The 57,671-nt window shown below is 47.1% G+C and carries 58 protein-coding genes and 1 other annotated feature (2 of these 59 running past the window's edge); of the genes, 5 read left to right on the top strand and 53 right to left on the bottom strand.

Annotation, left to right across the window (positions count from 1 at the left end; genetic code table 11):
• From pyrE to MUN34_RS04050, 34 genes are all read right to left on the bottom strand, one after another.
• Positions 1-264 carry the start of an orotate phosphoribosyltransferase gene (pyrE, locus tag MUN34_RS04215; RefSeq protein WP_026827955.1) on the bottom strand. 381 nt of this gene lie to the left of the window's left edge, so the window shows 264 of its 645 coding nt (coding positions 1-264); its start codon is at positions 262-264; its stop codon lies off the left edge, out of view.
• Positions 261-959 carry an orotidine-5'-phosphate decarboxylase gene (gene pyrF, locus MUN34_RS04210; RefSeq protein WP_026827954.1) on the bottom strand — a complete coding sequence of 233 codons (699 nt, stop codon included), beginning with the start codon at positions 957-959 and terminating at the stop codon, positions 261-263. The genes pyrE and pyrF overlap by 4 nt, the downstream gene beginning before the upstream one ends.
• Entirely contained in the window at positions 934-1,863 is a 930-nt protein-coding gene (locus tag MUN34_RS04205) for a dihydroorotate dehydrogenase (protein WP_026827953.1), read from the bottom strand. The genes pyrF and MUN34_RS04205 overlap by 26 nt, the downstream gene beginning before the upstream one ends.
• Positions 1,860-2,591, bottom strand: coding sequence for a dihydroorotate dehydrogenase electron transfer subunit (locus MUN34_RS04200; RefSeq protein WP_247856926.1), 732 nt, complete (start codon positions 2,589-2,591; stop codon positions 1,860-1,862). Before MUN34_RS04200 ends, MUN34_RS04205 begins: the two co-directional genes overlap by 4 nt.
• Complete coding sequence (gene carB / locus MUN34_RS04195; protein ID WP_247856925.1) at positions 2,588-5,800, bottom strand: carbamoyl-phosphate synthase large subunit; 3,213 nt, start codon at positions 5,798-5,800, stop codon at positions 2,588-2,590. Before carB ends, MUN34_RS04200 begins: the two co-directional genes overlap by 4 nt.
• Complete coding sequence (locus MUN34_RS04190) at positions 5,793-6,881, bottom strand: carbamoyl phosphate synthase small subunit (protein ID WP_026827950.1); 1,089 nt, start codon at positions 6,879-6,881, stop codon at positions 5,793-5,795. The genes carB and MUN34_RS04190 overlap by 8 nt, the downstream gene beginning before the upstream one ends.
• The gene (locus MUN34_RS04185; protein WP_247856924.1) at positions 6,874-8,145 is read right to left on the bottom strand and encodes a dihydroorotase; all 1,272 of its coding nucleotides are present in this window, start codon (positions 8,143-8,145) and stop codon (positions 6,874-6,876) included. The genes MUN34_RS04190 and MUN34_RS04185 overlap by 8 nt, the downstream gene beginning before the upstream one ends.
• Before the next feature lies 1 nt (position 8,146).
• A complete protein-coding gene (locus MUN34_RS04180; protein ID WP_247857035.1) occupies positions 8,147-9,046 on the bottom strand; it encodes an aspartate carbamoyltransferase catalytic subunit in 900 nt (299 codons plus the stop codon).
• Between the two features lie 138 nt (positions 9,047-9,184).
• Positions 9,185-10,507, bottom strand: a complete 1,323-nt coding sequence (locus MUN34_RS04175; protein ID WP_247856923.1) for a uracil-xanthine permease family protein — start codon at positions 10,505-10,507, stop codon at positions 9,185-9,187.
• A gap of 51 nt (positions 10,508-10,558) precedes the next feature.
• Positions 10,559-11,089: a bifunctional pyr operon transcriptional regulator/uracil phosphoribosyltransferase PyrR gene (gene pyrR / locus MUN34_RS04170; protein WP_012370818.1), complete on the bottom strand. Its 531-nt coding sequence runs from the start codon at positions 11,087-11,089 to the stop codon at positions 10,559-10,561.
• Positions 11,090-11,331: 242 nt separating this feature from the next.
• On the bottom strand, positions 11,332-12,255 hold the full coding sequence (locus MUN34_RS04165) for an RluA family pseudouridine synthase (protein ID WP_026827946.1): 924 nt from the start codon (positions 12,253-12,255) through the stop codon (positions 11,332-11,334).
• Positions 12,256-12,729 (bottom strand): signal peptidase II, encoded by a 474-nt coding sequence (lspA, locus tag MUN34_RS04160; RefSeq protein WP_012370820.1) that lies wholly within the window; start codon positions 12,727-12,729, stop codon positions 12,256-12,258.
• Between the two features lie 72 nt (positions 12,730-12,801).
• A complete protein-coding gene (gene ileS, locus MUN34_RS04155) occupies positions 12,802-15,537 on the bottom strand; it encodes an isoleucine--tRNA ligase (RefSeq protein WP_247856922.1) in 2,736 nt (911 codons plus the stop codon).
• A gap of 58 nt (positions 15,538-15,595) precedes the next feature.
• Positions 15,596-15,824: a binding site (T-box leader), on the bottom strand.
• A complete protein-coding gene (locus MUN34_RS04150) occupies positions 15,825-16,346 on the bottom strand; it encodes a DivIVA domain-containing protein (protein ID WP_026827944.1) in 522 nt (173 codons plus the stop codon). It lies immediately after the preceding feature.
• Between the two features lie 26 nt (positions 16,347-16,372).
• Positions 16,373-17,146 (bottom strand): YlmH family RNA-binding protein, encoded by a 774-nt coding sequence (locus MUN34_RS04145; RefSeq protein ID WP_026827943.1) that lies wholly within the window; start codon positions 17,144-17,146, stop codon positions 16,373-16,375.
• A complete protein-coding gene (locus MUN34_RS04140; protein WP_034769807.1) occupies positions 17,146-17,418 on the bottom strand; it encodes a YggT family protein in 273 nt (90 codons plus the stop codon). Before MUN34_RS04140 ends, MUN34_RS04145 begins: the two co-directional genes overlap by 1 nt.
• 2 nt (positions 17,419-17,420) lie before the next feature.
• Positions 17,421-17,744, bottom strand: a complete 324-nt coding sequence (locus tag MUN34_RS04135) for a cell division protein SepF (RefSeq protein ID WP_233494514.1) — start codon at positions 17,742-17,744, stop codon at positions 17,421-17,423.
• 201 nt (positions 17,745-17,945) lie between these two features.
• On the bottom strand, positions 17,946-18,617 hold the full coding sequence (locus MUN34_RS04130) for a YggS family pyridoxal phosphate-dependent enzyme (RefSeq protein WP_247856921.1): 672 nt from the start codon (positions 18,615-18,617) through the stop codon (positions 17,946-17,948).
• Positions 18,604-19,380 carry a peptidoglycan editing factor PgeF gene (gene pgeF, locus MUN34_RS04125; protein ID WP_026827939.1) on the bottom strand — a complete coding sequence of 259 codons (777 nt, stop codon included), beginning with the start codon at positions 19,378-19,380 and terminating at the stop codon, positions 18,604-18,606. The genes MUN34_RS04130 and pgeF overlap by 14 nt, the downstream gene beginning before the upstream one ends.
• An 82-nt stretch (positions 19,381-19,462) precedes the next feature.
• Entirely contained in the window at positions 19,463-20,620 is a 1,158-nt protein-coding gene (ftsZ, locus tag MUN34_RS04120) for a cell division protein FtsZ (RefSeq protein WP_026827938.1), read from the bottom strand.
• A 38-nt stretch (positions 20,621-20,658) separates the two neighbouring features.
• Positions 20,659-21,963 (bottom strand): cell division protein FtsA, encoded by a 1,305-nt coding sequence (gene ftsA / locus MUN34_RS04115; protein WP_026827937.1) that lies wholly within the window; start codon positions 21,961-21,963, stop codon positions 20,659-20,661.
• Positions 21,964-22,192: 229 nt separating this feature from the next.
• Positions 22,193-22,972 (bottom strand): cell division protein FtsQ/DivIB, encoded by a 780-nt coding sequence (locus MUN34_RS04110; protein WP_026827936.1) that lies wholly within the window; start codon positions 22,970-22,972, stop codon positions 22,193-22,195.
• 61 nt (positions 22,973-23,033) lie between these two features.
• On the bottom strand, positions 23,034-24,128 hold the full coding sequence (murG, locus tag MUN34_RS04105; protein ID WP_247856920.1) for an undecaprenyldiphospho-muramoylpentapeptide beta-N-acetylglucosaminyltransferase: 1,095 nt from the start codon (positions 24,126-24,128) through the stop codon (positions 23,034-23,036).
• On the bottom strand, positions 24,125-25,474 hold the full coding sequence (murD, locus tag MUN34_RS04100; protein ID WP_026827934.1) for a UDP-N-acetylmuramoyl-L-alanine--D-glutamate ligase: 1,350 nt from the start codon (positions 25,472-25,474) through the stop codon (positions 24,125-24,127). The genes murG and murD overlap by 4 nt, the downstream gene beginning before the upstream one ends.
• 33 nt (positions 25,475-25,507) lie before the next feature.
• Positions 25,508-26,470: a phospho-N-acetylmuramoyl-pentapeptide-transferase gene (gene mraY / locus MUN34_RS04095; protein WP_247856919.1), complete on the bottom strand. Its 963-nt coding sequence runs from the start codon at positions 26,468-26,470 to the stop codon at positions 25,508-25,510.
• 22 nt (positions 26,471-26,492) lie between these two features.
• Complete coding sequence (locus tag MUN34_RS04090; RefSeq protein WP_034769804.1) at positions 26,493-27,812, bottom strand: UDP-N-acetylmuramoyl-tripeptide--D-alanyl-D-alanine ligase; 1,320 nt, start codon at positions 27,810-27,812, stop codon at positions 26,493-26,495.
• 104 nt (positions 27,813-27,916) lie between these two features.
• A complete protein-coding gene (locus tag MUN34_RS04085) occupies positions 27,917-30,055 on the bottom strand; it encodes a penicillin-binding protein (RefSeq protein WP_026827931.1) in 2,139 nt (712 codons plus the stop codon).
• Complete coding sequence (gene ftsL, locus MUN34_RS04080; RefSeq protein WP_247856918.1) at positions 30,052-30,438, bottom strand: cell division protein FtsL; 387 nt, start codon at positions 30,436-30,438, stop codon at positions 30,052-30,054. Before ftsL ends, MUN34_RS04085 begins: the two co-directional genes overlap by 4 nt.
• 13 nt (positions 30,439-30,451) lie before the next feature.
• Positions 30,452-31,390 (bottom strand): 16S rRNA (cytosine(1402)-N(4))-methyltransferase RsmH, encoded by a 939-nt coding sequence (gene rsmH, locus MUN34_RS04075; RefSeq protein ID WP_026827929.1) that lies wholly within the window; start codon positions 31,388-31,390, stop codon positions 30,452-30,454.
• Between the two features lie 160 nt (positions 31,391-31,550).
• Positions 31,551-33,110 (bottom strand): bacillithiol biosynthesis cysteine-adding enzyme BshC, encoded by a 1,560-nt coding sequence (gene bshC, locus MUN34_RS04070; protein WP_247856917.1) that lies wholly within the window; start codon positions 33,108-33,110, stop codon positions 31,551-31,553.
• A gap of 25 nt (positions 33,111-33,135) precedes the next feature.
• Complete coding sequence (locus MUN34_RS04065) at positions 33,136-33,492, bottom strand: DUF3397 domain-containing protein (protein ID WP_026827927.1); 357 nt, start codon at positions 33,490-33,492, stop codon at positions 33,136-33,138.
• Complete coding sequence (locus MUN34_RS04060) at positions 33,489-34,310, bottom strand: ketopantoate reductase family protein (RefSeq protein ID WP_247856916.1); 822 nt, start codon at positions 34,308-34,310, stop codon at positions 33,489-33,491. Before MUN34_RS04060 ends, MUN34_RS04065 begins: the two co-directional genes overlap by 4 nt.
• Positions 34,311-34,397: 87 nt before the next feature.
• Positions 34,398-34,571: a 50S ribosomal protein L32 gene (gene rpmF / locus MUN34_RS04055; RefSeq protein WP_012370841.1), complete on the bottom strand. Its 174-nt coding sequence runs from the start codon at positions 34,569-34,571 to the stop codon at positions 34,398-34,400.
• 47 nt (positions 34,572-34,618) lie between these two features.
• The gene (locus MUN34_RS04050; RefSeq protein ID WP_012370842.1) at positions 34,619-35,143 is read right to left on the bottom strand and encodes a YceD family protein; all 525 of its coding nucleotides are present in this window, start codon (positions 35,141-35,143) and stop codon (positions 34,619-34,621) included.
• A 155-nt stretch (positions 35,144-35,298) separates the two neighbouring features.
• Between MUN34_RS04050 and MUN34_RS04045 the strand changes: the two genes are divergently transcribed.
• Entirely contained in the window at positions 35,299-36,450 is a 1,152-nt protein-coding gene (locus MUN34_RS04045; RefSeq protein WP_247856915.1) for a tRNA(Met) cytidine acetate ligase, read from the top strand.
• On the opposite strand, the gene MUN34_RS04040 is transcribed toward MUN34_RS04045, so the two are convergent.
• From MUN34_RS04040 to MUN34_RS04020, 5 genes are read right to left on the bottom strand one after another with little or no spacing between them, the layout of a single operon-like run.
• Complete coding sequence (locus MUN34_RS04040; protein WP_247856914.1) at positions 36,423-37,421, bottom strand: SepM family pheromone-processing serine protease; 999 nt, start codon at positions 37,419-37,421, stop codon at positions 36,423-36,425. The genes MUN34_RS04045 and MUN34_RS04040 overlap by 28 nt on opposite strands.
• On the bottom strand, positions 37,418-37,912 hold the full coding sequence (gene coaD / locus MUN34_RS04035) for a pantetheine-phosphate adenylyltransferase (RefSeq protein WP_026827923.1): 495 nt from the start codon (positions 37,910-37,912) through the stop codon (positions 37,418-37,420). The genes MUN34_RS04040 and coaD overlap by 4 nt, the downstream gene beginning before the upstream one ends.
• A complete protein-coding gene (gene rsmD / locus MUN34_RS04030; RefSeq protein WP_282104279.1) occupies positions 37,909-38,496 on the bottom strand; it encodes a 16S rRNA (guanine(966)-N(2))-methyltransferase RsmD in 588 nt (195 codons plus the stop codon). The genes coaD and rsmD overlap by 4 nt, the downstream gene beginning before the upstream one ends.
• 36 nt (positions 38,497-38,532) lie before the next feature.
• The gene (locus tag MUN34_RS04025) at positions 38,533-38,790 is read right to left on the bottom strand and encodes a YlbG family protein (protein WP_081776616.1); all 258 of its coding nucleotides are present in this window, start codon (positions 38,788-38,790) and stop codon (positions 38,533-38,535) included.
• Between the two features lie 25 nt (positions 38,791-38,815).
• Entirely contained in the window at positions 38,816-39,256 is a 441-nt protein-coding gene (locus MUN34_RS04020) for a YlbF/YmcA family competence regulator (protein WP_012370848.1), read from the bottom strand.
• Positions 39,257-39,357: 101 nt separating this feature from the next.
• On the opposite strand from MUN34_RS04020, the gene MUN34_RS04015 reads away from it, so the two are divergent.
• Together MUN34_RS04015 and MUN34_RS04010 are read left to right on the top strand one after the other, a co-directional pair.
• Positions 39,358-40,125 (top strand): ATP-grasp domain-containing protein, encoded by a 768-nt coding sequence (locus tag MUN34_RS04015; protein WP_235188830.1) that lies wholly within the window; start codon positions 39,358-39,360, stop codon positions 40,123-40,125.
• A 110-nt stretch (positions 40,126-40,235) separates the two neighbouring features.
• Positions 40,236-40,586, top strand: coding sequence for a YugN family protein (locus MUN34_RS04010; RefSeq protein WP_026827919.1), 351 nt, complete (start codon positions 40,236-40,238; stop codon positions 40,584-40,586).
• A gap of 129 nt (positions 40,587-40,715) precedes the next feature.
• On the opposite strand, the gene MUN34_RS04005 is transcribed toward MUN34_RS04010, so the two are convergent.
• The 9 genes from MUN34_RS04005 to cyoE form a co-directional block, all read right to left on the bottom strand.
• Positions 40,716-40,973, bottom strand: coding sequence for a hypothetical protein (locus MUN34_RS04005; RefSeq protein ID WP_026827918.1), 258 nt, complete (start codon positions 40,971-40,973; stop codon positions 40,716-40,718).
• An 8-nt stretch (positions 40,974-40,981) separates the two neighbouring features.
• Positions 40,982-41,587, bottom strand: coding sequence for an SCO family protein (locus MUN34_RS04000; RefSeq protein ID WP_026827917.1), 606 nt, complete (start codon positions 41,585-41,587; stop codon positions 40,982-40,984).
• A gap of 12 nt (positions 41,588-41,599) precedes the next feature.
• Positions 41,600-42,061: a DUF420 domain-containing protein gene (locus MUN34_RS03995; RefSeq protein ID WP_026827916.1), complete on the bottom strand. Its 462-nt coding sequence runs from the start codon at positions 42,059-42,061 to the stop codon at positions 41,600-41,602.
• Positions 42,062-42,079: 18 nt separating this feature from the next.
• On the bottom strand, positions 42,080-42,985 hold the full coding sequence (ctaG, locus tag MUN34_RS03990) for a cytochrome c oxidase assembly factor CtaG (protein ID WP_026827915.1): 906 nt from the start codon (positions 42,983-42,985) through the stop codon (positions 42,080-42,082).
• Positions 42,986-43,115: 130 nt separating this feature from the next.
• Positions 43,116-43,445: a cytochrome C oxidase subunit IV family protein gene (locus MUN34_RS03985; RefSeq protein ID WP_026827914.1), complete on the bottom strand. Its 330-nt coding sequence runs from the start codon at positions 43,443-43,445 to the stop codon at positions 43,116-43,118.
• 1 nt (position 43,446) lies between these two features.
• The gene (locus MUN34_RS03980) at positions 43,447-44,076 is read right to left on the bottom strand and encodes a cytochrome (ubi)quinol oxidase subunit III (RefSeq protein ID WP_012370856.1); all 630 of its coding nucleotides are present in this window, start codon (positions 44,074-44,076) and stop codon (positions 43,447-43,449) included.
• Position 44,077: 1 nt separating this feature from the next.
• Complete coding sequence (gene ctaD, locus MUN34_RS03975) at positions 44,078-45,946, bottom strand: cytochrome c oxidase subunit I (protein ID WP_026827913.1); 1,869 nt, start codon at positions 45,944-45,946, stop codon at positions 44,078-44,080.
• Between the two features lie 34 nt (positions 45,947-45,980).
• Positions 45,981-47,012: a cytochrome c oxidase subunit II gene (gene coxB, locus MUN34_RS03970; protein WP_012370858.1), complete on the bottom strand. Its 1,032-nt coding sequence runs from the start codon at positions 47,010-47,012 to the stop codon at positions 45,981-45,983.
• Positions 47,013-47,076: 64 nt separating this feature from the next.
• Positions 47,077-48,009 (bottom strand): heme o synthase, encoded by a 933-nt coding sequence (gene cyoE / locus MUN34_RS03965; RefSeq protein WP_012370859.1) that lies wholly within the window; start codon positions 48,007-48,009, stop codon positions 47,077-47,079.
• Between the two features lie 324 nt (positions 48,010-48,333).
• Between cyoE and MUN34_RS03960 the strand changes: the two genes are divergently transcribed.
• Positions 48,334-49,227 (top strand): COX15/CtaA family protein, encoded by an 894-nt coding sequence (locus MUN34_RS03960; RefSeq protein WP_026827911.1) that lies wholly within the window; start codon positions 48,334-48,336, stop codon positions 49,225-49,227.
• A gap of 63 nt (positions 49,228-49,290) precedes the next feature.
• Here MUN34_RS03960 and MUN34_RS03955 read toward each other — a convergent pair whose 3' ends face one another.
• The 4 genes from MUN34_RS03955 to MUN34_RS03940 form a co-directional block, all read right to left on the bottom strand.
• Positions 49,291-50,646 carry a cryptochrome/photolyase family protein gene (locus MUN34_RS03955; protein WP_026827910.1) on the bottom strand — a complete coding sequence of 452 codons (1,356 nt, stop codon included), beginning with the start codon at positions 50,644-50,646 and terminating at the stop codon, positions 49,291-49,293.
• A 102-nt stretch (positions 50,647-50,748) separates the two neighbouring features.
• Positions 50,749-54,183: a pyruvate carboxylase gene (locus tag MUN34_RS03950; protein WP_026827909.1), complete on the bottom strand. Its 3,435-nt coding sequence runs from the start codon at positions 54,181-54,183 to the stop codon at positions 50,749-50,751.
• On the bottom strand, positions 54,176-55,447 hold the full coding sequence (locus tag MUN34_RS03945; protein WP_247856912.1) for an FtsW/RodA/SpoVE family cell cycle protein: 1,272 nt from the start codon (positions 55,445-55,447) through the stop codon (positions 54,176-54,178). The genes MUN34_RS03950 and MUN34_RS03945 overlap by 8 nt, the downstream gene beginning before the upstream one ends.
• Positions 55,448-55,524: 77 nt before the next feature.
• A complete protein-coding gene (locus tag MUN34_RS03940; RefSeq protein ID WP_014970798.1) occupies positions 55,525-55,803 on the bottom strand; it encodes an Fpa/YlaN family protein in 279 nt (92 codons plus the stop codon).
• Positions 55,804-55,925: 122 nt separating this feature from the next.
• Between MUN34_RS03940 and MUN34_RS03935 the strand changes: the two genes are divergently transcribed.
• Positions 55,926-56,387, top strand: a complete 462-nt coding sequence (locus tag MUN34_RS03935) for a hypothetical protein (protein ID WP_247856911.1) — start codon at positions 55,926-55,928, stop codon at positions 56,385-56,387.
• A 76-nt stretch (positions 56,388-56,463) separates the two neighbouring features.
• Here the strand turns inward: MUN34_RS03935 and MUN34_RS03930 are convergent, their stop codons facing one another.
• On the bottom strand, positions 56,464-57,671 hold the 3' portion of the coding sequence (locus MUN34_RS03930) for a PhoH family protein (RefSeq protein ID WP_026827906.1). Its footprint extends 109 nt past the window's final position; only the last 1,208 of its 1,317 coding nucleotides appear in the window; its start codon lies beyond the right edge, outside the window; the stop codon is at positions 56,464-56,466.

The following is a 57,671-nucleotide window of genomic DNA, read 5'->3' as shown; positions in this document are numbered from 1 at the left end:
AATCATTGGAAGACCCAGTCGTTCTGCGACGAGCGCCGCATGCGGAATGCCGGCTGTTGCCGTCCCGGCGATGACATCGACGTTTAAGGGGCGAATGCGTTCCGCTAATTTGTCGGCAATCAGCGTCCGAACGGCCGGACTGGATAAAGTCAATCGGTTGTCACAATAAATGGGTGACCGTAACCCGCTCGCCCACGTATACGGTGTCGTCGGTGCTAACGTGACCGCTTCGATTTCGAGTAAAGCTTTTGCTAGTTGATTCATGATGTGATCCCCTTCCATTCTGAGAGTAATGCTTCATAGACAACTTTCGGATTCTCTGCCTGTGTGATGGCACGTCCGATGACGAGATCCGTTGCCCCGTTTCGCCCGGCGTCCGTCACGGTCGCAATCCGTTTTTGATCATTTGCTGCCGTCCCGTTTGGCCGGATTCCCGGCGTGACCAGTTGGAATCCGGGTTGACAGATGGTCTTGATGTGTGTCGTATCGAGAGCGGAACACACGACTCCGTCAAGACCGGACTGTTCGGCTTCGCGGGCATAATGCGCAACTACCTCGTCCATCGTGTGTGGAATCATCAGGTCGGTCAACATCGCTTGATCAGTCGATGTCAGCTGTGTGACGGCAATTAACCGTGTATCGGCCGACGTCTCGCGTAATCCTGCAAGGGCCGCCTGCATCATTGTTTTTCCACCTGCTGCGTGGACGTTCGTCAGTTCAACACCGAGTTGACCAATGATCCGCATCGTCCGCCGGGCCGTTTCTGGAATATCATGGACTTTTAAATCGAGAAAAACAGCATGTCCTTGTTTGACCAAATGCCGGACAAAAGCGGGACCTTCCGCATAATACAGCTCCATCCCGATTTTGACTGCCGGACGGTATGGTGCCAATTTTTCTAAAAATCGTTCGACTTGGTTGGCTGACTCAAAATCAAGCGCGATGTAAAGTTGCTCCATATGCTTTCCCCCTGATGTCCAAAATGTGTTCAATGCCTAACTCGTCCATTCGTTTCGGCAATGCCGTTATCAGTTCCTGACAAATGAACGGATTCACGAAATTAGCCGTTCCGATTGCTACCGCTGACGCGCCTGCGTAAATCATCTCGAGTACATCATCCACTTCCATGACGCCTCCCATCCCGATAATCGGAATCGAGACGACTTGGGCGACATCGTGAATCATCCGAATGGCAACCGGTTTGATGGCTGGTCCGGACAATCCGCCGATCCGGTTAGCCAAAATCGGTTGACCGGTCCGAACGTCGATCCGCATCCCGACAAGTGTATTGATCATCGTCAGTCCATCCGCACCCGCCTGTTCAACTGCTTGGGCCATCTCAACAATCGACGTGACATTCGGAGATAATTTGACATAGACCGGTTTTTCGGAAACCGCTTTGACGCGCCGTGTCAGCTCAGCCGCCATCTTCGGATCCGTTCCGAACTGCAACCCGCCGGACTTGACGTTTGGACAGGAGATGTTCAACTCGATTGCTTTAACGACCGGATCCCGGCTGATCCGTCTTGTGACTTCCTCATATTCTTCTGGTGTCGAGCCGGCCACATTCGCAATGATTTCTGTATCAAACTGACTGAGAAACGGTAATTTCTGTGCGATGATTCCGTCGACACCTGGATTTTGTAAACCGATCGCATTCAGCATGCCCATACCGCTCTCTGCAACCCGCGGCGTCGGATTGCCATACCGCTCTTCTCCGGTCGCCGCTTTGATCATGATGCCGCCAAGCATCGATAAATCGTACAGTTTGGCAAACTCTTCACCGAATCCGAAACATCCGGACGCCGGAATGATCGGATTTTTTAAATGCAGACCGGGCAAGACCACTTGCAGACGGTTCATAGGATCACCTCTTCTGCCCGGAAGACCGGACCATCGGAACAGGTTTTGACATAATGTCCGTCAGGTGTCGGACAGACACAAGCGAAACAGGCGCCAATGCCGCACCCCATCCGGTTTTCAATCGATAAAAACTTATGTTCGATTGGAACCTGTTGAATCGAGCGTAACATCGGTTCCGGTCCACAGGCGAACAGTGTATCGAACCGGTTGCTGTCGAGCGCGGCGGTCACGAATCCTTGGATTCCCGCTGTCCCGTCGATGGTCGTCACGGTCGTCGGACCAAGTTTTCGAAACTCGTCTTCATAAAAGGCACTGTCTGCTGTATCGAATCCCAAAATCGCTTCACAGGCAATTCCCCGTTCAACCAATCGGCGCATCGTATAATAAAGCGGCGGAACCCCTATGCCTCCCCCGACTAAAACAATTTTGGCATCACGCGCAACATGTTCGACCGGAAACCCGTTTCCGAGTGGACCGAGCGCATCGATTTGATCCCCTTCCCGAAGACGCGCCAGTTCTTTTGTGCCTTGACCGATTTCCTTGAACAAAAACGTGATTAAATCTCCTTCGACGTTAGCGATTGAGATCGGGCGACGTAATAACGGACCGACCCGTAAATGCATGAACCGGCCTGGTTCGATGGGCGTCGCGTCAGGGCGGCGACAGACTAATTCTGTCGCGCCTGAAGCAATTTGTCGTCGTGTCACGACCGTCAAGAGTTGAATCATCGAGTCACCGCCTTTTTCATATAGTCGAACGGTTGAATGGCGCTGGCTTCAAAGGACAGACTTTCAATGACCCGTAACAAGGCTTCGGCTGTATCAAGAGATGTCAGGCAGACTACATTATTTTCTGCTGCCGCCCGGCGAATGATGAAGCCGTCTTTCGTGACTTGCGAATCCCGACTCATTGTATTGATGACGTATTCGACTTCCGCTTTTTCAATCCACTCGAGCATCGATCCTTGTTCCGAACCGAGCTTACCGACGACTTGGACACGCAGACCGTTCTCCGCCAAGACACTGGCAGTTCCCGCCGTGGCGAGGAGTGTAAAGCCGAGTGCTGTAAAGCGTTTGGCGAGATCCAGCATTTCCTGTTTATCCTGATCGGCAACCGTCAGCAAGACCCGACCGTGTTCCGGAATCGCCATACCGGATGCAAGCAACCCTTTATAAAGTGCTTTTTCGAGTGTCCGGTCCGTTCCAATGACTTCTCCGGTCGATTTCATCTCCGGTCCGAGCGACGGGTCGACTTCCTTCAGCTTCGCAAACGAGAAGACCGGCACTTTAACAGAGACCAGTTCTTCTTCCGGTAAAACACCACTCGTCAATCCGTAAGACGCAAGCGTATCCCCTAAGATGACATTCGTCGCGAGGCGCGCAACCGGTAAGCCCGTGACTTTTGAGATGAACGGGACGGTACGGCTTGCTCGCGGATTGACTTCGAGCACATACAGTTCTCCGTCTGCAAAGACGAATTGGATATTAAGCAATCCTTTGATCCGGAAGGCTTTGGCAATCCGTGTCGTATAATCGACAATCAAATCCTTGATTGCTTGCGGTACCCGTTGCGGCGGATAAACCCCGATGGAATCCCCGGAGTGGACGCCGGCCCGTTCGATATGTTCCATGATGCCCGGAATGACAACATCTTCTCCGTCACAAATCGCATCCACCTCAAGTTCCATTCCAGTCAAATAACGGTCAACGAGAACCGGACGTTCCGGCGAGGCAATCACGGCATGTTTCATATAATGTTCGAGTTCCTGTTGTCCATATACAATCTCCATCGCGCGTCCACCAAGGACATACGACGGGCGGACGAGAACCGGGTATCCGAGTTCGCTCGCCGCGTCTGTCGCTTCAGCTACCGTGACGGCAGTTTTTCCCGGAGGTTGCGGAATTTCAAGCTGTGTCAGGGCTGCTTCAAACTGTTTCCGGTCTTCTGCCCGATCGAGATCCTCTAACGCCGTTCCAAGGATTTTCACCCCTTCCGCTTCCAGCGATTCAGCTAAATTGATTGCCGTCTGTCCGCCGAACTGCACGATGACCCCGATTGGCTTCTCATTTCGGATGACTTCGAGTACATCTTCCGTCGTCAAGGGTTCAAAGTACAATCGGTCGGAAATCGAGAAATCAGTTGAGACCGTCTCCGGGTTATTGTTGACGATGATGGCTTCATATCCCGCTTCACGAATCGCTTGAATCGAGTGGACCGTTGCATAATCAAACTCCACCCCTTGACCGATCCGGATCGGTCCGGAACCGAGGACGAGAATCGACGGCCGTGTCGTTGGTGCCGCTTCGTTTTCAACTTCGTACGTACCGTAGTAATACGGTGTGTCGGATGCAAATTCGGCTGCACACGTATCAACCATTTTATAGACCGGATGCAGTCCTGCTTCGTTGCGGATAGACCGGACAGCTGTCTCGGTTTGTTGCGTGATCCGGGCGAGCATTTGGTCACTGAAGCCATAACGTTTGGCATGACGCAGGCGTTCCTGTGTCAATCCGTTTTTGGCGATATCTTGTTCAATTCGGTGGATGTGATGCAGTTTTTCTAAGAATAACCGGTCGATGCTTGTCCATTCGTGCAGCTGTTCGACGGTATAACCATGTTCGATGCCCGCATAGAGGGCAAACAATCGTTCATCCGTCGCTTTTATGATATGACGGTGCAGATCAGCTTCATTCATTTCGGCAAAACGTGTCATGTGTAAATCGGATTGGCCGATTTCAAGTGAACGGACGGCTTTCAACAAGGCTTCCTCCATCGTCCGTCCCATCGCCATGACTTCGCCCGTCGCTTTCATCTGCGTCCCGAGGGTCCGGTCAGCTGATTCAAACTTATCAAACGGCCACCGTGGAATCTTGGCGACAACATAGTCGAGTGCCGGTTCGAACGAAGCAAAACTTGTTTCCGTAATCGGATTCTTCAACTCGGACAGGGCATACCCGACGGCAATTTTAGCAGCCAGTTTGGCAATCGGATATCCCGTCGCTTTCGAAGCCAGTGCCGAAGAACGGGAGACGCGCGGATTCACTTCGATGACATAATACGTGAAGCTGACCGGATCGAGTGCGAACTGAATGTTGCATCCGCCTTCAATTCCGAGTGCACGAATGATATCGAGTGATACATTACGCATCATCTGATAATCGCGGTCAGATAATGTTTGTGTCGGGGCAAAGACGATCGAATCACCTGTATGGACACCAACCGGATCAAAGTTTTCCATCGCGCAGACGATGATTGCCTGGTTCGTCGCATCACGCATGACTTCAAATTCGACTTCTTTCATCCCGGCGATTGATTTTTCAAGTAAAACTTGTGTCGCCGGACTGGCTTTGAGTCCGCCTTCAACAATCCGGATGAACTCATCCATCGTTTCAGCGATGCCGCCACCGGTTCCGCCGAGTGTGTACGCTGGTCGAATGATGATCGGAAGACCGATTTTCGCACAAAACTGTTCGGCTTCTTCGACCGTATGCACGATCTCACTTTCCGGAACGCCATGTCCGAGTCTGAACATCAATTTTCTGAACAAATCACGATCTTCCGCTTCCTCGATCGCCGTCAGTTTCGTTCCGAGCAGTTCAACGTCATATTCGGCGAGAACACCCAACCGATCCAGTTCAACAGCGAGATTCAGTCCCGTTTGTCCGCCGAGAGTGGCAAGTAACGCATCGGGACGCTCTTTCCGGATGATCCGGGAAACAAACTCTGCTTGTAACGGTTCGATGTACACGCGGTCCGCTACTGTCGGATCCGTCATGATGGTCGCTGGATTGGAGTTAACGAGAACCACTTCGTACCCTTCCTCTTTTAAGGCTTGGCAGGCTTGTGTTCCGGCATAATCAAATTCTGCCGCTTGTCCGATGACGATTGGACCGGATCCGATAACGAGAATCTTTTGAATATCTTGACGTTTAGGCATGAGAGACCTCCTGTTGGTTCGTGATTTCTGTTAAAAATTGATCAAATAAATCATTGGCATCCATCGGTCCGGGAGAAGCTTCCGGATGATATTGGACGGAAAAGACGGGGTGGGTCGTATGCCGGATTCCTTCGACAGTCCCATCATTGATTGCTCGGTGTGTCAGTTTGAGATTCATCCCGGCCAGCGACTGTTCTTCAACGGCGTAACCATGATTTTGTGACGTGATACTGACTTGTCCCGTTTGAAGATCTTCGACCGGATGGTTTGCTCCCCGGTGACCAAACGGTAACTTAAACGTATCTGCCCCATGCGCTAAGGCAATCAATTGATGACCGAGACAGATTCCGAAGATGACGACTTGACCGGTCAGTTCCTGAATTAAGGGAATCGCGGTCGGGACATCTTTTGGATTTCCAGGACCGTTCGACAACATGACACCGTCCGGTACGTAACGCAGGACATCTTTCGCCGTCACGTCGTGCGGGACGACGACGACTTCACATCCGCGTCGGACGAGCTCCCGGATAATCCCGAGTTTGGCACCGAAATCGACCAAGACGATCCGTGGGCCGGCACCCGGGATGACATAGGCGCGTTCCGTCGAAGCCCGTTTGACCTGATCGGTCGCAAGCGTCATCTGTTGAATCCGTTCCAGTTGCTCGGACAAATCGTACGCGCCATCCACGAGCAGTCCCCGCATAACCCCCTTTGAACGCAGGTGACGGGTTAACTGACGGGTATCGATTCCCGTTAAACCGGGAATATTGAATTCTTCTAGAGCCGTTGCAAGAGACGTCTGGGAGCGGAAGTTCGATGGGGTATGACAGACTTCCCGGACGATCAGTGCTTTCGCAAGCGGACGGGTCGTTTCATAGTCATCGCGGTTCATGCCGTAGTTGCCGATCAATGGATTGGTTAAGACAATCATTTGATCACAGTAGGAAGGATCGGATAACATCTCTTGATACCCGGTCATGCCTGTTTGGAAGACCACCTCCCCCATTGTCACCTCGCTCGAACCAAACGCTTCTCCTTCAAAAACCATTCCATCCTCTAAAATCAACGTCCGTTTAGACATGTGTCATTTCCCCCTTAAATACAATTTCTCCACCGACGAGCGTCAATACCGGATAACCCGTCAACTGTTCACCGCGAAACGGTGTATTTTTTCCTTTCGACAGAAACTGATCCGGTTCGACCGCCCGAACTGTTTCTAAATCGAGTAAGACTAAATCGGCAGGTGCTCCGACTTCGATTCGTCCAAATGGTAAGTCAAACAAGTCAGCGGGTTTACGCGACATCCAATCCAGTAACTGGTCAAGCGTGAAGATGCCCGGTTCAACCAATTTCGTATACAGTAAAGGAAATGCCGTCTCAAATCCTGTAATCCCGAACGGTGCACGCTCAATCCCGAGTGCTTTTTCCTCTGCTGCATGCGGGGCATGGTCCGTTGCGATACAATCAATCGTTCCGTCCAGCAGACCTTCAAGCAACGCTTGGCGATCCGCTTCGCTCCGAAGTGGGGGGTTCATCTTGAAGTTTGGATCGCGTCCCATGATATCGTCCTCCGTCAACACAAGATGATGCGGCGTGACTTCCGCCGTTACCCGAATACCTGCCCGTTTTGCATCCCGGATTACCCGGACGGACTCCTTCGTCGAGACATGACAGACATGATAATGACATCCGGTCGCTTCCGCAATCAAGACATCCCGGGCGATATGAATACTTTCTGCCAGTGACGGAATCCCTTTTAATCCTTCTCGTCGGCTGTATGTCCCTTCATGGACACAACCTGCCTTAAGCGAATCATCTTCACAATGGGCGATGATACTTTTATTGACGGCGGCGGCGCGTGTCATCGCTTCCCGCATGACAGCGGCACTTTGGACACCAACTCCGTCATCCGTAAAAGCAAAGGCATCGGTCAGTTGTTCAAATGCGACGAGTTCCTGCCCTAGCTGATTTTTTGAAATCGCCGCATAAGGGAAAACACGGACAGATGCCGTCTCTTCAATCTTTTTAAAGAGGGCGTCAAGCGTCTCTCGGTCATCCGGAACCGGACGCGTATTCGGCATCGGACAAATCGTCGTAAATCCGCCTGCTGCCGCTGCTGCCGTTCCTGTTGCAATCGTCTCTTTATGTTCACCACCCGGTTCACGTAAATGAACGTGAATATCCACAAAACCCGGTGCAACAGTGTAACCTTTGGCATTAATCACTTGATCCGTCTCGATTGGTGTCGCATCGAGCTCCGTAAAGACACCCTCTTCGATGCGAATACTCGACTCTTGCCGTTCCCCATTTTTATACCATGTTGCATGATCAATTCGAATTGCCATCTTATCTCGTCTCCTTTTTCGTTGAGGTCTCAAAAGCCCGTTCTAAAATCGCCATCCGTGCAAACACACCGTTTGTCATCTGATCAAAGATACGCGATTGCGGATGTTCGACCAGTTCTTCGGCAATTTCGACGCCCCGGTTGACCGGTGCGGGATGTAACACAATTGCGTCCGGTCGAATCCATTTCATTCGTTCCTCCGTCAACCCGTACCGTTCGTGATACTCGTCTGCTGCAAACGAATGCTTATCCACGTGCCGTTCATGTTGGACCCGAAGCAGCATGATGATGTCACTGGTTGCCACTGCCTCATCCATCTCCTGGTAAGTGATTCCCATCGTCTCATCAAACCATTCCCTTGGTCCGGAACCGATGACGGTCGCTCCTAAACGTTGTAAGACTTGCGCATTGGACCGTGCGACCCGGCTATGCCGGAGATCACCACAGATGACAATCGTTTTTCCGCTGACATGACCATACTCCTCGTACATCGTCATCAAATCCAGTAATGACTGTGAGGGATGCTGTCCGCTGCCGTCCCCGGCATTGATGATCGGAATCGACAGATGTTGTTGTAACTGTTCGTAATAACCCGTCTCCCCGTGACGGATGACGAGTGCATCGACTCCAATTGCCTGTAACGTTTTACATGTATCGAGTAACGTTTCACCTTTTTGAACGGAAGAGGTTGCTGTCTCAAACGGCAGAACGTGAAGTCCGAGATGATGTTCCGCCATGTCAAACGAACATTTGGTGCGTGTCGAATGTTCGAAAAATAAGTTGGCGACGGTTTTCGTCGGCAGCGGTTGGACGGGTGCGCCTTGTTTCAGTTGCAGTCCCCGCTTTATCAATCGTTCGATTTCATTTGTCGATAGCTCGTCAAGACTCGTAAAATGGCCAATCCGTTGTCGTGTCTGCATGTTTTCCTCTCCTTTGGGCCGCAAAAAAGCGCACCTTCTGATGTGAAGGTGCGCTGAAGAAGACAGATGTCGCCATCTGTTTCTGAAGGGCCTCCACTTTATCGTTCTCTCTGGAACGTCTTAAAAGTCGTTAGCTGCTCGTTTCGGTTGTGGTGTTTCTTGTTCTTGTTCGTGTTCCGCGACTTCGGTACTCGTTTGCGGCAAGACCAGATTCAGGAGGACACCCAAAATCGTTGCTAATGCCATGCCTTCGAGCGAGAAGTTGCCGATTTTCAAGGCAGCTCCGCCGATTCCGATGACGAGGATGACAGCGGTGATTGTCAGGTTGCGTTTATCCGCAAGATCAACTTTACTTTCAACGAGTGTCCGCAGACCGTTCGAAGCGATGACGCCGAACAGCAGGATACTGATGCCACCCATGACAGGTGTCGGAATCGTTTTGATGAATCCTTCGACATAGCCGAGGAATCCGAAGCTGATGGCAAGAACGGCTGCGCCTCCGAGGACAAACACACTGTATACACGGGTAATGGCCATGACGCCGTTGTTTTCACCGTACGTCGTCACCGGTGGACCGCCGAGCATTGAGGCAATCGCCTTCGCCAATCCGTCTCCGAGAACCGTCCGGTGCATCCCCGGATCAAGAAGCGTCTCGCGCCCGATAATCCGTGATGTCACTTTTTGTTCTCCGATGTGTTCTGTCAATGTGACCAGTGTGACTGGGACGATGAGCGCAAGTGCGGCCCAGTTCAAAGTTGGTGAGTAATCTAGGAATGGTACCGTAAAGTTCGGAATTTGGAAAAAGCTCGCTTGTTTCAGTGACGTGAAGTCGACGATTCCCGCAGCGACGGCGACAAGATATCCCGTCAGAATACCGAACAGGATTGGCACTGTACTCCACATCCCTTTGAAGTACGTCATCGCAAGCAAGGTCACAGCAAGTGTCGTCAAGGCGACAAGTAGGAATGTACCGCTGTACTTCCCATCCGCCCCGTTCATCGCCATGTTGACGGCCGTTGGAGCAAGCGATAATCCGATGACCATGATGACAGGTCCGATGACGACCGGTGGCAAGAGTTTCATCAGCCAACCGACACCAGTATACGTGATGACGAGAGAAACGATTCCGTAGACCAGCCCTGCGACCATTCCGCCGACAAGCGCATCTTCCACTCCCCAGCGTTCACTGACGGCAATGATCGGAACGATATAAGCAAAACTTGAACCTAAGTACGTCGGGACTTTAAAGCGTGTGACGGCGAGGAAAATCAAAGTGCCGACTCCGCTTGCGACGAGGGCAACGGATGTGTTTAATCCCGTCAATAACGGAACAAGGACCGTCGCGCCAAACATCGCGAAGACATGTTGAAGACTGAGCATCAGCCACTGGAGGGGGTGTTTTGGCCGTTCTTGTACATCAAGAATCGCTGTGTGGGTTTTCATAAGGATAACTCCCTTTCTGGTCTCTCTGGACCACGTTAAAGGTATTTGTGTTTAACGTTTGATAAATACTTGATCGGCGTCATCGACTTCAGATAAGGCGACGACAACTTGTTCTTCACGTGATGTCGGGACATTCTTGCCGATGAAATCTGGTCGAATCGGAAGTTCCCGGTGTCCCCGGTCGACGAGGACAGCGAGTTGAATCATACTCGGACGACCGTGATCAACGAGTGCATCCATTGCGGCACGGACGGTGCGTCCGGTGTATAGGACATCATCCACCAGGACGATGATTTTTCCTGTCACCGTCTCCGGCATGTCCGTACCTTTGATTTCCGGCTCGAGACTTTTTTTCGATAAGTCATCGCGGTACATTGAGATGTCAACGACACCGAGCAGGACTGGCTTACCTTCAATCTCCTCAATCCGGCGGGCCAGACGGCGGGCGAGTGTCTCCCCGCGTGTCTTGATGCCGACGATCATCAGTTGATCAATTCCTTTGTTACGTTCGATGATTTCATGGGCGATGCGTGTCAGCGCCCGACTGATTGCTGCTTCATCTAAAATGACGGATGGTTTCATGACGTGCTCCTTTCTGCAAAAAAACCTCCTGCGTAAAGTCGCAGGAGGTTGTTGAAGACAATAAGTGTGGGCAGCTCACGCTACACGTATCTACACAAATGAAATGTCTCCCTTTCGTAGCCTCTCCGGACTCGTTTAAAGGTGTGCTATGGGTAGGATCGTCAACGCGGACGACCGATTGTTTGAGGCAGATGTCTCGCATCGCTCTCTAGGTGATACTCTACCGTTTTATTAGAAAAACGTCAAGACTCTAATTCAAGTTTTTTCAACTGACTGATCTCGAACGTCATCTCTTCCGGCAACGGTGCCTCGAAATGTAACATCTCACCAGTCCGCGGATGCTTGAATCCAAGAACAGCAGCATGAAGCGCTTGACCGTTCATTTTCATCGTTTTCCGTGGTCCGTATTTCGGATCTCCGGCAAGCGGGAAACCGATGTAACGCATGTGGACACGAATTTGGTGCGTCCGTCCTGTCTCGAGCTTACATTCAACGACAGTGAACCCTTCGTAACGGTCAAGGACACGGAAATGCGTCACAGCCGCTTTCGAGTTTTTATCCGTCACAGTCATCCGTTGACGGTCATTTTTGTCACGGCCAACCGGTGCTTCAATCGTTCCCAGTTCATGCGGAATCTCGCCGTGGACAAGCGCGATGTACAGACGCTCTGTCGTCTTGTCTTTCAATTGCTGTGCCAGTGATTCATGGGCCAAATCATTTTTAGCGACCATCAAGAGACCTGATGTGTCTTTATCGATTCGGTGGACAATTCCCGGACGTTTGACGCCATTAATGCCGGACAAATCCTGGCAGTGATGGAGCAACGCATTGACGAGTGTTCCGGATACGTGACCCGCTGCCGGATGCACGACCATACCTTTAGGTTTATTGATGACAATGACGTCACTGTCTTCATACACGACATCCAGCGGGATATCTTCCGGTAAAACTTCAAGCTCGACTGCTTCTGGAATCCGGACAAGGATTTCTTCCGTGCCAGACATCTTATAGTTCGGTTTGACGATTCGTCCGTCGACTTCGACATGACCGGCTTTTAACCAATCCTGGACTTGTGACCGTGACCAATCTTGTTGTTCTGCTAACCATTTATCAATTCGACCGGTAGCACCATTGGCTTTAACAGCCCATTCATTTTGTTCATTCATTTAATCAATCGTTCCCTTCTTAGTCAAACGCTCTTCAAACATGACGCTGATCAGCATCAGAATAACCCCAAACGTCAAACTGACGTCTGCCACATTAAATATCGGGAAATTATACCCGAACGGATAAAAATGAAAAAAGTCGACGACTTCTCCACGTGCCATCCGGTCGATGAAATTCCCGACCGCTCCGCCGAGTAATAAGGCGACGCTCCAAGCAAATACTTTGTTTTTTGTGCCTTCTTTGTAAAGAAAATAAATCAGCCCAATGACGACGACCAGCGTGATGACGAAGAAAAATCCAAACTTCCCTTCAAGCATCCCCCAGGCAGCGCCACGATTCCGGTATGAATTTAAATAAAAGAAATTGGGAATGATCTCAATCGCTTGACCAATCGTCATCTGTTGGACGACGATCCATTTCGTCAATTGATCCACTCCGACGAGTACAGCAGCAATCGCTAAGTAAAGCCACATTCTTTTTTCCTCCACATCCAAAAATAATGAGGGACCGCTACGAAGTCGCCGTAGCTGCCCCTCCCTGATTCATTATAAAGAATTGACGACTTCAGTACAACGTGGGCAAAGTGTCGGATGAGCCGGATCTTGTCCAAGCTCAGTCGAATATGTCCAACAGCGTTCACATTTTTCGCCGTCTGCTTTGAGAACGGTGATACCTGTCGTCCCATATGATTTCTCCGCCGAAGCGACGAACTCAATCTGTGAAACCTGCAACAACTGCTCAAGATGATCGATTGTCGCAAGCAATGCTTTCGTTTCGTCATTTGGTGCCAATTCTAATTTTGCTTCCAGCGTTTTGCCGACAAGTTTCTCAGCACGTGCTTCTTCCAGTGCTTTCAAGACATCATCACGGAAGACAAGGAAACTGTTCCATTTCGCAATCAGCGTAAGACCCTCTTCCGTTACTTCCGGTGCTTCCGGAAGATCCGTCAGGAAGATACTTGCCGTCTCGACGCCAGGAACGAATTCCCATGCTTCGTCTGCTGTATGCGGTAAGACCGGTGCCATCAGTTGTAACAATGTGACGACCGTATCATACATGACCGTTTGAACGGCACGACGCGCTGGTGCATCTTCTTTTTCGATGTACAAGATATCCTTCGTGTAATCGAGATAGAACGAAGACAAGTCCAAGACACAGAAGTTATGCAATAACTGGTACACGGCCATGAAGTCATAGGCGTCATACGCTGCTTTTACTTTGCCAACGAGTTGATCCAGTTTCGTTCGCATGAAGCGATCCGATTCCGGCAAGTCAGCAAACGCAACTCGATGCGTTGTATGATCAAACTGATCCAGGTTTCCAAGCAAGAACCGAACCGTATTGCGGATTTTTCGGTATGATTCTGATACTTGTTTAAAGTTGTCCATCGAGGCACGGACGTCCGATTGATAATCGACAGAAGCGACCCAGAGACGAAGAATTTCCGCTCCGAACTGTTGCATGATTTGGATTGGGGCAATCGTATTTCCGATTGATTTCGACATCTTCCGGCCTTGACCGTCAAGGACGAACCCGTGACTGACGACGGCTTTGTATGGTGCTTTCCCTGTCGTTGCGACAGCTGTCGAAAGGGACGAGTTGAACCATCCGCGGTACTGGTCAGAACCTTCTAGATACAAGTCAGCTGGACGCTCAAGTTCCGGACGTGTAGCAAGAACACCGGCATGTGATGATCCGGAATCGAACCAGACATCCATGATATCCGTTTCTTTTTTGAAGATCCCGTTCGGACTTGCCGGATGCGTGAATCCTTCCGGTAACAAATCAGCGGCTTCCCGTTCATACCAGACGTTTGATCCGTGGGCAGCGAACAGATTCGCGATATGGTCGATTGTTTCCGGTGTGACGATTTCCGTACCATCTTCTGCATAGAAGATCGGCAACGGGACACCCCACGCGCGTTGACGGGAAATGACCCAGTCGCCACGGTCTTTGAACATGTTGTGAAGACGTGTTTCGCCCCACTCCGGCACCCACTGGACTTCTTTGATTTCGTCGAGGATTTCAGCCCGGAAATCTTTGATTGAAGCGAACCACTGTGGTGTCGCCCGGAAGATAACTGGTTTTTTCGTCCGCCAGTCATGCGGGTACGAGTGTTTGATGAATGACAGTTTTAATAAAGCACCGGCTTCTTCCAATGCCACACCAATTTCTTTGTTGGCATCTTCATAGAATAATCCTTCAAAACCAGGAGCTTCTGCCGTCATGACCCCTTTGTCGTCAACCGGACAAAGGACATCCAAACCGTAAGCTTGACCGATTCTGAAGTCATCTTCCCCGTGTCCAGGTGCTGTATGAACGACACCCGTCGCTTCTGCCGTGACGTGATCGCCGAGCATGACAAGTGATTCCCGTTCATAAAGTGGATGTTTCGCTTTGATGTACTCAAAGTCGGCCCCGTTGAAGATACGACCCACCGTAGCATCTTCCCAGCCCAGTGCCTCGATGACTTCCGGTACGAGTGTCTCGGCCACGATATAGCCTTTTCCTTCGTGTTCGATGCGTGCATAGGTCAACTCGCCACTGACTGAGATTCCAAGGTTTGCCGGAATTGTCCAAGGTGTTGTTGTCCAGATGACGAAATGATCCGTCGGCTCCAAGATATTTTTTCCGTCCATGACCTGGAACGCTACGTAGATGGCAGCAGAACGTTTATCCTGGTATTCGATTTCGGCTTCTGCAAGAGCCGATTCCGATGACGGCGACCAGTATACCGGTTTTTTCCCTTTATAGATATATCCTTTATTGGCCATATCGCCGAACAAACGAATTTGTGCTGCTTCGAATTCCGGTTGCAACGTGATATATGGATTGTCATAGTCACCGAGAACACCAAGGCGCTTGAATTGTTCACGTTGATGATCAACTTGCTCGAGTGCATATTTCGCACACAGTTCACGGAATTCTGCGACCGACATCGATTTCCGGTCGACACCCGCTTTTTGAAGAGCCGTCTCGATTGGAAGTCCGTGTGTGTCCCAACCCGGTACGTACGGAGAACGGAATCCGTTCATTGATTTGTAACGGACGACGATGTCTTTTAAGACTTTATTTAATCCGTGTCCCATATGGATGTCCCCGTTTGCATAGGGAGGACCGTCGTGTAGAATGAATGCCGGTTTCCCAGCATTTTTTTCTTGAACTGCTTCATATAGATTCATCTCGTTCCAACGTGCCTGCATATCTGGTTCACGTTTCGGCAAGTTTCCTCGCATTAGAAATTCCGTCTTCATCATCAATAACGTATCTTTGTATTCCATCTGGCATTCCCTCACTTGTCTGTATTTTACGTACAAAAAAAAGCCAAGCTCATCCCCTGATAGGGACGAATTTGGCTTGAACTCGCGGTACCACCCTACTAGCAATCCTAACAAACAGATTACCACTTAAGAGCCCGATAACGGAGGCGAAACGGCGGAGCTTACTGAAAACATTCAGTCCCGCACTCAAAGGGGATATCTTTTTTCATTCTCTGATCGGGCTCGCACCAGTCCCCGATTCGCTGACAGTATCCTGATAAAAGACGTGTCCTTCTCATTGATTTAGCTTATATGACATCGTCGTCATTATACGCAACTGCAGGAATCTCGTCAAGCGCACCCCGGGTCGAACTGTCGAATGCATCCCAGTCATGACTCGTCAACAATTCCATCTGTGCATCAATCAACACTTTGAAACGATTCCGGTACAGTTCGATTTTTTTACGCATCTGTTCGACTTCGAAATCGGTCCGTTGTGCTCGACGTTGTGCCGCATCTTGTAATTGTTCAGCTTCTCGTTCCGCTTGTTTGACGATCAAGCTCGCTTCTTTCGTCGCATTGGCTTTAACTTCTTCTGCCGCTTCTTGTGCCACGATGATGGACTTGTTTAGTGTTTCTTCCATCGAGCTGAAGTAATCGACACGAGACTGCATATTTTGAATGACTTCTTGCTGTTGACGGTTTTCACGGAGCAACAATTCAAAATCTTTGATGACTTGATCAAGAAATTCATTGACCTCATCTTCGTCATAGCCGCGAAACTTCCGTGTAAATTCCTTATTGTGAATATCAAGTGGCGTCAATGGCATGATGAAATCCTCCCTCAGCTTGTTGGTTATCCTTTTAGCAGACCGTATTGCAATTTAATCCGATCCCGTTTTGTTGAGCCGAGTACGGCGATCAACTTGACACGTCCTGTTCCACGAAGTGAGAGTAAGTCGCCTTCCTCCAACAAAAAACTTGGATCTTCGACGATTTTATAATTCACTTTGCTTTCACCTTGTTTAATCAGGCTTTGCGCCTTTTGTCTTGAAAAACCAAGGATTTCACTGACAACCGTATCAAAACGGAGCGAACTGACGAAGCCCAGTTCTTCTTGCCATTCTTGATCCTTAATCTTCAACTGTTCTTCTGAATCCACGAGCGACAACCGAATCTTTGTTTTTCCCGCACGATCGACATTTGCTTCGATATAAGAAGCTACTTCTTTCGCAACGGCAAATTGAACGAGTTGATCCTGGATGACGACGTCACCGAATTTCCCGCGCTTTAATCCGACATTCAGCAATGTGCCTGTCACCTGGCGATGCGAGAGCTCCACGAATTTAGTGGGATAATGGATACGATAAATGGCAATATCAAAATCGTTGGCATCAAGATCGTAATAATCAGGGGCAATAAGCGCACGCTGTCGTTCGGCGCCTTCAAAACCGCCCTCAAAAAAGAGGGCGCATTTTGTTCCGACGAGTTCTCGGGTAATCTGTTGTTCGCGCGGATCCAGAAAATCTGTCACTTTAAACGTATAGGTCGCTTCGACATGGTCGATCCAATTCAAGACGAGATCGACAAACTCCCGCTCATGTCCGCGATAATGATCATAGACACTCATTACAAGAAGATCGCTCTGATACCTGACTGTGCGAGATTAAGCACAAGAAAGGCAACGATAGGTGAAATGTCAAGCATACCTCCGATGGGCGGGATAATCCGTCGGAATGGTGCGAGGAAAGGTTCGACTAACATCGCTAGAACTTGACCGAATCGTGATTCACGTGCATTCGGGAACCACGATAATAAAATATAGGCAATCATGACGTAGCTGTAATATTGAAGTAACGTGCTGAGTGTACGACCGATTGCGTACATGACTTGCGAATCCATGCTTACCACCCCTTATGGTTGATATCATCTTCACCGAGCAGATTTGAAATACTTCCAGCCAGCTCGACGTTGTTCGGTACACAGAGGAGTGTGTTTTGACTGATTGTCGTAATCGTTCCATCAAGAGCAAACACGACACCTGATAAGAAATTGATCATTTGGCGCGATTGATCTTTAGACATCCGTTGCATGTTCACGATGACAGCCCGATTTTGACGAAGGTGTTCGCCAATTTCCTGTGCTTCGTTAAACACACGCGGCTCACTGAGAATGACTTGTGATTTTGTCTTTTTTGTATGAATGGGTACGATGTTCGATTGTCTCACATGGTCCTCCTTTTGAGTAACACTCGGGGTAGATTCCTCGTAATACTCATCATATTCTTGCTGTGATGCACCTCTACCTTTATTTATTGTAGCATCATTTTCATATTCGAGTTCATCTAAATCGTCTGTGTTACCGAGAAATAGATTTTGCATTTTTGATTTGAATCCCATATCGATTCTCCTTCCGTATATCTAGACCATTTATGATTGGACTAAAGTTGTTCCGATTCGGACATATGTCGCACCTTCTTCAATGGCAATCTGATAGTCTGATGACATGCCCATTGATAACTCCGTACACGGTGCGTGCGGTAAATGGCGGGCCGCCACTTCATCCCGCAGCACACGAAGCGAGTGAAAGACCGAACGGAGCACTTGCTCGTCCTCCGTCAACGGAGCCATCGTCATCAACCCGATCACACGGACCATCGGATATTGCCCCACTTCATGTAAAAATGAATGGACATCTCCCGGATCAATTCCTTGCTTTGATTCTTCACCGGAGACATTGACTTGAATAAAACAATCGACTGGCCGTTTCGCACGTTTATTGATTTCTTCCGCCAAATGTAACCGGTCCAAGGAATGTAACACATCAATCCGATCAATGATTTGTCGGACTTTACGAGTCTGCAACGTTCCGATGAAATGCCATTCACATGCCTCACGCCCTAAGACCGTTTGTTTGTCGGTCAGCCCTTCCGGACGATTCTCACCAAGTGCCGTTATACCCGCTTCAAGCAGCTCCGCTGCCACTTCACTTGACACTGATTTCGTCACGCCAATCAATTGTACCTGCTTTTTTTGATCGGTCTTTTCATACGCCTGTTTCATGTTTTGTCGGACATGTTGTACATTTTCAGAAATTGACATCGAGAGACTCCTTTACAATCAAACTGGCAAACCGTCCACCATGGTCTCCATGACGATATGAGAAATAGTCTTCCGCCTGGCAGTTCGTACAGATTCCTGTATCGAGCACATCGCCGACACCACTACGCTCGGCTAACATGGCATTCGTTTTTTGCAGGGATAACATGGCTTTCCCGTCTTCTTTCTTGATGTAAGGAGACTCTTCAAGACCTAGTTGATCCACCGCTTCAAGAACCGGTCCATCGACTTCATAACAACATTCACGAATCGACGGACCGATGACCATCTGAATCGAAGAACGGTCGGCACCCGCTTGTTCCATTTTTGTCAGTGTGGCTTCTACGATGTTAGCGACTGTTCCGCGCCAACCGGCGTGAACGTTTGCAATGATACCTGTCCGCGGATCACAGAAAAGGAGCGGCACACAGTCAGCAAACAGCATCATCAATAAAACATTTGAATCTGTCGTCACCAGTCCGTCTGTTCCCTTGATTGCTGTTTCGTAATCAGAGGCTCCACGACCCGACTCCAGTGTCGTCACCTGCTCTACATGATTGCCGTGCACTTGTTCAGCCCAAACTGAGTTTTCAAGAGATAACTCCAGTTGTCGGACGATGACTTCACGATTTTTGATGACGCCTTCCGGATCATCCTTAACGTGCAGTCCTAAGTTACCCTTGCCATGAGGTGCTGAGAACTTTGTCGTAAACGCTGCACGAACAGTTCCTGTCGGCGTATCCCATTTTATCCATTGACCAAACATCTCATCCCATCCTTTTTTAAAAAAAGAGGTGTCGCTTACGCGACACCTCTTGATCTAGCAGTCGTGTCCCTGGAATATCGGATTAACGATTATTCCGGCGAAGGAAAGAAGGAATATCCATCGTCTCTTCGACATCTGACCCTTTTGCTGATTCTTGGTTCGAGCTAATAGGTGTCTCTTCGACTTGCGGTTTAGGTTCTTCAGCTACCGGTGATGGCGCTGCTTGCTTTTTCTTGAGCAAGTTTTTCATCATCTCTTGTGCTGATGGGATTTCAAAATCGAGTGGTTCGTTTTCGAATTCCGTTGCGATGACCGTAACAATGATTTCGTCTTCCAGGTTGTCATTGATGACTGATCCGAAGATCAAGTTGACTTCCTCATCCGCAGCGCTTTGGACGATTTGAGCTGCTTCCGTTACTTCATAAAGGCTCAAGTTTGCACTACCGGTGATGTTCATCAAGACGCCTTTTGCCCCTTCGATCGATGTTTCAAGCAATGGACTCGAAATCGCTTTTTTCGCAGCTTCCGTTGCACGGTGTTCGCCGGTTGCGACACCAACACCCATCAATGCTGAACCTTTTTCCGTCATGATCGTTTTAACATCCGCGAAGTCCAAGTTGATGAGACCAGGAACGGCGATTAAGTCCGTAATCCCTTGTACACCTTGACGAAGAACATTATCGGCTTCTTTGAATGCTTCAAGCATCGGCGTGTTACGATCGACGATTTCAAGCAATTTATCATTCGGGATAACGATGAGTGTATCGACTTTTTCTTTAAAGTTCTGCACGCCTGAAACAGCATGTTGCATCCGTTTACGGCCTTCGAACATGAAAGGTTTTGTCACGACACCTACTGTCAATGCACCGATTTCTTTAGAAATTTCTGCGATAACCGGTGCAGCACCTGTTCCGGTACCTCCACCCATTCCTGCTGTTACGAAAACCATATCGGCACCAGACAAAATTTCTGTCAACTGTTCGCGGCTTTCTTCGGCAGCTTTTTTACCGATTTCCGGATTTGCTCCGGCACCAAGACCACGTGTTAATTTTGCTCCGAGTTGAAGTTTTACATCTGCCTGTGACATGTTTAATGCTTGTGCATCCGTATTGACAGCGATGAATTCTACGCCTTGGACACCATGTTCAATCATTCGGTTGACAGCGTTTGATCCACCGCCACCTACTCCGATGACTTTGATTTTAGCTACTTGGTCCATCATTTCATCAAAATGCAACATAAAAGGGGCCCCCTATTTTTTTACTGATAATTTTTTATTTAGCCGAAAAATTTCTCAAAGAAACTACTGAATGACTTTCGCTCTTTTGGAGGCTGTTCCTTCTGTGGCCGCTCTTCGCGTACTGAAGGTTGGGAAGGATGTGCAAGTAATTCCTCTTGCTCACGGCCTTGTGCGGCTATTCCCTTTTCGTCCGCACGGTCAAACCCTGACTTCGAAACGGCACTGCGTGATAGAACATATCGTAACATCCCAGCAGCGACAGCATACTTCGGATGACGAATCCCTAAGCTGGCTGGTTGATACACGTTCACGCTTTGCTTAAAGATTCGCTTACCGAGCTGGTCAATTCCTGGTAAGGAAGAACTACCACCACAAAGAATGATTCCGCTGTTCATTTGTGCATACCCAGCTTGTGTCATCCGCTTCTGAATCATTTCGAAAATCTCTTCCAGACGGGCTTCAAGGACAAAGCCAATCTCCGTCTGTGGTTCGAAACGGTGTTCCCCGTTGATTGTCACGTATGAGACTTTTTCTTCTGGATCACCTAAAGCTTCCAACGCGACGCCATATTCTTCTTTGGCTAGTTTCGCATCTTGATATTTACAATTCATTTTATACGTCAAATCGCGTGTCAGATGATCTCCACCGTACGCAAGTGTCGTTGAGTAAACCAGATCGTTTTTTTCGTAAATTGAAAGAGTGGTCGTTTCATGTCCGATATCAACGATCCCGACACCCAGTTCTAATTCATCAATCGAAGCTGCGATTCGTGAGACGGCTAAGCTTTCCAGCACATACCCCGCAAGTTCTAAACCAGCTCGTTCGATGGAACGTTTGATGCTATGTAGAATCGTCTTCGCTCCGATAATCAGCTTCCCTGTCACTTCTAAACGATAACCGATCATGCCACGTGGATCCGTAATCTCCGTCTGCTGATCGACAGTAAACGTTTTAGGTAACACATCGACAACACTCAATTCGTTTGGAATCCGCATCACCATGGCTGAGTGAAGAACATCTTTCACGTCGTCATCTGTGATTTCGTTGTCTTCCCCTTTGATTGATGTCATCCCTTGGCAATCCTTGACTTGGATGTGTTCACCGGAAATTGCTACATATACTTCACCAATTGGTTCGCCGAGTGTGCGCTCCACTTCTGCAACCGCTTGTTTAATGGCATTTACTGTTTGATCGATGTCGACGATGACACCTCGCTTGACGCCTGCAGATGGTGCAGACCCCTCCGCTAAGACATTCAGTGTTCCGCCTAGAAGTTCACCGACGATGAGTTTCACTTCCGATGTCCCAATATCTAGTGCGGCAATCGTACCTTTCGTTTCCATGGGAGTGACACCTCCACTTTCATAATACTAATCCTATCGTCCCTGTTTATATTTACAGGAATCGAGACAATCTTCTTCTCGTTTAAGTCTACACTATAAAAAACCTCACGAAAAGAAGTTATTGTCTAACTTACCCATCTAATAGATTACGATTTGATGACGATGTCTCCGCTTTCTTACTAATGAAAACAAACGTTTGTCAAACCCATTAAATCCGTGGTGTTATTTTCTATTTTTTACCTTTATATGGTTTGAAATAGATTCCTCCATCAATGGTGATCGTTCCTGTTTTTCCTTTTGGCAAAGCAGAAATGACCTTGACATATTCATTCAACGAGTTAGAAAAAGCCGATGTACTCAATAAGACGGTATTTCCGTCGGTCATGAATAACTTTAATCCACCCTTGTCGGTCTGATCATTGGCTACGATTTCCGAAATCCGGCTCCGGACTTTCGGCTCGATTTTGACAAGTTCCTTTGTCAGACGTCGCAAGGATTGATCCGTAAAACCTGTTAGAATCGGTGCATCAAACAATTCTTCCTTCGACTTTCCGGGAATAATCGTCCCGTCCGCTAAGACAATCCGGGCGCCCGGTTTATCTTTGGCATACGCAATCTCTTTTTCTTCGACGACGTCAACTTCATAATGATGTAAAAATGTTTTTTTCATCGTCGCTTCGCGAATACCTGGGACATCTTCAATCCGTTCCAACACGGCTTCTTCCGACACATTGAAAGCATGTGTCTCCTTCACCTTAATACGTGATGCTTGAATGATGTCTTCCTTCTTGACGTTCACGGTGCCTGTGACGTCAAACGTCGCGACACGCGAGAAACTCGATTGAAGATAGAAGACGACACCAATCAATAGACCGATCAGGATGAGGACATAGATTAAACGCCGGTTCGCCTTTTTCCGACGCTGCTCACGGACATATGGAATTTTATCTTCTAAGCTGCGGACAGTCGTATCCATCTTCGGCTGGCTTGCCGGTTGTTGTTCCTTCACGTAAGCCTCTCCCTCCATTATGTTTAATTTCAGTACCTTATCGGTCTATTCCTGCAATGCTTTAGTTTTTTTGCTGAATCAACCGTAATAATTCATCGACTAAATCACTTGCCGCATTTGGCATGCCGAGTGCGAGCGATGCTTTTGACATGCTGGCTTGATTGGCAATCGCCTTCGTACAAGCATCGAATAACCGGTCTCCCGTCAATTCGGATTCGCGAATCAAAAGACTTGCTCCTGTCTCGACAAGTGATGACGCGTTCACTTCCTGATGGTTTTCCGTCACGTAAGGACTCGGAATCAAAATGCTCGGTAAACCAAGTGTCGTCAATTCTGCTAATGTACTTGCTCCGGAACGCGAGATGACCAGTTGACTCGCTTTTAAAATCAACGGCAGATCGTAAATGAACGGACGTAATTGAATCCGGTCCGGTAATGTTCCTAACTGAGTCTGAATGTCTTCGTAGTGGACCTGTCCTGTGACGAACAACAACGACCAGTCAGTTGTTGATAACTTAGGAATCATTTCGACGACCGCTTTATTGATGGCCGGCGCACCTCGGCTACCGCCGTACACGACAATCAGAGGACGTTCTTGTTCAAAACCATATTTTTGTTTTTCTTCGATCGGATCGATTTGCAACATCGCAACCTCTGAAGCCCGGGGATTTCCGATTAGAATCGTTTTCCCTTCGTTTTTACCGAAATGGTGACCAGAGCCTTTAAAGGACAGAGCCACCCGGTCAACATACCGCGCCAAGAATTTATTGGTGATTCCAGGTAAGCTGTTTTGTTCATGGACAAGCGTCTTATACCCCATCTTCGCTGCCGTGTATAGGACGGGACCGCAGACAAAACCACCTGTTCCGACAACGATATCCGGTTGGAAGTCCCGCAGAAGTTTTCGGACGCGGACAACACTTTTCATGAAACGGAAACCGGTCTTGACGTTCTCAAACGACAAGGAACGGCGTAGTCCTGAAATTTCAATTGATTCAAACGGAATGCCTGCCCGGCGGACGATGTCCGCTTCAAGTCCATTCTCAGTACCGATGTATAACACTTCACATGCCGTACGACGTTCAATTTCTCGGATCATGGCCAATGCGGGATAAATATGTCCGCCTGTTCCTCCACCTGAAACTACGATTCTCATTTTGACATCCCTCCTATTTTCTGGACAGAACGGATGAAATGTTCGCCACGCTCTTCATAGGTCTTGTACTGATCCCAACTGGCTGATGCGGGAGAAAGTAAAATGATATCGCCAGGCTTCGAAACATCAAATGCTGTGACAACAGCTTCTTCCATCTCACGCGTTACTGTCGAAGCGATTTGTTGATCGGCCGCTAGATCGGCGAAGCGTTGACCTGTCTCACCGAGTCCGATGACGTGTTTGACATGGGTCATCGCACTTTTTAACGGTGTCAGATCTGCACCGCGTTCGAGTCCGCCGCAAATCCAGATGATAGACGAGTGAAAACCAGACAATGCCGCTTCCGTCGCCACATTGTTCGTGGCTTTTGAATCATTGTAAACTTTTCGTCCGGCAAACTCTCCGATGTATTCTGTCCGGTGTGCTACTCCGCCAAATGTCCGCAAAACTTCTTGAATCGCCGTTAAGGCAATCCCAAACGGTTCAATCAATGTTAAGGCGGCCAGGACGTTCTCGAGATTATGTCCACCACCGAGCGCCAGTTCACTGACGGGAAGAATTTCTGTCTGACCGACGAAGATGATACCGTTTTTGACATGTGCATAGGCAGGTTGACGACGTGAAAACGTCAATCGTTCCGCCACCGCTGTTTCGCTCAATCGCATGACTTCCTCGTCATCCGCATTGACGACAAGTCGTCCAGCTTCATCCATGTTTGAGAAAATCCGTGCTTTTGCTGCCGCGTACGACGTTACGTCTCCGTGATAATCAAGATGCGCCGGCGACAAGTTTAAGAATGCTGCACTGACTGGTTGGAATGATTGAATCCCCATTAATTGGAAACTGGATAACTCGATGACGATGACATCATCTGCAGCTGTCTGCTGGGCAACCTCAACTGCCGGGAAGCCAATGTTTCCAGCTAAATGAACGCGTCTTGAACCCTGTTTCAATAATTCATGGACAAGTGTCGTCGTCGTTGTCTTACCGTTTGATCCAGTAATCGCTACCCAATCTGCTTTCGTTGAACGGTATGCCAGTTCAACTTCTGTCCAAATCGGAATACCACGCTCAATTGCCGTCTGTAACAACGGAATCTGATAGGGAATCCCCGGATTTTTTACGATTAATTCTGTTCCATCCAGTAAGGATAACGGATGACTTCCGAAAATCGTTTCGACTTCCAAGGATTCAAGCGTTTGTACGTCATTTTCCGAAGGAGTCCCCCCATCGTTCACCGTCACGACGGCTCCTGCCTTAACAAGATAGGTCGCTGCTGCAATCCCGCTTTTCGCAGTCCCAAGGACCAGTACTTTTTTCTTCTCCAGTTCAGAACTCTTCATCATTAAATCGCTCACTTTCTTGACCACGAATTTCGATTACACGAACAGATAGGCGACTATCGCCACGATTAAACTAATCGAAGCAAATGTTCCAACGATTCGCCATTCACTCCAACCGACCATTTCGAAATGGTGGTGAATCGGACTCATCTTAAAGATACGTTTTCCTGTCGTCTTGAAGGAAATAACCTGTAGGATGACCGATAATGTCTCAACAACGAACACAATCCCAATCAATACTAATAATAATTCCAGTTTCAATAAGATGGATAAACCAGCAAGCGCTGCTCCTAAAGCAAGTGAACCGGTATCACCCATGAAGATTTTAGCCGGATAGACATTAAAAACGAGGAACCCGATCAGCGCACCGACAGCTGAAAAAGCAAACAAGGCAATGCCTGGCTCATCGGCGATGAACCACCCGTAGAGACCAAAGAACAAGAATGTCGGAATTGCCGTAAAGGATACGAGTCCGTCCAGTCCGTCCGTCAGATTGACCGCATTCGAGAATCCGACGAGCCAGAATAACGCGACGAGTGGATACAGAATACCGAAATCAATTGACCACGTCGTAAATGGAATCGACAGATACGTCGCTTCACTCGAAAATCCGCCGCTCAACCAGACAAACAACAGCCCAACAACAATTTGTCCGACTAATTTTTGCTTTGAGTTTAAACCAAGATTACGCTTTTTAACGACCTTGATATAATCATCGATAAAACCGATTGCCCCGTAGGCAAGCGTTAAGAACAGCAACGACAGATGACTCCGATCCAAATCTCCCATCAATAAGAGAACAATCAGACTGCCGATCATGGCAAGCAAAATGACGATACCGCCCATCGTCGGTGTCCCTGATTTCACTTGGTGCCAATCCGGTCCTTCTTCCCGAATCTCTTGACCAAATTTAAGGCTGTGTAAAAAAGGAATCGCTTTTGGCATCACGAGTACGACAACCAAAAACGCAATAATTAAACTGATGAATAATGTGATCATTGCATACACCTACTTTTAAGGATTATGTTTCATTTAGATATGTGAAGATTTGTTCCAGTGCCAGTCCGCGTGAAGCTTTTAGCAAAACAACGGTTTGTTTGCCGAGCAGAGGTTGGAGCAGACGTGCTGCGTCTTCGACCGTGTCCGCAAATTGGACTTGGACGGTCGGATCAACAATTCCATCCGCGATATAACGCCCTTTCCCTCCTACAAGAATAGCATGGGATACAGGAAGTGCAATTTTCTTCCCGACAGAGGCGTGTAACAAACGTTCTTGTTGACCTAGTTCATACATATCACCGAGGACGACGACTTTATTCGTAAATCCATCGAGCGTTGCAATCGTCTCGATTGCTGCATTCATGGAGGTCGGGCTGGCATTATATGCATCGTTGATGATCGCGGTTTGACCGTACATTAAACGTTCCATCCGCATCGGTGTCAATTGTACATCGTTTAATCCTGCCTGAATCACTTTGTCAGTAAGCCCAAGTGCTCTAGCTGTCGCAATTGCATACGCTGCATTCCGGACTTGATGTTTGCCAAGAACCGGTATGTTGAACGTCGCCCCATCAAATTTGAATGTCGTTCCGATGAACGTCGCTTCCGCCTGCTCGATCACATACGTATTGGTCGCATGATACCCGATGCGTTCAGCCGGCACTTCTCCTAACAACGGTTCATCGCCATCTACAAAAAGATGACCATTCGGTTTTAAACCTGATTGAATCTCTAGTTTCGCTCGGGCAATTCCAGTTCGTCCGCCGACCTGTTCAGCATGTGACTCGCCAATGTTCGTCACGAGTGCAATATCCGGTTCGGCAAGATTCGATAAGAGTTCGATATCTCCAAAACCGTTCATTCCCATTTCGAGAACGGCAACTTCCGTCTCGTTCGGCATCATCAAGATTGTCAAAGGCATTCCGATATCTGAATTGAAGTTACCTGCCGTTTTATGCGTCCGAAATGACTGTTTTAAGACACTCTCAATCATATCTTTTGTTGATGTCTTGCCATTTGAACCTGTAATCGCGATGACTTTTGGCGCAACTTGTTGTAAATACCGTTGTGCGATTACCTGTAGCGCCTTTAATGGATCTTCGACTTCAAGAACCGTAATGTCCATCTCTGGAAGAGGAATACCTTTTTTCCACAACGTAGCAATAGCTCCTCGGGCCACTGCTCCCTCGATGAACGAATGTCCGTCGACGCGTGCTCCCTGGATTGGGATATACAACCCTTCCGTGAGTGTACTTCTCGAATCCGTTGCAAAATTTCTTAGTGATCGTGTATCGGTTTCTTCCAATCCCAACCACTGGGCTATCTGTGCAATTGTTACCATCACTATTTCCTCCACTCGATTACAGCAAACGAGGACAAACAGAAGTCAACGAATGACTCCGGTTCGTCCTCGTTTCACTGCAGAAATCAGGAGACCGCTGTTTCTTACTCTTTTGGTTCAGCGAGTTCCACCGTCAGCTTTCCATTTTCTTTCACTAGTGTACCAGTTCGTGCCGATTGTTTGGTTACAAAACCTTTACCAATCACGTCTAACTTTAAATCGTAGAGACTGACGAGCTTTTTCACATCCCGTTGTGACCAACCGGTGATGTCAGGCATCTTAAACGTCCGTCCTGTTTTAAAGAGGACACGTTCCCCGCTGACGAATTCTTGTCCACGCGTCGGTATTTGTGAGACGACTTCAACCCCGTCCCCCAAAACGACCGGCACAGCACCTTGTTCCTTCGCCATTGTTTCTGCCTGATTCATACTTTTCCCGATGTAGCTTGGAATGATTTTAGCCTTGACATCCACCGACTCTTTTTGAGTCGCAGGTTTAATGCTTCGATATTGCAAAGCGGTATTCATGACACTTTTGAAGACCGGACTCATGATACTTGGTCCGGAAACCGATGATTCATTTTTCGATGGTCGGTCCACAGCGATATACATGATCAATTCCGGATCATCTTTCGGTGCCATTCCAATAAAGGAATGAATGAACTGCCCTTGAATGTATTTCCCGTTCTCTGAAATCTGCGCCGTCCCTGTTTTTCCGATGACGCGGTAATCTTTCAGCTTATACATCTGTCCGGTTCCGATTTTACTGTTAACGACACCATCTAGTGCTTCACGGGTCGCTTTTGCCGCTTCCGCAGAAATCGGTTTTCCGACCACTTCCGTTTTTGCTTTATACGGCGCTTTATCCGTATGATCCGCTTTTTGGATAATGTGCGGTTTGACCATTTCACCGTTTCCGGCAATTGCTGTCGCCCCTTGGAGAATCTGCATCGGCGTCACCGCCGTCGATTGTCCCCATGATGTAATCAACGTATTCAACGGTTTTGATAAATCAGATTGGCTGTTTACTTCGCCCGAGATGTCTATACCCGTTTTTTGATCAAAATGAAACTTCTTGAAATAGTCTTTATACCGTTCGATCCCAAGCTTTTCAGCTGTCAGGATCGAGAACATGACATTGGAGGAATGGTAGACCCCTTCAATCATCGGAATCGTTCCCCAACCGACATCATTGTAGTCTTTGATGACGGTTCCCTTATAATTATAACTCCCTGATTTGTAGGGTTCGTTCGGACGGAAGACACCTGCATCGATTGCAGCAGCCAGCGTAAAAATCTTCATCGTCGACCCGGGTTCAAACCGTGAGGACACAGCAAAGTTCGTAAAATCCGTCATATCACGCAAATTCGGGTTAAACGACGGGCGATCCGTCATCGCCAAAATTTCGCCTGTCTTGGCATCCATGACGATTCCTGTCGCATTTTTAGGTTTGTACTCGTTGTACATCTTCTGCATCTGTTTCTCAAGTGCTTGCTGGATCCGGTGATCGATTGTCAGATAGAGGTTCGATCCGTCTTTCGGCTCATTCGAGATTTTTGAAGTACCTTGAACCAATTCTCCGCCACTGCGATCTTTTTCAAAGACACGGGAACCAAACGATTCACGTAAGGCCTCATCATACTGTTTTTCGATGCCCATCTGTCCTTTTAAGACGACCCGTCCATTATCTTCTGTGATTTTCTGGACGAATCCTAACGTATCGGACAGGAAAATCCCATTCGGATAATAGCGCTTCGGTTCTTCAATCAATCGAATACCCGGCAGCTTTAACCGATCAATCTGTTCTTTCTGATCAACCGTCAAATCGTTCCCTTTTTTACCGAATTCGATTTGGGAGCGATTTTTATTTTCAATCAGATAGGTTTCCAATTCTTTAACCGACATGCCTAAAATCGGTGCAAGTCCGGTTGCTGTTTTCTTAAAGTCGACTACTGTCTCATCCGGATCTTTTTCCCCACCTAACCGGTAAACGGCGACCAAATGATAGGACGGGATGTTAATGGCAATCGGCGATCCAAGTCGGTCAAAGATTTCTCCACGTTCTGCCGACAGCGTGGCCTGGGACTCCCAACGTTTTTTTTCGGCATAGACAAGCATGTCTTCCCCGTGGAATTTCTTCGTCGTCGATAAGTACAAAAAGCGTGAAATGAACACCAAAAAGAGAGCAGCAAATATCAACATGACAATGGCTACTCTCCGTCGGGATTTAGATAGTGGATTCATTTAGGAATCACCTTGATGTTCCCTTTTCGCATATCAAGACCTTGTTCTTTCGCAATCTTGTAAATTCGTTCTGGAGAGCTTAAGTTGGTCACTTCGAGTTGAAGACGTTCATTTTCTTTCTTCATCTCTTGTGTGACTTGATTTTCCTTCGCGAGATCCCGGCTTACATTATACGCTTCATTATGAGCGCTAATCGTCATACTGCCGAAAAGGACGATTCCACCAATCATCGCACTGTACAAAAATTTTTCAAATGGATATAGACGATATTTCGGACGAACCGCGACACGACGTGCGATATCTTCCGTCTTACGTGGTTCTTGCATCGGTTGCTGCCGAACGGGTTCCATGGATTGGATCGGTTTACGAAGTGGCTCTGCCATTTGAATGCTCCTCTCAACTTTCCTTCATTTTTTCAACGATTCGTAACTTAGCAGACCGTGATCGACGATTGTCATCGAGTTCATCATCTCCTGCTGTAATCGGTTTTCTTGTCACCAGGCGCAGTTCTGGTTCAAACTCTTTCGGAATCATCGGTAACCCTTGCGGAAGCTCAGGTAAAGATGATTTCTCTTTGAACGCTTGCTTACACATGCGGTCTTCGAGTGAATGGAAAGTAATGACACATAAGCGTCCACCGACAGCGAGTAAATCAATTGCTTGATAGACGGCACGGTCGAAAACGTTCAATTCATCATTCACGGCAATTCGAATCGCTTGGAACGTCCGTTTTGCCGGATGCCCCCCTTTGCGGCGGGCCGGTGCCGGAATCGCATCTTTGATCAATTCAACTAGTTCAAACGTCGTTTCAATCGGTGCGATTTCACGTGCCTTCTCAATCTTGCGTGCAATCTGTTTGGAGAACTTTTCTTCCCCATATGTAAACAAAATTCGAACAAGATCGTTATACGGCCACTCATTGACGACTTCATATGCCGATAACGATGACGTTTGGTCCATACGCATATCGAGTCGGGCATCAAAGTTGTAGCTGAATCCACGTTCGCCTTCGTCTAGTTGCGGAGAAGATACACCGAGATCAAATAAAATCCCGTCCACTTTTGTCACAGATCGTTCTGCTAATTCTTCTTTTAAATGTACGAAATTACTTTTTATTAAAGTAAAGCGACCTTCATACGCCGCGAGACGTTCTGCTGCATGTGCCAGTGCGACATCATCCTGATCAAACGCGTACAGATGTCCTGTCGTTAACTGTTTGACGATCTCTTCACTGTGTCCTGCTCCACCTAACGTACAATCGACATAAATCCCGTCAGGTTTGATATTCAGTCCTTTAATGGACTCCCATTTTAATACTGTTTCATGCTCAAACATGTGCTGCCTCACCTTTCACTGTCCAAACCGGACGTTACTCTTTTTCAATGTATCATATTCTTTCTTGAAAACGTTACGAAAATGAGACAGTTTCCTTGATTTTTTGAACTTTTATGTATCTTTCGTTAAAAAAACAAAAAAACCTGCTGAATTCGCAGGTTTATAGCATGATTTTCAATTGTTCCGCATCAGTTTGTTCATATTGCATTCGTAAGGTCTGAACTAAATTCAAACCGTATCGGTTCAGCCAAGGTAAGATCGAATGAATCCGTTCTTGCGGTGCATGATCAGGTGCCAATTGATACTGAAGTGCCCGGTCCGAACGGTTCGCTTGTTCATGGAGACGCCGCTTTTGATCGACGATTGTTTCCAGGGCAAGCTGAAGCTGTTTGTTGAGCTTTGTTGCGACAGCCGTCGTCTGCAACACCTGTTTTTCAACCCGGGTGACTTCTTCAATCAAGACCGTGCTTAACAAGGTCGACTCATGCATTTGTCGTTTGATCGCAGTCACATCAAATGCCGCGAGAGGCACACCCGCCTGAAGCGCTTGTTCGAGACTCAGACCATGACGCCGAAGTCCCTTCTCGTCCTTCGCCTGCAACATGACTGCTCCCATCCGTGGAATCAGCAGCGGCATCGTCCAATCAAAGTGATGGAACAACGGACGGAGCCTCGTCCAATACGCAATCTCTCCCGGTCCTCCGATATAAGCGAGTGTCGGGAATAAGTAATCTTGCATCAAAGGACGTGTGACGACGCTGTTTGAAAAACGTTCCGGACTCGCATACAGCAATGCCAACAGTTCCAGTTCGGTATAGGTCTTACCTTGTTTCGTCACAAAATCTTGACCCGGGTATAATAAATCGCGTCCGATATCCTCAACAAAGAGGTGGGCCGCTTCTTCATTCAGAAATGTATCCGGTAATTCGGTTGTTTGTTGGATACCTCTCGATAAGGCTTGGCGGATTTCTGCATTGTCTTGAATCAATCGTTCGAAAAACGGGATTTCAAGTTGACGGACTGTTTCCGTATCTGCATCAAAGAAGATGATATCGTGATCGACAAGTTCTCCTAAGAAAGAAGCGAAAAAGTCTCCGTATGTCGTACTGGATTCGATTAACCGGTCCGACAATGCCAACAACTCTTTTGTATAGGGCGTCTCTCGTTCGGTACATAATGCCTGACGTACGATGTCCTTGACGGCCGCCTGATCAAAGGCCAAGCGGCTGACAGAGCGCGAAATCGAGTCCGGCGCCTGGACTGCCAGCTTCCGCGTCCGGAAATCATGTGTCGGGACGATCAGATGATTGATTTCATCAAAATCATGGTCTTCGGTTGCGAGCCAAAATATCGGGAGAACCGGACGACCGATCAGTTCTTCCGTTTGGCGGGCAACCTTTAGACAGGTCAACAATTTATAAACGGCATACATCGGACCGCCAAAGATTCCGGTTTGTTGACCGGTAATCACGACTTGTGCCTCACCTGTCCGCAACAGTTCGAGACGGTTCTTCAAGTTGTCGTTCAACCGAGGATTTTGCCGCATCAGTTCGTCGACAAGCAAGTTAAGATGCGGGTATTGCCGTTCTTGTAAAAGATTGCTCCTTGCCTGCATTCCTTCTGTTCCAATATGATCAACGTATTTCGAAAATTCCTGGCGAGAGGCTTTATGCATCAATGAATCTTCGTCGTACAAGGCATGAAATGATTGTACCTTCAAACAAAATCCCTTCTTTCTGACAAAATCAATGAATGAACAGTTGTTGAATTCCGATTCCAAACAGCATCAACTGAACTGGAAGAGCAATCAAGATCGTAATCCGCCAACTGTGTCGTATCATTTGTATATAATCCACGTCCACTTTTTTGATGCGTTGCCATAGTGCATTGACCGCAAAAATCAACAGTACGGCAATCAGCAACCATCCTAAGTAATTTTGACCTGTCAGTGCAATCAACGCGACGTGGATCCCATACAAGACGATGAATGTACCTAAATCAAGTGCAAAACGAACTGCTTTTCCATGTTGGCGAAAGACAGCTAAAAAAATGATATATAGACTAACCAAGCTGAAGATCGGAAAAATAATAAACCACGTCACATCGAATCCCCTCTTTTTTCCTGAGATTTAATCTGATGAAAATAAAAAGTCAGTAAGGGCGTCGGATTAACCGCGTGTTCCAGGACGAAACCGACAATCGGTTCAATTTCTGTCTGCCTTCCCCGCTCTAGATCTTGAAGCATCGACGAACGATTTAATGCCGTCCGTCTGATGACCTGTTCGATTTCTTCGTAGCTGATCGGATGCTCTGGAAAGACGTTTCGCAACTCTTCAAAAATACCATGTGCCTTTTCAGCATAGGGTGAATCTAATAATTGACCATTAGGTATCCCGTAATAGGCAGTCAAAGGATTAATGACCGCATTCATGAATAATTTCGTTAACATGACCTGCTCGATGTTCGGAACATACTCAAACTGTAACGGTGTCGCTTCAAGCATCGGAACAGGTACTCGTCCGTAGCGGATGCGTCCCATCCCGGTGTGTCGCACCGCGTATTGTCCCGTTCTCATGGCACCGTGTTCAACGATCCCGAACAAAGCATGCTGCACCCGCTCTGTTTCTTTCACATGCCCCATTCCGTTCTGTAAGAACATGACCGGCATCTCCCCGGACGTCAGGTAAGGCATCACACTTTTTATATCATACGACTTTGTCGTCACGAACACCAAGTCTTGCGACTCGAATTGATCAAGCGGCCGTACCTCTACCGGTCGGCTGACTTGATCATCCCGGAGGATCGTGATGTCATGTCCTGTCGTTTGTCTCGTATAGAGTGTCACATGGTGTTGTTCTGCAAGGTAGGACGCGATTAACAATCCAATCGATCCCGCACCGATGATTCCTATGTTACTCATCTGCTCACGCTCCTTCTGTCATCAAAAAAAGCGACCTGTCAAACCGATTGCTCGATTCTAGGGTCGCTTTTATACCGATCATTCAGCTTACTTGCTGACGATTTCTTTACCTTTGTACGAGCCACATGCTTTACAAACGCGGTGTGAAAGTTTCATTTCACCACAGTTTGGGCACTCGACCATACCTGGTACACGGAGTTTGAAATGAGTACGGCGAAGACGTTTGCGTGTTTTCGACGTTCTGCGGAATGGTACTGCCATCGTTGTCCACCTCCTTGAAAAAATACACTCGTCTTTTTATGAAAAGATTAGGAATCCTGATCTTTTTTAAAGAACTGAGCGAGACCCGCAAGTCGCGGATCAATTTTTGGTTCAGCTTCTTCTGGCGCTTCTTCAGAGAGAACCGTCCAGCCTTCCCCTTGAACCAACTGATTTTCTTCATCATCCCCATGCACTTGCACTGGCACATGAAGTAAAATCAATTCTTGCACGAGTGGTTGAAGATCAACCGTATTCCCGTTCGGTAAGTTGATGTCATCCGAATCACTCGGAACAGCATCAACCTCGAGCAGGAACGACTCGATGGATTCAATCTCGAACGGGTACGCGACGTCACTCAGCGTCCGGGCATCCGGAAGCGTCATTTCACCTGTAATCCGGAGATTGAATATTAATTGATTCGATGTAAACGATGCATTTGCACGAACGTGCACAGGTTGCACCGCCCGGATATCCGGATGGAGGGCGATAAGCTCAGGAAGCTCAATCGTCTCGTTAACCTGAAGTTGACCCAGATTGCGCAATTTATTCAATTGCATCAGGGACCATTTCATCCGAATCACCTCAATTGCAACAATATGAATTATAGAGAGGACATCTTGTTTTGTCAATGTTTTTTCTTTACACTGAAATCGCTAGAGAACGAACACTTTTGGACGTCTTCATCCATATTACCGCACTTAATTCGGTTTGCAAAGGAGAAAGTTTCATGAGAATGACTGCAATTATTTCTGAGTACAATCCGTTTCACAACGGACACCTTTATCAAGCGAAAGTCGCACGTCAGGAAACCGATGCTGATTTGATCGTTGCGATCATGAGCGGGACGTTCACACAACGCGGTGAACCGGCCTTTACGGATAAATGGACGCGCGCACAGGCAGCTGTCGCAAGTGGTGAAATCGACCTCGTTCTCGAACTTCCATTTTATTTTGCCGTCCAACGGGCTGACCGATTCGCCCTCGGCGGGGTGACGATCGCTGAGACCATCGGGGCCGAGAGTTTATCGTTCGGGAGCGAATGTGGTCAGTTAGCCCCTTTCATCCACGCCGCTGCTGAAAATCATGAAGCGAGTCCGCGTTATCAAGAAATGGTCCAACAAGGATTAGCGCGCGGACTGTCTTCTGCAACAGCTGCTAGCCAAGCTTTTCGGGAAATGACCACGATACTGGATTTGACGACACCGAATAATACCCTAGGGTACTATTACGCGCGGGCTGCCTCTACGATCACCTTACACACGACCAAACGAATCGGAAGCGGCTATCATGACCTTTCAACTGGTGACATCATGAGTGCCACGGCAATCCGCGCCTACTACGCCAACCATCACTCGTTAATCGGTTTGCCAAAACTGACCGCTGAGACGCTGCAGAACGCGGTCTTCGCTTCATTTGAGTCCTACTATCCTTTTATCCGCCATCGTCTTCTGACAACCAGTCTCGATGATTTGACGCAATTTAATGGTATTGATTCCTCTTTGGCTCCGCGATTGATTGAAGGAGCACGCAGAAATGAGACGTTCGATGACTTCATGACTGCTGTAAAAACGCGTCGTTATACCCGTACCAGCCTTCAGCGCGTACTGATTTACTTATTGACTTCAACTATGGCAAACGAGATGAATGATGTTGCATTTGACCGGATTGATTACGTCCGTCCGTTAGCATTCAATGATAAAGGACGCATGGCCTTACGCGAAATCAAACAGCGTATCCCGGTCATCTCGACATTCGAGAAACATCCTTGGCTCATCAAAGAAAGCCAAGTCACAGCAGCATATGCTGTGCCCTTGGCTCGTTACGACATACTCGAAGAACATCGTCGCTTTGCTCATTTTTCTGGCAACGCTTCTAAATAATCCAGTGCATCTTCCACTGTCTTAATCGGGACGAGTTTCATATTCGTCTCGATTTTTTTGATGGATGGCTTGGCTTCTTTATAATTTTCACCGGCCGGGACAAACATGATTTCTGCATCGGCTTCGTCTGCCGCTACGACTTTTTGCCAGGCACCGCCAATCGGACCGACTTTTCCACCTTCTTCAATGGTACCTGTTCCGGCAATTTTATACCCTTTTGCTAAATCACCTTTCGTCAGTTGATCGTAAATCTCGAGCGTAAACATCATTCCAGCTGACGGTCCGCCCACATCCTTGACATTAAAATCAACTTTCGGCTCCGTTTTTACGGAAGACATCGGAAGAGGCTCATAAATCCCCAGTCCCACTCGTTCTGACTCGTTTGTCAGCTGACTGACGGTGATGGTCGTCTGTCGTTGTTTTTTATTTCGCAGGAACGTCAACTTTACTTCCGTCCCTGCTTTTTTGCTACTGATCGTTTTCATGAATCCGCTTAATGAAGTAATTGCCTTGTCACCGATGCTCGTGATTTGATCCCCCGCTTTTAATTTCCCGTCTGCCGGACCGTCGGGAATGATACCCGATACATAAATCCCCTTGAAATCGACGGTCGCCTTTTCCCCTGCGAGTTCATACCCTTCAATCGTCGCATTATGCTGTGCTTCTTCCATGTAAAGCTTCTGACGCTTCTCGTACTGCGTATCCGACTCACCGTCATACAAATAGTCACTGACACTCGAACGGTCCGCAAACGGTAAAAATAGACTCTCTACAAGAAAATAAGGAGTCGCCCGGCGCTGGGCAATCGTCAGCATCATCAAATCCCCTGGTTCTTTCGTCGCCCCTTTAACATCAATCAATTGTTCTGTCGATGTCGCATCCCCCGGATAAGAGATGAAATACGGAAGCGGAACAAAAAAAGCAATCATCGCTGCAAGTACAGCGGCTAATGCCGGTTTCCAAGCTTTCATCTCAATTCTCCCTTGCTATATTTATGACGTAATGCTTCTTCAACAGCAGGAGGAACAAGTCCAGCAACTGATGCTCCGTATTTTGCCGCTTCTTTGACAATCGATGAACTCAAAAACGAATACTGGTTATTTGTCATCATAAATAAAGTCTCAATTTGATCATTCATTTTTTTATTGATTGAGGCGACTTGCATCTCATATTCGAAATCCGATACAGCACGTAATCCACGGACGATGACACCCGCCCCGACCTCCGAGGCATAATCGACAAGTAACCCGTTAAAGGAGTCGACTTTAATATGCGGTAAATGTTCCGTCACTTCTGAAATCAGATCCATTCGTTCACGAACTGAAAACAGCGGTTGCTTCGAGGAATTGTTCAGTACCGCAACGATGATTTCGTCGAAAATAGGTGCTGCCCGTTCAATGATATCAAGATGTCCGTTCGTGATGGGGTCAAAACTTCCCGGACAGATGGCGATTCGTTTCATGCTTGTTCCTCCAGTTCTGTAAATTCATACAATGTAATCGAGATGACCGTAGAGTACCGCAGGCGTTTGATGACCTGTAAACGTCCAATTTCATCTGGTAACTCCGTCTCTGATCCATGTTCGCAAATAATGACACCATTGTCTGTCAGCATGTCATGTTGGTCTATGTATGACACTTGATCGGCAAGTTGCTCCTTCGCATACGGCGGATCAAGGAAAATCAGTTTAAACGGTGATTCAGCCGCAAGTTCCGATAACGCAACGGTCACATCTTTCTTCAAGATACGGCTTCGATCCGTAAAACGTGTCGTCTCTAGATTTTCTTTAATCGTTTGAATCGCTTTAAAGTGTTGATCGACAAAAACAGCTTCATCACAGCCTCGTGATAATGCTTCGATTCCAAGCCCACCGCTCCCTGCAAATAGATCAAGTGCCTTTCCTCCATCAAAATACGGTCCGATGACATTAAACAAGGACTCCTTGACCTTATCTGTCGTCGGTCGTGTCTGATCTCCCGGTACAGCTTTGATTCGCATGCCTTTTCGTTCCCCCGATATGACTCGCATCCTGTTCCTTCCTTTCAAAAAGGAGCGACGAGGATGTCCTCATCGCTCTACCTGTTAGACTTCTTCTTGTATCTTACCTTTTTTATTCGCATACGTTTCACTGATGAACGGTCGTTCTGATCGAATGACGCTCTCGACAAACGGTAATTCTGTAATCCGCTCAACCATCTGTTCATGTCGTTCCAAATCAACGTATAAAAAGACGTATCGTTCCCGCTTTGAAGTGAAATAGACATTTCCGAACCGACGCAATTGACGTGACGCTTTCAACGCATTGACATAGACGATAAGTCCGATTCGATCCTTAATCACACACCGTTCCTCCCTCGTGTCGTTCTTAACCGCTACAGCTGCAGCTTCCTCCAGTCGAACATCCTCCTGCACATCCTTGATCGAAAAATGGATTTCCGGTCGGTACTTTAATTTGAGGAGAGACTTGTCCTGCTAGGACGAGACTGACTTGTCCGAGAAGCGTTTCCAGTTGCTTTTCAGCTTTTTTAAACTGCGCGACTTCTTCTTGTAAATCCAGTGCACGTTTAATTTCATGCACTTTTTTTGTGATGGTTTGATAATCCGGATGATACCGGCCAAACCGTTGCACCAATTCGTATTCTTCTTTAATCCGGTTGAAGTCACGAATGACGTCCTGTGCTTGTCTTGAGTTGGCACGTGCCTGTTTTGCTAATCTATATGCTTGACCTGTTTCGCTTTGCGAGAGAGAGTATGCAAGGTCTTCCGCTGCGTTGATGAGGTCTATCGTTTTATCTGAATAAATCACAACGAATCTCCTCCTTAACTTAACCATCATATCATAACATTTATCTCGCTCCTAGCACGCTGAATTGTGTATAATTTGTTCAGAAGGAAGGAATGAATTGTATGCAATTTTTATCATTTAACATGTTCCGCACGATCGGGATTAAAACCGAACATGCGAAGTCCGATTATCACTTTGATTCACTCGGCAAAATCGCTCAAGCTGACGTGATTTTGTTCCCGGAATATTGGCAGATCCATTCCATCATCTATGGGATGAAGAAACCAATCTTCCCTTCGGCGGCCACGTTCCATCTCGGACACGATAAGATTGAAATGACCCGTATCTTCCAGACCGTCATACCCGAGAATATTCCGCGGACAGGAATTTACGGAAAAAATGAATTCACGATTTCCCGTGTGCTGGATGAGTTCAGTTTTCCGTTTGTTGCCAAGACCGTCCGGAGTTCGATGGGACAAGGCGTCCATCTGATTAAAGATCAAGCCGATTGGGACAAATATGTCGCGCTGCATGAGACGTTTTATGTTCAGGAATACATCCCGAATGAGAAGGATCTTCGGGTCGTCGTCATCGGCGACAAAGTTCTTGCGGCTTACTGGCGTGTTGGAGGCGCTCAATTTCTAAACAATGTTGCTCAAGGCGGTGTCCTTGATTTCGAGAACATTCCACAAGAGGCACTTGATTTTGTTCTGTCTCTCGCTAAGCAACTTGATATCGATCATGCCGGATTCGACCTCATTTTCCGAGATGATCATATCTATGTTCTTGAGTTTAACGTTTTCTTTGGTGGAGAAGGATTAAATCATCTCGGCATCCATGCGCCAGATACGATTCTTGAATACGTCGAACGAAAATACGGAAGTTCATGAATTCTTCAAATTGACTTCACAACTTTTTCTTTATCGATTGTTTCATTATGGTATGATAGCTTGGAAAGACTAGTGTACACTAGCAAACTGGGGTATAGGGGGATTCACACATGAAGTTTGAACAGTTCGGAATCGAAGGCAAAGAAATTAAATTCGGGTTACTCGAAACCATCATGGATCATCATCGTTTTGTCCGCGAAGGACAGTGGGATTATGAGCGTGCCATGTATGACATGAAGTACGAAAAACAATCAACGGGAGAGGTATTCTATCTCCGTGTTCCGGTCTATGCCATCCAAGGTGAGATCGAAGACCGTCAAGCCGTCGTTCGGATGTTGACACCGTTACTCGGAAAACACTATTATCCGCACGGCGTCGAATACGATGAGGAGTTCCCTCCTGAAATCGTCAAAGACTGCGAACGTCGCCTGACTGCATTACTTGAAACACTTGAAAAATAAGTTATCTCCAAATCAAAATTCACTTCGCGTGGATTTTGATTTTTTTATTTACCATTGCCTGTTCTCAGTGTGTCGCATAAGATGAAAAAAACAAAAAATGGTCCTCTCAATTAAGAGAAGACCATTTTTTTATTTAGCAATCAACTGTAAGTAATCCAATACATCTTCTCCTAATTGGATGTTTACTTGTTCACGCAAGTAGTGATATAGACCGGGAAGTCGTTTGACGTCCACTTCGACTTTCAAGCTGAATGAAATCGAGTCTCCGGATAATCGTTTGATTCGTGCTACAGTTGCGCCGAAATCAAGGACTGTACAGAGTAAAAGTTCTTCAATCGCTTGAACGGAGACCGTCACTTCGCCTGTTACTTCATACTGCTGTTCCATCACGGTATTCACTCCTTCGCAAGTTGTTTGACCGATGTCATTACTTCCTCTAAGTCCACCGGTTCGTCTGTCGTTTTTGCCATCGAAGAAATCGCCCGGACTTTATTGTCCCGATCGAGGATGAACATCTGCGTGCCGTGTGTCACCAAGCCGCTTTCTGCTTTTGAATAATAGAAATTCAATTGGCGTGTCAGACGATCGATGACGACATCGTCTCCCGTCAAGACTTTCCAGCCTTCTGCATTCGCTTCGAAGTTGGACGCATATTTTTTCAAGACTTTTTGTGTATCCACTTTCGGATCGACCGTAACCGCGACAAGTTCAACATCTGTTCCGTACAATTCTTCAGAACGTAACTGTTTTTCTAATTTGCGGTAATCGTTTAACGTCAGCGGACAGATGTCCGGACAGTTCGAGTAGAAAAACGTCAAGACTTTGACTTTTCCATCTTCCGAACTAAACTGCTTTCCATCGACTGCATTCGTCAATTCAAACGGAGTCGGTTCCGCAATGACAGGTAATTTTTCTTTCATGAAGAAATAATAATACCCGCCTGCTGCAGCCACTAAGATCAATACGACTGCGGCGACAGTCAAATAACTGTTTTTCTTCAAATCAAGACCTCCTTAATGGTTCCAGATTGCCCGGAACACATTTGTTGTCTCTCCTGGCTCGTAGACCACGTATAAAAGACAGTAGACGATAACACCTGTAATCGCCGTTAAAAACCAAATGACCGATGCTTTAGGACCGATTTTACGATGTTTCGCAAAGTTTTTCTTATAAGCAAAGAAAAGAGCCATTAGTCCAAGGACACCACCTGATGTTGCGAGCAGGATATGGAAAATCAAAAATCCTGTGTAATACGGTTTGACCGTATCCGGTCCTCCAAATGCAGTATTCCCTAACAAAATCGTTCGTAACGCGTACATGATGAAAAATAGTAACGCTAACGCAGCAGCAATTGTCATCACGAATTGGTGTGCTTTCATATTCCGGCGTGTCTGCGCAATCAAAAACCAACCAATCGCGACGAAAATCGCACTGATGACAATCAACGAGACACAAATCAATGGCAAATAACTCATGTTCCAACTTCCCCCAATTTAATCCGCTTTTGGCGAGAAGGACATACCTTCATCGACAGCAGTACTTTTAGAACGTCTGACCCATGTAAAGAACGTCAGACCAAAGAACAGCCCGTACACTAACTCTTGACCGAGTTTCATGAGAACCCCGCCAAAACGCTGGTCTTCAAGCAAATCTTTTGTTGTTCCGAATAAGCGTTCCATATTTAGCCCACTCAAATCATTATTCGGCATACAGTAAGCTAATACTTTCGCGAATGTTGCCGGATCCTGATAGGCATCGTATTGAAAACTTTGACTAAAGATCATGAACGCACACGCCGGTGTCAACAACACACCGTTCGCTACGATATACACCATCTTCTTCAAGTCTGACAAGCTGTCTTCTTCGTTGACGGGTGCAATGATCGGGTACCACATCGTCATGCTGAGGAAAATCAATGTTCCGTGGAAAATCCGGTGCACCGTATAATTCGTCAATACATAATCAAAGATGAATGGCATGTGGTAAAACGTGAACAATGAATTAAACAAAATCAGTGCAATCAATGGCAAAACGAAAAATCGTAATGTCCGTCCGAGATACGGCACCTCAAACAACCGTTTGAACACCCACCCTGGAATCGCAATCATCAAGAGCGGCGGCGCCACCATATACACAAATACCATCTGCAGCATATGGGCAGAGAATGTGATATGCGCGAGTACGTCAAGCGGACTGCCAAAACCGATGTAATAGACGAATAATGCCGCAAGCATCGAAAATTTTTGCCCTAGCGTCGTCTCTGCTTCATCGGGTCGACGGATTTTTTCCGTCAAGACAGCGTATAAAACATATATACCAATCAAAAGTAATGCATAATATGGACTCCATAAAACCGTCCAGTCGAATTGTGATAAAGATCCCCTTAAGTTGCCTAACATGTTTTCACCCCGTTCCTTTTTCCTACAGATTAAGATTACCGTTCCCCTATTTCATTGTAAAGGTTTCTCATAAAACGATTCCAAAATAAAAGACCATCCTGCTAAACGTTAGCAGAATGGTCACAATTTATTACCAGATCAAAAGACGGAGTGTCGCGACGATCGTCAAAGCGACGAAGACGCCGAGTGCCATCATGACTTTGATCCACGTGTTGCCTTTATTGTTCATATGCATGAACATATAAAGCTGCAAGTAGACTTGAACGATTGCCATGATGATCAGGAATCCACCCGCTGCCCAGTGTGGCATGAGTTCTGCCATGACCGCACCAAAAGCAATCAGTGTGAGAAAAATCATCAAAGCGAAACTTGTGAGTTGCAACTGCATCTCGCGGCTGCGATCTGCTTTCATCTCGAGTTCAACTTGATTTCGTGTTAATTGCGGTTCGTGTTTTTCCATCTTATTTCACCATCCCCATGAGGTAGACGACTGAGAAGATAAAGACCCAGACGACGTCAATGAAGTGCCAGTAAAGACTTGAAACATAATACTTCGGTGCGTTAACGACCGTAATCCCGCGGTTCCAGTTCCGAATCAATAATGTAGAAATCCAGAGGAGACCGAACAAGACGTGTGCTCCGTGGAATCCAACCAACGTGTAGAAGGCAGATCCAAAAGCACTTGAAGTAAACGTATGACCGATGTGGTAATAATGATTGAACTCATAAATCTCACCGCTGAGGAACCCTAAACCAAGTGCGAGCGTGATGATTAACCACATTTTCATCTTCTTCACATCATTACGTTTCATCGCCATCATCGCAAGAACACTTGTCAGTGAACTTGTGAGAAGGAGCATCGTCATGATGAAGACAAGACCCATTTCAAAAATATCGTAACTGCGTAATCCTTCTTTCGCACCCGAGTTGTGTAACCCGATGTACGTCCCGAAGAGAGAAGCGAACAATGTCGTCTCTCCTCCAAGGAAGAACCAGAAGGCTACATATTTATTCTTACCCTCAAGTGTTGCTTTTTCAACATGATCCGGAATACCCGTGATCGGGTTGTTTGGTACTGAATGATGTCCCATCTTACTTCGCCTCCTTTTCAGCTTCAAGGCGTAGATCTTTTTCGATTTCCGCTTTCGGGATGTAGTATCCTTCATCGTCAATCCAAGAACGGAGGAACATTGCGAAGAGTGTCATCGCAAGACCGATCAAGGCGATAATCAGACCTACTGTACCGTAGTCGAGGCGAAGAATGAATCCAAGACCGGCAAGGAATAGACCAACGGACATGACGAATGGCAGGATCGAGTTGTTCGGCATGTGGATATCGCCGACTTCTTCCGAAACAGAAACGGTTTTGTTTCCAGCCATTTTTTCGAGCCAGTATGTGTCAAGACCTTTAACAAGTGGAATTTGTGCAAAGTTGTACTCTGGAGTTGGAACAGGAAGTGTCCACTCGAGTGTACGACCGTCACCCCATACGTCACGTTTGACGTATTCTTTTGACATCAATGCTGCAACGATCGAGACAACAAGAACGATTGTCGAGACACCCATGAAGGCCGCTCCGATTGATGACAGCAAGTTCATTGTTTCCCAGCCTTGGTTTGGCAAGTACGTGAAGACACGACGTGGCATACCAGTCAGACCGAGAATGTGTTGCGGGAAGAACGTCAAGTGGAAGCCAATGAAGAACAACCAGAATTGAATTTTACCCCAGAACTCGTTGAGCTGTTTCCCGAACATGAGTGGGAACCAGTAGTACAGACCCGCGAAGAGACCGAAGACAACCCCACCAACGATAACGTAGTGGAAGTGAGCAACTACAAAGTAGCTGTCATGGTACTGATAATCGGCAGGAGCAACAGAAAGCATGACCCCTGTCATACCACCCACGAGGAACGATGGGATGAACGCAACTGAATACAACATCGCAACTGGGAACGTCAATTTACCGCCCCATAGCGTAAAGAGCCAGTTGAAGATCTTAACCCCGGTCGGAACGGCAATCGCCATTGTCGCAACCGCGAAGATCGCATTCGCAACCGGACCAAGTCCGACTGTGAACATATGGTGGACCCAAACCATGAATCCTAAGAAACCGATCAACATTGTCGCAAAGACCATCGTCGTATAACCGAAGAGACGTTTACGGGCAAATGTAGGAATGATTTCAGAGAAAATACCGAAAGCCGGTAAAATCAAGATGTATACTTCCGGGTGACCAAAAATCCAGAAAAGGTGTTCCCAAATGACGATGTTACCACCGGCTGCCGGATCGAAGAAATGTGCCCCGAAGAGACGTTCAAACGTCAAAAGGAACAATCCGACCGTAAGTGGCGGGAATGCGAAAACGATCAATGCTGATGCAACGAATGCTGTCCATGTGAACAATGGCATCCGCATCAGTTTCATACCTGGTGCACGCATGTTTAAAATCGTAACGAGGAAGTTAATCCCCCCCATGAGTGTACCGAAACCAGAAATCTGTAATCCGAGTGAGTAGAAATCAACACCGAGAGATTCTGGAACAGTTGAAAGCGGAGCATATGCTGTCCACCCTGCGTTCGGAGCTGCGCCGAAGAACCATGACAGGTTCAACAAAACTCCCCCGAAGAAGAACAACCAAAAACCAAGTGCGTTTAAAAACGGAAACGCAACGTCACGTGCTCCGATTTGAAGCGGAACAGCAGCGTTCATATAGCCGATCAACATCGGCATGGCTGCCAGGAAGATCATGGTCGTACCGTGCATCGTAATCAACTGGTTAAATAATTCACCGCTGACGAAATCATTCATCGGTTTAATCAATTGAAAACGAATCATTAAGGCTTCTACGCCACCAACTAGAAGGAAAAACAATCCAGAGATGATATAGAGAACCCCGATTTTTTTATGGTCGACTGTCGTTAGCCAGTCCATGATGCCGGTTTTTTTCTTCGGCATACCCATAGTATGTGTCCCCACTATGATTCCCCCTTAAATATTATTGGAGCTTCTTGTCCAATAGGTAGTCTGCAAGTTCGCTTAACTCTTCATCGCTAATCTTATCTTCAGAGAAACCAGGCATTTTTGTTCCTTGTTTTTCTTTTTGTGGATTGCGAATCCATTTTTCGAGATTTTCTTTATCATGATCGAGGTATCCAGCGATACGCTGACGATCACCAAAGTTTGTTAAGCTCGGCGCGACTTTCCCGCCACCGTGACAGCTGAGACAGTTTTGTGCGTAAACTTGCTCGCCTGTCGTCCAGTTCTTTTTGTTTTTTGCATCCAACTGTTTTGTTTCTGCTTCTTTAGCTGATTTCATGTCTTTAAGCCATGCATCGTAATCATCTTGCTCAAGCGCGATGACCTTGAAGTCCATCAAAGCATGCGATGGTCCACATAACTCTGCACATTTACCATAGTACGTACCGGCTTCTTGTGCTTGTAACCACATTTCATTATCAAGACCTGGGTTTGTATCTGTTTTACCTGAAAGAGCTGGTACCCAGAATGAGTGAATGACGTCTTTTGAAGTTAAGTTGACAGCAACGCGTTTTCCGACTGGAATAACAAGTTCTTGTCCTGTCGAAACACCTTTGTCTGGGTATTCGAACTCCCACCAGTACAGGTTTGCTGTAACGTTGATGACTTCATTTTTCTTCGCTTCTTTCGCATCTGCTAATTCAACCGTCGTTTTGATGGTTGGTACGGCAAGAACGACTAACAAGAGAATCGGAATGACTGTCCAAATGATTTCAAGTGTGTGATTTCCTTCCACTTGTTTCGGAACAGTGTTGTCTCCAGCTTTACGACGGAATTTCATAAGTACGTAAATATAGATGACTGCTACAATCGCAAGGACAAACAACATGACCCATAAGCTAAGCTTAATGATTTCAAGTTGCATTTGTGCGCCTTCCCCGCGAGGCTGTAGTGCGGACAATTCCGGGATTCCACAACCTGATAACAATAATGCCATCAAACCGATCGGAAGAAGCCGGAAGAGCATTTTTCCTGATTTTTTCACAACCATCCCCACTTTCTTTTCCCCAATTTTTTTCTTTCTTAAATGGTGTCCGTGAATATGTCAAATCGTTTTAGAGAGAAACGAGTACGACCGTCACGATCCAAGCCGTGAAGTAAAAGAGCGAGAAGAAAAACATCTTCGAAGCCCACTTAATCTCAGCTTGTTCTTCCTTGATTTTGAGACCTTTCAGTCCCATGTAGAGCCAGTATCCGCCAAGCACAGCCATGACAAGCATATAAATGATGCCGTAGTGCGCGAGGAGGAGTGATGATGGAAGTAACACTGCAATCCACCATACAATTTGTCGTTTCGTGATTGCAAAACCATTCACGACAGGTAACATTGGAATACCGGCAGCCCGGTACTCTTCCGTCCGTCTCATGGCGAGCGCAAGGAAGTGAGGCGGTTGCCATACGAACATGATGAGAAACAAAATCCATGCATCGATATGAAGTGTTGGAGTGACTGCCGCAAATCCAATGATCGGTGGCACTGCTCCGGAAATACCACCTACGACTGTATTGATCGTGTGTGTCCGCTTTAACCACATCGTATAGATGACGACGTAGACAAACGAACCAATCAATCCGAAAACTGCCGCAACATGGTTAACGATCAGCAAGAGAACGGTACCGGTAGCCAGTATCCCAAGTCCTAATGCCAATATCCGTTGCCCATCCATCTTACCGGTTACACTCGGTCTTCCCATCGTCCGTTCCATCTTGTAATCAATGTCACGGTCGATATAGTTATTGAGGTAACAACTACCGGCAATGACCAGTCCACTTCCGAGAAGCGTCCACAATAATGTCAACTTCGTCTGCCACAAATACAGTAGAACATCATCCGTTAAGTATGATGCTGCTACGACATAACCTGCGAAGACGGTGATGAGATTCGCACGAACGATTCCCATCTTTGCTAGGGTGACATAGTCCTTGAACGTCGGCTGATCCGATTGCTCGATCATGATGTCCAGGGTCTCCCCGTTTACTTTCGCCATGTTGTTTCCTCCTTCTAACCGTCTGCGTTCTTTCTGTACGTAGGATTCACGTATTTTCTTCACAGAAATAACACAGACACGCCACGAAACGTCCTTTTCTCTATAAAAGATACCACATATTCAAGGTCATGACGTATGAAAATACTTTCGACATAATGAACAAAATGTGAAATCTATGTGATTAACCTCACAGTTCACCATATTTACCTAATATTAGAATAGCGTTCTTCTAAAAGATTGCAAGCGTTTCGATATTTTTTATGCGATACTATTGCTAGGTATTTCAAGTATCATGTATTTCCCTAGAAAGGTGGTGGCTGCGTTTTGAATCGAAAACTTTCGATTTTTTCAGCATTTGTCACATTCACGATGATGATTGTTCTTCTCATGGGAGGAACCGTCACGAAAACAGATTCCGGAAACGGATGCGGGACCGATTGGCCGCTCTGTCATGGAGAATTGATTCCAACTAATCCAAGTGTCGAAACGATGATTGAGTATAGTCACCGCGCAGTAACAGGAGTCGTCGGTTTATTGATCATCGCCTTGTGCCTTTGGACACTTGTCGCTTTCAAAGATCGCCTGGATATCAAGATTTTCGCTTTCCTGGCCTTCATTTTCATGTTGATTCAATCAATCGTCGGTGCAGGTGCCGTCGTCTGGCAACAGTCAGATCTCGTCATGGCATTACATTTCGGAATCTCATTGATTTCTTTTGCTTCCTTACTTATCTTGACGATCTTGATTATGGAGCGTCCCGGTCAAGAATTCAGGGAATCGGTCCCAGCGTTCTTGCGTAAACTGTTGTACGGCTTATTGATCTATACGTTAATTGTCGTTTACACCGGAGCGTTCGTCCGCCATGTCGGTGCGACGTATGCATGCGTCGGCTGGCCGGTCTGTTCGCAACCAACGATGACGTTCGAAGCGTGGGTTCAAATGATTCACCGGATTTTGGCCGGTCTGTTGTTCTTCTATACGCTGTTCGTTCACTACATGGCGATTCGCCTGAAACACCGAACCTCGCGTACCGGTATGTTGTTCGCAACCTTCTTCATCTCTTGTCAGGTCGCAACCGGTGCCTGGATCGTTCTTGGTGGACATGCCACGTACGTCCCGTTATTGCACGCGTTCTTGATCACTTGCTATTTCGGAGTCATCTCTTACCTCGCTTACCATGCGTTCCGGACGCGAAAAGACGATTCCCGGTTACGCTGATTCGACTTTCAACTAAAAAACAGGGAGAGGATTTTAATCCTCCTCCCTATTTTTTTACACGTTTTATTTGAAACGGGCAATCGCTCGTTTTCGGGCCATGTCGTGGTCGACAATCGGCATCGGATAATCGTAATCTTGTCGTTGTTGTTCCGTCGGCTCATGAATCGACGTTTTAGGTAAATCCTTGAGTTCCGGCAAATACTGGCGGATAAAGGTTCCATCCTTATCAAATTTCTTCGACTGAGTCGTCGGATTGAAGACTCGGAAATACGGAACAGCATCCGTCCCGACGGACGCCGCCCATTGCCACCCGCCAATATTCGATGCGGCTTCATAATCAACCAGTTTTTGCTGGAAATACCGCTCCCCTTTTTGCCAATCGACCAGTAAGTCCTTTGTCAAAAAGGACGCGACAATCATGCGCAGACGGTTATGCATCCACCCCGTCGTGTTGAGCTGTCGCATGGCTGCATCGACAATCGGATAGCCCGTTTCCCCTTCTGTCCAGGCTTTAAAGCCAGCCTCATCTGTTTCCCATTCAATCTTCGTATACTGCTCGTTGACCGGTAATCGTTTGGACTCCGGATAATGCATCAAAATCGTGTAATAAAACTCCCGCCAAATCAATTCTGTCACATACGTTTGCTTCCCTTTCGAATCTTCCTCCTGATTGACGGCTTCATAGATTGTCCGAATTCCAATTTCACCGGTCCGCAGGTAACGAGACATCAGACTTGTTCCGTCGACCGCTGGCAGATCCCGTTGCTCGTCATAAGAAGACAGACTATTTTTGATGAATGTCTGCAATCGTTTCTTCGCCTGTTCTTCCCCTACACCAAAGTCAGCATCCGATGCCGCTTGTTTAAAGTAATCCAACATAAATGCATTGTTTTGACGTCGTGTGTGATAACGTTCTTTCAGAAGATCCAGATTGACAGGGTACGGCTTATCGATATCTTTCTTCAAAAAAGCATTTTTATAGGGTGTGAACACTTTATAATAGGAACCGTCATTTTTTTTGACGGCATGTGGATGAAGCAGATGACGGTCAAGCAGACGTTCCGACTTTTTGTCACCCCGCTTTTTCATGATCCCATCATCACGACTCTTAAACGGTTCTACATATTCAGCGTTAAACAACAAGACATCCGCCATATCTGTCGCCTCGAGAAAATCTTTTTCCTGTCCTTCGATGAATCGGATCGGCATCCCGTGTGTTTTACAGTTTTTTGCGAAATGTTCGAGTGCCTGGAAGAAATATTGTTGCCTCGCGTCATACTCTCCAATATAGTCCGGGTTCACCCAAAAAACGAACTCGACGTTTGCCTGTTCATCCTTTTCTAGATAGTCAACCGCTTGTGCCAGCATACGATTGTCCTCGAGCCGAAAATCACTTCGAATCCAGCAGATGATATTCATATTCGTTCCCCCCTAAAATAACGATGAACGAAAAACAGACAATCCGCCATGCGTTTTGCCTGTTTTCGTCATACTGTGTTTATGCTATTTACGTTTTGTGTGTTAAATAAATTCAATCAATAAATCTTGACTCGCGATGGCTTCGCCTTCTTTGACATGGACTGATTTAATCTCACCGTCTTCAGGTGCTTGAATCGTCGTCTCCATTTTCATCGCTTCCGTTACAAGCAACTGCTCTCCCTTGCGAACCCGCGTTCCAGGTTCAACCAGGACTTTCAAGACGCTACCCGGCATGGAAGCCCCAATCTGTTTCGGATTCGAACGATCGGCTTTCGGACGGCTCGATGAACTTTCCTTAATGCTGATATCTTTTACTTCGACTTCACGCGGCACACCGTTCATCTCGTAGTAGATGACACGGACACCATGATCGTTTGGTTGACCAATTTGAATCAACTTCAAGTACAACGTTTTTCCGCGCTCGATTTCAACCTCAATCGTTTCCCCGAGACGCATGCCGTGGAAGAACGTGCTCGTATCGAGAACCGAAATATCACCATATCGTGCGACGTACGAACTGTAATCCAGGAATACCTTCGGATACAAAGCATACGCTAAGGCATCGAACTCCGTCACCGGACGTTCCAGTTTTTCGAACAGTTCATGCTTGATGGCGTCAAAATTGAGTGGCTCCATCATTTTCCCAGGACGCTCCGTCAATGGCTCGACGCCTTTGAGGATTGCCGCTTGAACTTGTTTCGGGAAACCGTCTGGTGGCGTACCGAGCTCCCCTTTCATCAATTCGACGACAGAATCTGGGAAGTCGAGATTGCTGGCACGTTCTAATACATCTTGTTCTGTCAAATGATGCTGAACCATGAACAAGGCCATATCACCGACGACTTTTGAAGATGGCGTAACTTTAACGATATCGCCGAACAGCATGTTGACACGGGCATACATCGTTTTGACTTCAGACCAACGATCCGCGAGTCCGACAGCTTTGGCTTGTTGTTGAAGATTTGAATACTGACCGCCCGGCATCTCGTGATCATAGACGGTCGGATTCGGTGCTAACATATCAAGTTCAAACGCTTGATAGAGGTGGCGTACATCCTGCCAATAGTCCGACACTTGTTCGAATTTTTGGACAGACACGAGCGGCTGACGTTTATGACCGCTCAGTGCATGAATCAAGCTTCCTCCGGCAGGCTGACTCGTCAGACCCGCCATGCTTGAAGCTGCGACATCCACGATATCGACACCGGCATCGACAGCCCGGGCATATGTGTAAATTCCGTTTCCGCTTGCATCATGCGTATGCAGATGAATCGGCAAATCGACGGCATCTTTTAATGCCGAAACCAAAGCGTAAGCAGCTTCCGGTTTTAATAGTCCCGCCATGTCTTTAATAGCGATGATATGAGCACCACTGGCTTCAAGCTGCTTCGCCAGTTTGACGTAATACGGAAGATGATACTTCGGACGATTCGCATCGAACAAGTCGCCTGTATAACAAACTGCCGCTTCTGCGATTTTCCCAGTTGGCAAGACGGCATCGATGGCCAACTGAATCGATTCCGGATTGTTCAAGCTGTCGAAGATACGGAACACATCGACACCGGCTTGCGCTGCTTCTTTGACGAAGGCATGAATGACATTGTCCGGATAGTTTTTATAACCAACCGCATTGGCTCCGCGTAACAACATCTGAATCAAGACGTTCGGCATCTTTTCGCGCAACTGCATCAAACGTACCCACGGATCTTCTGACAGGAACCGGTATGCCACATCAAATGTTGCTCCACCCCAAGCTTCCACTGAGAAGAGTTCCGGTAGAAGTTTGGCTTCCGCTTCCGCGATGGCGATTAAATCCTTCGTCCGCATCCGTGTCGCAAGTAAGGACTGGTGGGCATCCCGGAATGTCGTATCCGTCAATTGAACACGCTCTTGTGCTTTTAGCCAGTTGATGACACCAAGTGGTCCTTCCGCATCAAGAATCGCTTTTGCTCCTGCTTGATAGTCAGCAGGCAAGTCTTTCGGAATCCGGACGTCCCGGGCAATCGGTTTTTCGATCTTTCCGATTCCAGGGAAGCCGTTGACAGACACTTCTCCAATATACGTCAGCAACTTCGTTCCACGGTCTTGTCGTTTCGGGAAGATGAACAATTCTTTTGTATCATCGATAAATGACGTATTGTAATCTCCACTGATGAACGCATGATGTTTCAACACATTACTTAAGAATGGAATATTGGTTTTAATTCCTCGAATTCGGAACTCACTTAGGTTACGGCTCATTTTCGCAACGGCTTGATCATAGGTTAAGCCATGTGTCGAAATCTTAACGAGTAAAGAATCGTAATAAGGCGAAATCTCAGCTCCGACATACGCGTTTCCACCGTCGAGACGAACGCCAAAACCACCTGGTGAACGGTAAGCCTTGATTTTGCCCGTATCCGGCAAGAAGCCGTTTTCCGGATCTTCTGATGTAATCCGGCTTTGAATGGCGAAACCTAACATTTGAATCTCTTCTTGTGCAGGAATACCCACTAATTTACTATGTAGTGATTCCCCTTCTGCGACTCGGATTTGTGTCTGGACGATATCGATTCCGGTAATCATTTCCGTAATCGTATGTTCGACCTGAACACGCGGATTAACTTCGATGAAATAGAACGACTCGTCTTGTGTCACTAAAAATTCAACCGTTCCAGCATTCTCATAGCCGACGTGCTTCATCAATGTGACAGCTGCATCACAAATCTTTTGGCGTCCCTCATCCGATAACGTGACACACGGAGCAACTTCGACGACTTTTTGGTGACGGCGTTGCACTGAGCAATCACGTTCGAACAAATGAACGATGTTGCCATGGGCATCTCCAATGATTTGAACTTCGATATGTTTTGGACGTTCAATCAATTTCTCAACGTAGATTTCGTCTGAGCCGAATGCTTTTAAGGCTTCCGATTTTGCCCGTTCAATCATGTCCGGTAACTCTTCTTCGGTCCGGACGACACGCATACCGCGTCCGCCGCCGCCTAAAGAAGCTTTGACCATCAATGGATAGCCGGCCTTTTCAGCAAAAGCATACGCTTCATCAATTGATGTAATCGGACCATCCGTACCCGGGATAACAGGTAATCCGGCTTCGATGGCAGTCGTCCGCGCACGGACTTTATCACCAAAACTATAGAGATGTTCTTCTCGAGGACCGATGAAAATAATGCCTTCTTCGCGGCATCGTGTAGCGAGTTCAATATTTTCTGATAAAAAACCGTACCCGGGATGGATCGCATCACATTCTGCTTTCTTCGCAGTCTCGATGATTCCTTCGATATCAAGATACGCTTCAATCGGCTTTTTCCCCTCGCCAATTCGGTATGCTTCATCTGCTTTATACCGGTGAAGCGATCCCTTATCTTCTCGTGAATAAATAGCGACTGTCCGAATCCCAAGTTCGGTTGCCGCACGGAATACGCGAATCGCGATCTCTCCGCGGTTGGCGACAAGAATCTTTTTGATTTTAGTCAACTGATGCTCCCCCTTTAGGTAATGAACTCGTAGCACTCATCTTTCGTGCTTCCTGTACTTCTTTATGATACGCTATCCGGTGCTTGTTTTGCATCGAAATATTTGCCACGACACCAAGCATCGTACTCATGACGAGAAGCGAAGACCCGCCGTAACTGATGAACGGTAACGTCACACCGGTCCCCGGAAACAGACCGGACATCGCTCCGATATTGATACCGGTTTGAATAAAGATGATGGACGAAATGCCGAATGCCACCATGCTCGAGTAGATTGAAGCCGATTGCCGGGCAATGAGCGCACCTTGCCACATTAAAAAGAATAACAGCCCCAGCACAATCAGGACTCCGACGAATCCGAGTTCTTCCGAGATAATCGACATGATATAGTCGGTCTCCGGTTCCGGTAGATAACCGTACTTTTGAAAACTATTTCCTAAACCAACTCCAAAAATTCCTCCGTGGGCAATCGAGATGACCGAATTAATCAATTGATACCCTTTTCCTTCCGCGTCCAGGAAGGGATTGAAGATGGCATGGATTCGTTCCATCTGGTTGGCGGAAAAATTGTTCCAGGCATATACGCCTACTAACCCGACACCGACAAACCCTACAGCGATGTAACCGGGTGGCAACCCGACTGCAAACCAAATCATCGCCGTAATCAAAAGTAAAATGAATAACCCGCCATCATCCGGTTGCATCCGGATAATCATGGCATAAGGGGCGAGTAACACGAGCATTGGAATCAAAATCCAGTCCGTGAAACTGAGCAAAATCCGCTTGCCGGATGAATCCGGTGCGATTTGACGATGAATGAAGTGGTGGACGATTCCAATCACACCATTCATCTGTCCTTTATGCTTTTGATCAAAATAGTTGGCAAGACCGATGACGAGAACAAATTTACACAGCTCGATCGGCTGAATCAAGAAAATCCCGAAATTCAACCAGGCACGCGCCCCGTTCAACGGTGTAGCAAACAGCGTTGCCGTCAACATACCGAACGTGATGACATATAAAGCCAACCGTACCAATGGTCCTCGGAAAATCTCATGATTCAGATGGGCGACAAATAAGAAGACAGCAATCGCCATCACATCAAACATCAATTGTTTCTCAAAAAATGAGGTGTTTGCGTAATCGCCACCGTTCCAGACACTGGCGCTGTAAACCATCACCGTACTGATTGCCATCAAGATGAGCATCGTGAAGAAGAGGCGATAATCAAAAAACGCACGTTTTTCCTTAAACTTCGATTGCATTATGTACACGTCCTTTTTCTAATTCCTAGTTCTAAAAAAAAATACCCAAACGCCGCATTTCACGTTTGAGTAGAAAATCAGCACGTCTCCGCATCATGTAAATCAGATAATTGCTGTTCTAGTGAGTCGAGTAATTGTTTTCCTTCACTCGCATCAATCAGTTCGAGACGAACGGCAAAATCAATTTGGCGTGACAATCCGAACATTTGTGTATCCAATACTTCCTCATACAGAGGACATTGTGGCATCGTTAAATTCGCAAGCTGGACCTCGATCAACCGGCGGATTTTGTGGGCATCCGCTTCTAGTAGCTCAAGAGCGCGCTGGCGATGAACTGTCCCGATTTCAGTTGACAATCCAATCCCTCCTCATCAAATGACGCGTTCCTGTTATAGCTAAACTTTACCTTACTTTCGCCAACAATTCAACGTTTCGGTATAATGGATTTGCACGACTCATACATTTAGGGGGAATAATGATGATTTTTCCGATTACAGGTAACGTCCGCTACCCACTCACGATCGACCCGACGGTTTGGATCTTTGATGAACGGAAGATTGAAGTCGACCACATTGGGAAAGAAGTCGGTGATAACGCACAAGAAGCCTATTATGCCAAGATGGGGGCTGCTTGGGATAAAGGAATTACGGAAGGCAGTCGGACTGATCACAACAAACCGATGACACGCGAAGAAAAAGACGCCGCCTTGCGTGGAACATTCGCCATGTCGCTTGCGCCTTTCATCCAAAATGCCGAGCCGCTCGAAGGTGCAGCCGCCTTACGGTTCGAAGGAACGGAAACGGTTGAACTCGCTTTGAGTACGTTACCGGAACTGTACTTACAGTTTTCAAAAGACGGAAAAGTGTTAAGCGATGGTCCTGTCCATCTGCTTTACCGTGATCAAATCGTCCGCTCTGTGACCCGTATCACTGTAGTATAATCAAAAAATGATGAAAAGCCGTTTCTGTTCCTTCTTAACATGAAGGAAACAGAAACGGCTTTTTTGTTGGGTTTGCTCAGAGTAAATCCGCTGCCAATCGAGCCAGGTTTGACCGCTCACCTTTGACGAGTTTGACATGCCCCGTCATCTTTTCACCTTTCAACCGCTCGACTGCATAAGACAATCCGTTTGAATATTCATCCAGGTACGGATGATCGATTTGCTGCGGGTCACCGACTAAAACAATTTTCGAATTTTCACCGACACGGGTCAAAATCGTTTTCACTTCATGTTTTGTCAGATTCTGCGCCTCATCGATGATGATGAATTGCCCCGGCATACTCCGTCCTCTGATATAGGTCAGAGCTTCCAGTTGAATCGATTTCATCCCCGCCAAAATGTTTCCTAGTTCATCACCGGAACTCGTATTGAATAAATGTTCCAAGTTATCATAGATCGGTTGCATCCAAGGGCGGAGTTTTTCTTCCATCTCTCCCGGTAAGTATCCGATATCATTCCCCATCGGTACGACCGGACGAGCAACTACTAATTTTTTATACCGGTGTTCGTCTTCGACTTGTAACAGCCCCGCTGCGAGTGCCAGTAAAGTTTTTCCGGTTCCCGCTTTCCCGACGAGTGTGACAAGCGGCACATCATCTCGAAGCAACAGTTCAAATGCCATCCGCTGTTGGACGTTCCGCGGAACGACGCCCCAGACTTGATCGATATCGAGTGATAACGATCGGATGATCGGCAATTCCTGATCGACGACGGCAATCGCAGAAGCTTTCGACACATTACTCTTTAAAATGACGAATTGATTCGGATGCACTTTTTCCGGAAGAACATCGACCGATAATCGTTTATCTTGATAAAACGCATCGATGTATTCTTGATCGACGATCAGTTCAACAAAACCCGTATATAGTCCGGTCAGATCGGCAATATGATCCGTCAAGTAATCTTCCGCAACTAATCCATAAGCGTCCGCTTTGACCCGGACTAAGATATCTTTTGAGACCAGGATGACATCTCGTCCGCTTTGTTGTTCTTTTTGTTCCCGGTGAATTGACCAGGCCAGTTCGAGAATCTTGTTGTCGTTTGATTCATGTGTGAATGGTGAAACTTCACTGATGGAATCTCCGATATCGACTCGAAGAATTCCCCCGTTTCCGAGCGGAACACCGGCATGGAGATGTCCGGTTTCCCGCAATTGATCCAAAATCCGTGCCGTTTCCCGTGCATTTCGTCCGACTTCATCCATATTTCGTTTTTTCCCGTCCA

The sequence above is a fragment of the Exiguobacterium sp. 17-1 genome (genome assembly GCF_023096305.1).
Classification (GTDB): Bacteria; Bacillota; Bacilli; order Exiguobacteriales; family Exiguobacteriaceae; genus Exiguobacterium_A; species Exiguobacterium_A sibiricum_A.
This window is presented reverse-complemented; position numbering and strand designations above follow the sequence as displayed.

Coding starts and splice junctions, on each gene's coding strand:
- pyrF (WP_026827954.1), bottom strand. CDS start 959: ATGGAGCAACTTTACATCGCGCTTGATTTTGAGTCAGCCAACCAAGTC.
- MUN34_RS04205 (WP_026827953.1), bottom strand. CDS start 1,863: ATGAACCGTCTGCAAGTGGTCTTGCCCGGTCTGCATTTAAAAAATCCG.
- MUN34_RS04200 (WP_247856926.1), bottom strand. CDS start 2,591: ATGATTCAACTCTTGACGGTCGTGACACGACGACAAATTGCTTCAGGC.
- carB (WP_247856925.1), bottom strand. CDS start 5,800: ATGCCTAAACGTCAAGATATTCAAAAGATTCTCGTTATCGGATCCGGT.
- MUN34_RS04190 (WP_026827950.1), bottom strand. CDS start 6,881: ATGTCTAAACGGACGTTGATTTTAGAGGATGGAATGGTTTTTGAAGGA.
- MUN34_RS04185 (WP_247856924.1), bottom strand. CDS start 8,145: ATGGCAATTCGAATTGATCATGCAACATGGTATAAAAATGGGGAACGG.
- MUN34_RS04175 (WP_247856923.1), bottom strand. CDS start 10,507: ATGAAAACCCACACAGCGATTCTTGATGTACAAGAACGGCCAAAACAC.
- pyrR (WP_012370818.1), bottom strand. CDS start 11,089: ATGAAACCATCCGTCATTTTAGATGAAGCAGCAATCAGTCGGGCGCTG.
- MUN34_RS04165 (WP_026827946.1), bottom strand. CDS start 12,255: ATGAATGAACAAAATGAATGGGCTGTTAAAGCCAATGGTGCTACCGGT.
- lspA (WP_012370820.1), bottom strand. CDS start 12,729: ATGTGGCTTTACTTAGCGATTGCTGCTGTACTCGTCGGAGTGGATCAA.
- ileS (WP_247856922.1), bottom strand. CDS start 15,537: ATGGAATACAAAGATACGTTATTGATGATGAAGACGGAATTTCTAATG.
- MUN34_RS04150 (WP_026827944.1), bottom strand. CDS start 16,346: ATGCCATTGACGCCACTTGATATTCACAATAAGGAATTTACACGGAAG.
- MUN34_RS04145 (WP_026827943.1), bottom strand. CDS start 17,146: ATGAGTGTCTATGATCATTATCGCGGACATGAGCGGGAGTTTGTCGAT.
- MUN34_RS04140 (WP_034769807.1), bottom strand. CDS start 17,418: ATGGATTCGCAAGTCATGTACGCAATCGGTCGTACACTCAGCACGTTA.
- MUN34_RS04130 (WP_247856921.1), bottom strand. CDS start 18,617: ATGTCAATTTCTGAAAATGTACAACATGTCCGACAAAACATGAAACAG.
- pgeF (WP_026827939.1), bottom strand. CDS start 19,380: ATGTTTGGTCAATGGATAAAATGGGATACGCCGACAGGAACTGTTCGT.
- ftsZ (WP_026827938.1), bottom strand. CDS start 20,620: ATGTTGCATTTTGATGAAATGATGGACCAAGTAGCTAAAATCAAAGTC.
- ftsA (WP_026827937.1), bottom strand. CDS start 21,963: ATGGAAACGAAAGGTACGATTGCCGCACTAGATATTGGGACATCGGAA.
- murG (WP_247856920.1), bottom strand. CDS start 24,128: ATGAGAATCGTAGTTTCAGGTGGAGGAACAGGCGGACATATTTATCCC.
- murD (WP_026827934.1), bottom strand. CDS start 25,474: ATGATGAAGAGTTCTGAACTGGAGAAGAAAAAAGTACTGGTCCTTGGG.
- mraY (WP_247856919.1), bottom strand. CDS start 26,470: ATGATCACATTATTCATCAGTTTAATTATTGCGTTTTTGGTTGTCGTA.
- MUN34_RS04090 (WP_034769804.1), bottom strand. CDS start 27,812: ATGGTAACAATTGCACAGATAGCCCAGTGGTTGGGATTGGAAGAAACC.
- MUN34_RS04085 (WP_026827931.1), bottom strand. CDS start 30,055: ATGAATCCACTATCTAAATCCCGACGGAGAGTAGCCATTGTCATGTTG.
- ftsL (WP_247856918.1), bottom strand. CDS start 30,438: ATGGCAGAGCCACTTCGTAAACCGATCCAATCCATGGAACCCGTTCGG.
- rsmH (WP_026827929.1), bottom strand. CDS start 31,390: ATGTTTGAGCATGAAACAGTATTAAAATGGGAGTCCATTAAAGGACTG.
- MUN34_RS04060 (WP_247856916.1), bottom strand. CDS start 34,310: ATGAGTAACATAGGAATCATCGGTGCGGGATCGATTGGATTGTTAATC.
- rpmF (WP_012370841.1), bottom strand. CDS start 34,571: ATGGCAGTACCATTCCGCAGAACGTCGAAAACACGCAAACGTCTTCGC.
- MUN34_RS04050 (WP_012370842.1), bottom strand. CDS start 35,143: ATGAAATGGTCCCTGATGCAATTGAATAAATTGCGCAATCTGGGTCAA.
- MUN34_RS04045 (WP_247856915.1), top strand. CDS start 35,299: ATGAGAATGACTGCAATTATTTCTGAGTACAATCCGTTTCACAACGGA.
- MUN34_RS04040 (WP_247856914.1), bottom strand. CDS start 37,421: ATGAAAGCTTGGAAACCGGCATTAGCCGCTGTACTTGCAGCGATGATT.
- coaD (WP_026827923.1), bottom strand. CDS start 37,912: ATGAAACGAATCGCCATCTGTCCGGGAAGTTTTGACCCCATCACGAAC.
- MUN34_RS04015 (WP_235188830.1), top strand. CDS start 39,358: ATGCAATTTTTATCATTTAACATGTTCCGCACGATCGGGATTAAAACC.
- MUN34_RS04010 (WP_026827919.1), top strand. CDS start 40,236: ATGAAGTTTGAACAGTTCGGAATCGAAGGCAAAGAAATTAAATTCGGG.
- MUN34_RS04005 (WP_026827918.1), bottom strand. CDS start 40,973: ATGGAACAGCAGTATGAAGTAACAGGCGAAGTGACGGTCTCCGTTCAA.
- MUN34_RS03995 (WP_026827916.1), bottom strand. CDS start 42,061: ATGAGTTATTTGCCATTGATTTGTGTCTCGTTGATTGTCATCAGTGCG.
- ctaG (WP_026827915.1), bottom strand. CDS start 42,985: ATGTTAGGCAACTTAAGGGGATCTTTATCACAATTCGACTGGACGGTT.
- MUN34_RS03985 (WP_026827914.1), bottom strand. CDS start 43,445: ATGGAAAAACACGAACCGCAATTAACACGAAATCAAGTTGAACTCGAG.
- MUN34_RS03980 (WP_012370856.1), bottom strand. CDS start 44,076: ATGGGACATCATTCAGTACCAAACAACCCGATCACGGGTATTCCGGAT.
- ctaD (WP_026827913.1), bottom strand. CDS start 45,946: ATGGGTATGCCGAAGAAAAAAACCGGCATCATGGACTGGCTAACGACA.
- coxB (WP_012370858.1), bottom strand. CDS start 47,012: ATGGTTGTGAAAAAATCAGGAAAAATGCTCTTCCGGCTTCTTCCGATC.
- cyoE (WP_012370859.1), bottom strand. CDS start 48,009: ATGGCGAAAGTAAACGGGGAGACCCTGGACATCATGATCGAGCAATCG.
- MUN34_RS03955 (WP_026827910.1), bottom strand. CDS start 50,646: ATGAATATCATCTGCTGGATTCGAAGTGATTTTCGGCTCGAGGACAAT.
- MUN34_RS03945 (WP_247856912.1), bottom strand. CDS start 55,447: ATGCAATCGAAGTTTAAGGAAAAACGTGCGTTTTTTGATTATCGCCTC.
- MUN34_RS03935 (WP_247856911.1), top strand. CDS start 55,926: ATGATTTTTCCGATTACAGGTAACGTCCGCTACCCACTCACGATCGAC.